A 57671-nucleotide genomic window follows, 5' to 3' on the forward strand; every position below is an offset into this window, starting at 1 on the left:
CAACTACCGGACCTACACCGACCGCAAGATCCCGGTCCTGATCTGCGACCCCGCCTGAGACGTCATCGGCCGCCGCCCGGCAAACTCGTCCACTAAGCTCCGGCGTATGGGGGCGAGCACACCGGATCCGGCCCGGGTACGCATCGGCGTCGCCATCACCACGGTGGGCAGATGGGTCTCGTTGCGGGAACTGCTGGACGATTTGGCCTCGCAGACGTGCCCGCCGTGCGCGGTGGCCATCGCCCACCACGAGCCTGCCGACGCCGGCGCACTCGCAGCGTTGGTTGCGTCTTTCGCCGGAGTTCTGCAAATCCGTACCGTCATCAGTGCGCGTGGCATCTCGAACGGTCGCAACGCTGCGGCCACCGCGCTCGGCGAAGACGTCGACTGGCTCTGGTTCCCCAACGACACCAGTCGCGTCGACGCGAATTTCCTTGAGCGGGTGTCCCGCCACTGCGTGGCATCGACGACCGCCGTCGCCGTCCAGCTGGCCGACCGCGAGGGTCCACGCCACCCGCTTCCAGCCCCCGGCACGAAGCTGACCCGCCGCACCGTCTGGGGCGCCATGGAGCCGGCGACCCTTCTCCGGCGCGGTCCTTTTCTGGCGGTCGGCGGATTCAATCCGGTGCTTGGCTCGGGCGCCGACTCCCCCTGGCAATCCGGTGAAGGTCCGGACCTGCTGTTGCGGATGTCCGAACGCGACGACTTCTCGATCGAGTGGGTCGGCGACATCGTCATCCAGGCCCAGACCGAATTCGCCCATCTGGCACCGCATGAGCGACGCAGAAAACAGCGCAGCTACGGGCGCGGCGCCGGGTACGTCCTGCGCACCTGGCGCTACCCGCTCTGGTACAAGGCTGCTCACCTGATCGCCGCCGCGCTGATGCCGCTGCGTAAACCGGAGAAGTTCGGTCCGGGTGAGGCTTTCGCACTGTTGGTCGGTCGGACCGAGGGCGTGCTGGGACGGCCTCTTTCCAACGACACCGACCATCGAGCAGTGCTGCGATGACCTGGAGCACCCTCACACGCACCACGACTTCCCTTGATACGCGGCGATTGCTGATGGCGGCGCTCGGTGTCGCGCTGGTGTTGCGCGTCGCGGCAATTCTGCTCACTGGTGATATCTCGCGTAACGCCAACATCTGGGAGTACGGCGAGCAGGCGCTGTGCGCGTTGGAGAACGGCGGACAGCTGTGCACGTATTACTCACCGGGAGGCGGCGCCAGTTACCCATCGGCATACATGCCGCCCATGCTCAGCTACTTCTGGTTGGCGCTCTTTCAGACCTTCGGCGATGGATCGCTGGCACGGGCAGTCTGGCTCGGCGCAAACACTGCGGCCGCGCTGGGTTGCGTGGCGCTCGTCTTCCACCTGTCACTCAAACTCTGGCCTTCTCGTTGTGCCGCGTTCGCGGCGGCCATGCTCGTCGCCACGTATCCCACTTTTGTTTTCGTCACTGCCACCTACCACCAGACGAACTGGGCAGCGCTGTTCCTCCTCGGCATCACCGCCGTCGCGTTGAAACTGGCGCAGGGGGGCAGTCCCGTCCTCTATGGCGCATCAGGCGGCTTCCTGTGCGGGCTGGCAGCCCTGAACCGCACGGAGATGCTGGTGATCGGCCCAATCCTGATCGCCCTGGGCGCTGCCTGGCGGCGGCGGGCCTCGGTGTTCCTCACGATAGGTGTGGCAGGGGCGTTGGCGTTGGTGCTGACCCTGGCACCCTGGACGGTGCGCAATCACGAAGAGTTCGGTCGGTTCATTCCGACCGCACAAAGCATGGGATACAACCTCTGGAAAGGGTTCAACGCCCACACCATCGGCTCCGGCAGTCAATCGGAGGCGATGCAAACTCCCGCTCGGGATGAACTCGTTGCGATCGCAGCGTCGGTGCCTCACGGGGAATCGTATGAGACCCACCTCCAGGACGCCTACATGCAGGCGGTCAAGGATGACGTGCAGAATGCCTCGCCGCTGCGCCTTCTGCAGCTGACAGCCACCAAAGTGGTGTTGCTCTGGGGGTACGACTGGACGGACACATCGACCACGGCCAGCGTCACCTACCTCCTGCCGTGGTTGGCAGTGAACCTCCTCGTGATTCCCGGTCTGATCACAGCGTGGCGTCGACGACGCAGTGTCCGTGCGGCTCCCGCCGCGATCTATGCCACCGCGCTGGGTCTCCTCACGGTGGCGTATGCGGTGACCTCGGTGCATGCCCGCTACCGGATGCATCTGGAGCCATACCTATTCATTCTGGCCGGTATCGGCATCGAAACACTGTGGCTTCGATTCCGTCCGATCCATCCCGCCCGGAAAATGCCGTCGACCGGCACCGCCGCCGATCCGTCTGCCGACCCTTCGCCCTCCGTGAAAACCGTTCTGCGTTAAGAGAGCTCGACTGCCACCGCTTCCGCTGCGGAGCCGGCGGAGATACCCGACTGGCGGGCGATGACATGTCTCCAACCGCGTGCCGCCAGGTCAGCCCGGGCGCTGTCGTCGAGGCAGTACCTGTGCAGAAGATCCGCCAGCTCCCGCTGACTGCGGGGGTCGAAGTACTCCGCGCCGTCACCGCACGTCTCTCGCAACGCCGGTATGTCCGAGGCCAGCACCGCCGTGTGCGAGGCCATCGCCTCGATCGGTGGGAGACCGGCTCCCTCGTGCAGCGACGGCATCACCAGCAGGTCTGCGGATGCGACCAGCGAACGCAGGACATCGAAATCTAGCCGCCCCATCACCGAAACACGATCGCCTTGCCGGGCGGCCAACTCGGTGACGCGCTCATCCCCGCCGCGCAGAGCCTCCCCGCTGCCCGCGATCACAAGGTTGTGCGGAATACCTGGCGCGACCGCCGAATACGCCTCCAACAACGACGGTAGGTTCTTGTGCCATTTGGCATTCCCCACATAGAGAACGTACCGACCGGCTACCGGGCAGAGCGCCGGGTCGACGGGCGAGAACCACTCGTCGCCCACCGGGATGGGTGTCACCATCACGGGTGCTTTCGGCGCCATCCGCCTCAAACCTGACGCTGTGGCCTGCGACGGGGTGAAGATCCTGCGGCACCTGCGCACACCCAGCTTGAGCATGGCGCGGGCATATGCCCGTCGTGCAGCGTTCTGACCGCTGACGTCGCGTGGGGTCACGTGGAGCATGTCGTGCACGGTAACGAACAGTTGCGTCGACCGATTGGCACGGCGTAACGCGGCAAGCGGGAAAGGATAGTGGGGGACCCAAAAGCCGCGCGGGCCGACGTCACCGAGCGCTCGATTCCAGACCTGCTGTTCGGCAAGGGAATACATGGGCGCCACGCCCCGCTCGACCACGACCGACGTGGAATCCCGCAGCACAGGTGTGGCATGTTCGGCGACAAGGACAGCCAGCGACATCCCACGGCCGGCGAATGTCTGCTCCAAATGCGGCAGCAGGGTTGCGATGTACGTGCCGATACCGCTCTGGCGGATGTGCCGGGCGTCGAAGAGAAGGTCGATGCGCTCGCGGCCCGTCATCGCTAGGTCAGGCGCCCTTTCAACTCGGGTAGGAAGTCCGGGTTGTCCCACATACGTTTGAGCGTCTCGTCGAGCCCATGCATCGGGCCCCACCCGAAGACGTCCCGTATGCGGGTGATGTCCGCACCGAGGAAGGGCCGGTCTACGGCTCGCATCCGACTCTTGTCCTGACGTACCTCGAAATCGAGGCCCAGCACCGACTTCATCCGCTCGACGATGTCGTCGACCGAATACTGCTGCCCGCTGGCGAGATTGACCACCTCGCAGCTGCCCGGACCCGGCGACGCGCCGAGCGCTGCGGCGGCGAAACCTCCCGCCGCGTCGAGCACGTCGATGTAGTCACGCTTGGGCCATGTGTTCCCGAGAGCGATCGACTCCGGATCGTCTCGCAGTTGCGCAACGATCGCGGGCAGCAGGTGCGGGTTCGTCTCCCCCGGCCCGATGACGTTGAAAAGACGCACTATCACGCCGGCGAGCCCGCGGTTGGCAGCCACCATGCGCACGTAGTCCTCGCCGTGCTGCTTGGTGTGGCCGTAAACGTCCACAGGGGCGACCTTCGACTCGAGCTCGCGGTGCGCCGCTTCGTCCGGCTGATAGACCGCACCACTGCTGGCGAACACGAAGCGGGTGCCCTCCGGGCAGGCGGCCAGTAGGTTGACCGTGCCGGTCACGTTGGTCGCGACCGCGTTCGCGGGATCGTTGTCGCATTCGGGAATGTAGTGGATCGCCGCGAGGTGCACGATCACGTCAGGAGCGAACTCTGCGATCAGCGATCGGGTCGCTGCGGCATCGCGAATGTCAAGGTGCCGGAATGCGAATCCCTCCGGTTCACCGACCAGCCAGTCAGGCGTGCCGTAACGCAACATGTCCGCAACCAGCAGCTCCGACCTGTCGCGCAGATTTCGCACCAGTTCCTTGCCGACGAAGCCTGCTCCACCCGTGACCATGATGCGCATGCGTACTCCCCCAACCCGTTCCATACTGTCCGGCTATCTGTGTCCCGCGACCGCGCGGGCGTGAGTTTCGAGTGTCGTGGCGATGTGCGACCAGTCCAGTGCCCGGACACCGAAGGCGCCGGCTTCGGAGTAGCCGTCCCACTGCGATTCGGCTGCGTGCAGTCCCTCGGCGAAATCGGCGGGGTCGGTGCCGCAGACGATGCCGACGCCGTACTGCTTGACGACGTCACGTGCGCCGTTCTCGGCGAAATCCGCTGTGACGACCGGCAGGCCGCTGGCCATTGCCTCGGCGATCACGCGCGGGAACCCTTCCCTGCGACTGGGCATCGCCATCACCGCCGAGTGCGCCAGCAGATCGATCTTCTGCGTCTCGTCGACAGAACCCAGGACGTGGACCCGCTCGGCGAATCCAGAGTGCCGGGCGTAGTTCTCGACGTCCGCGCGTGATGGCCCGTCCCCGGCGATAACCAGGTCCCCGTCGAAGCCGCGCTGGGCGGCGATGCCGAAGGCGTCGATGAGCAGAGGCAGATTCTTGTGCGGCGCCAATCGTCCGACGTACAGCACGCCGGAGCGCTCCGCGCGCGGGCGGCGTCGGTAACGCGCCGATTCGACACCGCTGGGTAATACACCGCACTCTCGACCGGACTGCTGATTTATGACTTCCGAAACCGCCTCGCTGACCGCGAAGTTCATGCCCACAAGCTTCGGTAGCTGTGCCTGCAGCAGCCGCGGCAGCGGGCCCTCCCGGATCTCGCACCAATGCACAGCGCTGCGTGATCTCACCGATCCGGGTAGCGCCGGGATGTGCAGAAGCGGCCACTGGTTCAACAGGAAGAAGTCATATCGGTCGTTCGACGCGAGCCGCCGAACTCTCGCAGAGTATTTCGCGATGTCGGACCAGTTCCGCCTGAGCGCAGCGACTCTGGGTGCCTTGTAGCGGCCGCCGTTCGGGCGCCGGTGGACGCTGACACCGTTCATCACCTCCACGTGGGCAAGCCCGGTGGAGTGGCCGATGCAGTGGACATCGACCCGGTGTCCACGTCGGACCATCTCCTCGGCCAGTTCCTGAAAGAAGACCTCCTGGCCCCCGACGCTGGGATGGTAGAGCTCGGTCAAGAATGCGAACCGCAGGGATGAGTCCGGGTCCGGTGCCGACTGCATTCGTGTGGGTCCCCCGTAGCGCAGATGTCCGTCCCAAGGCAAGGACCGGAAGCCGATGCTACCTGCGAAACCCAGTTCGCGAGCTGTTTGCTGACGAACCGCGCCGATTCGGAGTCGCGACGCATCCCGACCGCCGTCTCGGCTATCCAAACAACGAACCCGCAAATCTCTCCGCTCGACTATCGTTGGCGGGTGATCTCACTTCCCGGTTTCGATGACTGGCTCAACCGATTGCTCGTCGAGCAGTCGGCGAAGGCGGGCCAGTCGGTCGAGGCCTACATCGCCCAAGCGGTCGCGGCGCGACTGATGGGCGACGTCACCCGCCAGAACGGCGATCGCGTGGATTTGCTGGATCACCTCGCCGACGGCGCAGTCCTGCTGACCGAGCAGCCTCACGGGCCACAGGCGGTGGTCGGCGATCCGGAGCGTCTCAGGGCGCTGTACGCCACCGGCCTGCTCGACGCCCCGCCGGACAAGGTGTACGACCGGATCGCCGATATGGCCGCCACCGCACTGGCAGCACCGGGCGCGGCTGTCTCGCTGGTGGACCGGAACCGCCAGTTCTTCGTCAGCATGCACGGCTCGCCCGGTGAGTCACCCGATGTCCGGGAGACCTCGATCGACCGGTCGCTGTGCCAGTATGCGGTCGCGTCGGGTCAGCCCCTGGTGATTGCCGACGCCCGCGTCGATCCGGTGCTGAAGTACAACCCGGCGGTCACCGACGGCACCGTGGTGTCCTATCTGGGCATACCGCTGGTCAACGCCGACCAGCACGCCATCGGCACGCTGTGCGTGTGGGATACCGCCCCCCGCAATTGGACATCGGGCCATGTGACCACGCTTCGTGACCTCGCGCAGTTGGTGGCCGACCGGATGTTCGACGGACGGTAAGGGTCAGGCGCCGTAGACCGGCACCGGTTTGCGCGCCTTTGCCAGCAGGTCGTTGACCACCGGGCCCAGTTCGGCGGGATCCCACCGTGCGCCCTTGTCGATCTCCGGCCCGTGCGCCCAACCTTCGGCGACGCGGATCTTGCCGCCCTCGACCTCGAACACGTTCCCGGTCACGTCGCGGGACTCGACGCTGCCCAGCCACACCACCAGTGGTGAAACGTTCTCGGGCGCCATGGAATCGAATTCGTCGCCCTGGGTGGCCATCATGTCTGCGAACACCGTCTCGGTCATCCGGGTGCGTGCCGACGGCGCGATCGCGTTGACGCTGACGCCGTAGCGGCCCATCTCGGCAGCGGCGACCAGAGTCAGCGCCGCGATCCCTGCCTTGGCGGCACTGTAGTTGGCCTGCCCCACGCTGCCCTGAAGTCCCGCACCGGAACTGGTGTTGATGATGCGCGCGTCCACCGTCTCGCCGGCTTTGGAACGGGCCCGCCAGTACGCGGCGGCGTGCTTCATCGTCGCGAAGTGCCCCTTCAGGTGCACCGCGGTGACGGCGTCGAACTCCTCTTCGCTGGTGTTGGCGAACATCCGGTCCCGCACGATGCCGGCGTTGTTCACCAGCACGTCGAGGCCGCCGAACGCGTCCACCGCGGTCTGGATCAAACCCTCGGCCTGCGCCCAGTCGGCGACGTTGGCGCCACTGGTCACGGCTTCGCCACCGGCTGCGGTGATCTCGTCGACCACGTTCTGCGCGGCGCTGCCGCCACCGGCCGGCGATCCGTCCAGGCCGACGCCGATGTCGTTGACCACCACCCGCGCTCCTTCGGCGGCGAACGCCAGCGCGTGCGCCCTGCCGATTCCGCCACCTGCACCCGTCACGATGACCACGCGGCCGTCGAGCAATCCCATTCTCGTTCTCTCCCTTACTTGATGTCGGCAGTGGTGGTCGACAGGTAGTGCGGCGGTTCTCCGCCACCGTGCACCGCCAGCGACGCACCGCTGATGTAGGACGCCGCGTCCGAGGCCAGAAACGCACTGGCCCAACCGATGTCCTCGGGTTTGGCCAAACGGCCCAGCGGCACGTTCTTCGATATCGCTGCGATCGACTCCGCGTCGCCATAGAAGAGTTCGGACTGTTCGGTCTCCACCATGCCCACCACGACGGAGTTCACCCTGACCTTCGGGGCCCACTCCACCGCCAGCGTGGCGGTCAGATTATCGATGCCCGCCTTCGCGGCACCGTAGGCCGCGGTGCCGGGGGTGGGCCGATGCCCGCTCACGCTGGAGATGTTGACGATGGACCCACCACCGCGCTGGGTCTGCATCGAGGCGTTGGCGTGCGTCGAAACCGACAGCGCACCAAGCAGGTTCAGGGCCACGATCTTGGTGCTGAACTTCGCCGAGGCCTCGGCGGCGAGGACGTACGGGGAGCCGCCGGCATTGTTCACCACCACGTCGAGCTGACCGTGGTCGGCGACGATGCCGTCGACGAGAGCCTTGACCGAGTCGTCCTCACGGATGTCGCAGGGCCGGAACTCGTAGGGCGATCCCTCGACGGGGCGGCGCGCACACGTCACTACCGTGGCGCCCTGGTCTGCGAAGACCTTGCTGATGCCGGCGCCCACGCCACGCACCCCACCGGTGACGAGTACGACGCGTCCGGCCAGGCCGAGGGCGATACCGCCGCGGGCGGAAACGGCGTTGTCGACGGCTTCAGTCACTGTGCTAGCGTACCAAGCAAGTGCTTGCTTAGGTAGCGACCCAGGAGTTTGCATGCCGATCACCACTAAGACCGTGGAACCGGGCATCGTCTCGGTCACCGTCGACTACCCGCCCGTCAACGCGATCCCGTCGCGCGGGTGGTTCGAACTGGCCGACGCCGTCACCGCGGCCGGCCGCGACCAGAGCACCCATGTGGTGATCCTGCGGGCGGAAGGCCGCGGCTTCAACGCCGGCGTCGACATCAAGGAGATGCAGAAGACCGAGGGCTTCACCGCGCTGATCGACGCCAACCGCGGCTGCTACGAAGCCTTCCGCGCGGTGTACGAGTGCGCGGTACCCGTCGTCGCTGCGGTCAACGGCTTCTGCGTCGGCGGGGGCATCGGCCTGGTCGGCAACTCCGACGTGATCGTGGCCTCCGACGACGCGAAGTTCGGTCTGCCCGAGGTGGAACGCGGCGCTCTCGGTGCCGCCACCCACCTGTCGCGGTTGGTACCGCAACACCTGATGCGGCGGCTGTTCTTCACCGCCGCCACCGTCACCGCCGACACCCTGCACCACTTCGGCTCCGTGCACGAGGTGGTCCCGCGCGCCGACCTCGACGAGGCCGCGCTGCGCGTCGCCCGCGACATCGCGGCCAAGGACACCCGGGTGATCCGCGCCGCCAAGGAAGCGCTGAACTTCATCGACATCCAACCGGTCACCGCCAGGTACCGCATGGAGCAGGGCTTCACCTTCGAACTCAACCTCGCCGGCGTGTCCGACGAGCACCGCGACGCGTTCGCCGGAACTGACAAGGGATCGAAATAATGACCGACAAGAGAACCACTCTCGACGAGGCTGTCGCCTCGATCGAGAGTGGCATGACCATCGGCCTCGGTGGGTGGGGGTCGCGGCGCAAGCCGATGGCCTTCGTGCGTGCTCTGCTGCGCACCGACGTCACCGACCTGACCGTGGTCACCTACGGCGGACCGGACCTCGGCCTGCTGTGTTCGGCCGGCAAGGTCAAGCGCGTGTACTACGGCTTCGTGTCGCTGGATTCGCCGCCGTTCTACGACCCATGGTTCGCCAAGGCCCGCACCTCGGGTTCGATCGAGGCCCGGGAGATGGACGAGGGCATGTTGCGCTGTGGGCTGCAGGCCGCCGCGCAGCGGTTGCCGTTCCTGCCGATCCGCGCCGGGCTGGGCAGCGACGTCCGCACCTTCTGGGGTGACGAGCTCAAGACCGTAAAATCCCCCTACCCGACGGGCTCCGGTTACGAAGAGCTGGTCGCGATGCCCGCGCTGAACCTCGACGCGGCGCTGGTCCACTTGAATCTCGGTGACGCGCAGGGCAACGCGGCCTACACCGGTATCGACCCGTACTTCGACGATCTGTTCCTGATGTCGGCGCAGAAGCGCCTGCTGTCGGTGGAGAAGGTGGTGTCCACCGAGGAATTGGTGAAATCGGTTCCGCCACAGGCACTGCTGGTCAACCGCATGATGGTCGACAGCGTGGTCGAGGCGCCCGGTGGCGCCCACTTCACCACCGCCGAGCCCGACTACCGCCGCGACGAGAAGTTCCAGCGCCACTACGCCGAGGCGGCCGCCTCCGACGAGACGTGGGCCGAGTTCGTCAAGACCTACCTGTCCGGCAGCGAGGCCGATTACCAGGCCGCGGTGCGCAGGTTCACCCAAGCGCAGGAGGCGTCGAAGTGACTTCCGCAACCCGGGCCGAGGTGTGTGCCGTCGCCTGTGCCGAACTGTTCCGTGACGCGGGCGAGATCATGGTCAGCCCGATGACGACGATCGTGTCGATCGGCGCCCGCCTGGCCAGGCTGACGTTCTCCCCCGACATCGTGCTCACCGACGGTGAGGCCCGGCTGATCGCCGACACTCCCGCGATCGGCGCCGCGGCCGCGATCGAGGGCTGGATGCCCTTCGGCCGTGTCTTCGAGACGCTGGCCTGGGGCCGCAGGCACGTCGTGATGGGCGCCAACCAGATCGACCGCTACGGCAACCAGAATCTGTCCGCTTTCGGGCCGCTGCAGCACCCGACGCGCCAGATGTTCGGCGTGCGCGGCGCACCGGGAAACACCATCAACCACGCCACCAGCTACTGGGTGGGCAACCACTCCAAGCGGGTGTTCGGCGATTCTGTCGACATCGTGTCCGGAATCGGCTGGGACAAGGTGGATCCCGATAACCCGGCCTACCGGTTCGTCAACGTCTACCGGGTGATCACCAACCTCGGGGTGTTCGACTTCAACGGCCCGGACCACCAGATGCGCGCGGTGTCACTGCACCCCGGTGTCGAGGCACAACAGGTGGCCGAGAACACCTCGTTCGAGGTGCACGGTCTCGACGAGGCGGAGACCACACGACTGCCGTCGGCCGAGGAGCAGAAGCTACTGCGCGAGGTCATCGATCCGAAGTCATTGCGGGACAGAGAAGTCAAGTGATGAGCGCTCGCGCAAAGAACCGAGTCAAGTGATGAGCGCTCGCGCGAAGAACAGAGTAAAAGCATGAGTCGGCTCACCACACCCCTGACCGAACTGCTCGGCATCGAGCACCCGGTCGTGCAGACCGGCATGGGTTGGGTGGCCGGCGCGCGACTGGTCGCCGCGACGTCGAATGCGGGCGGGCTGGGCATCCTGGCCTCGGCAACCATGACGCTGGCGGAGCTGCAGACCGCGGTCACCAAGGTCAAGGCCGCCACCGACAAACCGTTCGGGATCAACATCCGCGCCGACGCCGGTGACGCGAACGAACGTGTCGACCTGCTGATCCGCGAAGGGGTCAGGGTCGCCTCCTTCGCGCTGGCCCCCAAGCCCGATCTGATCGCCAAGCTCAAGGACGCCGGCGTCGTGGTCATCCCGTCCGTCGGGTTGGCCAAACACGCCAAGAAGGTCGCCGCCTGGGGCGCCGACGCCGTGATCGTCCAGGGCGGCGAGGGCGGCGGGCACACCGGGCCGATCGCCACCACGCTGCTGCTCCCGTCGGTGCTCGACGCGGTCGCCGACACCGGGATGCCGGTCGTCGCGGCGGGCGGCTTCTTCGACGGCAGGGGGCTGGCAGCCGCACTCTCCTACGGCGCAGCCGGCGTGGCGATGGGCACCCGGTTCCTGTTGACGTCGGATTCGACGGTGCCCGAGGCGGTCAAACAGCGTTATCTGCAGGCCGCACTCGACGGCACCGTGGTGTCCACCCGGGTGGACGGCATGCCGCACCGTGTCCTGCGCACCGGCCTGGTGGAGAAGCTGGAGAGCGGTTCCCCGCTCAAGGGTTTCGCCGCCGCGGTGGGCAACGCACAGAAGTTCAAGAAGATGACCGGCATGACGTGGAAGTCCATGGTCAAGGACGGGCTGGCCATGCGCCACGGCAAGGAACTGACCTGGTCGCAGGTCGTGATGGCCGCCAACACCCCGATGCTGCTCAAGGCCGGGCTGGTCGAGGGCAACACCGACGCCGGGGTGCTGGCCTCGGGCCAGGTGGCCGGCATCATCGAGGATCTGCCGTCGTGTGCCGAGCTGGTGCCTGCGATCGTCGCCGAGGCCGTCGAACACCTCCGCTCGGCTGCGGGGATGATCGCCGACTAGACATCCCCGGCCGCGCTTCGGGGTACTGGGAAGGCATGGCCGATCTCGCGCAGTGGTTCCTCACGACCGAAGAGCGCGGTAACCCGTCCTCTCACCTTCCGGCCTGGTGTGAGGGCAGCCGGGCCGAACCGCTGATCCACGGGTCGACCTACTTCGATCAGCTCGCCACCGAGGTGGACGCGCTGCACGCCGGCGAGTACGTGTTCTTCACGGACTGGCGCGGCGATCCCGACCAGAAACTGCGCGACGACGGGCCGACGGTGGCCGAGCTGTTCTGCCGCGCCGCCGAGCGTGGCGTCGTCGTCAAGGGCCTGGTGTGGCGCTCCCACCTGGACCAGTTCGCCTACAGCGAGGAGCAGAACCGGAACCTCGGCGACGAGATCGAGAAAGCCGGTGGCGAGGTCCTGCTCGATCAGCGCGTCCGATTCGGCGGGTCCCACCATCAGAAACTCGTGGTGTTGCGCCGTCCGGGTGCGCCCGACCGGGACGTGGCGTTCGCCGGCGGCATCGACCTGTGCCATTCGCGGCGCGACGACGCGTCGCACCGCGGTGACCGCCAGGCGGTGCAGATGGCCCGCAGTTACGGCGACCATCCCCCGTGGCACGACGTGCAGCTGCGGTTGCAGGGGCCGGTGGTCGGCGCGCTGGACACCGCGTTCCGTGAACGCTGGAACGATCCGGCACAGCTGGACATGCTGTCGCCGATCGCGTGGATCCGCGACAAACTGCGCGGCGCCGATCTGGAACCCGGGAAGCTCCCCGAGCAGCCGCCGGATCCCCCGCCGTGCGGCCCGCATGCGGTGCAGGTGCTGCGCACCTATCCCGACGCGCATTTCGAGTACGACTTCGCCCCCGACGGCGAGCGCAGCATTGCCAAGGGCTACCGCAAGGCGCTCTGCCGCGCCCGCCGGCTGATCTATCTGGAGGACCAGTACCTGTGGTCCAAGCGGGTGGCGGAGTTGTTCGCGGGCGCGCTGGCCGACAATCCCGACCTGCACCTGGTGGCGGTGGTACCCCGGTATCCCGACGTCGACGGCAGGCTGGCGCTGCCGCCCAACCAGGTCGGCCGCCACGAGGCCGTCGCCGCCTGCAGTCGGGTCAGCCCCGAGCGCGTGCACGTCTTCGACCTGGAGAACCATTCGGGCACACCGGTATACGTGCACGCCAAGGTGTGTGTGGTGGACGACGAGTGGGCCAGCGTCGGCAGCGACAACTTCAACCGCCGGTCCTGGACCCACGACAGCGAGCTGTCCTGCGCGGTGCTGGACTCCGACGGGGTGTTCGCGCGGGACCTGAGGCTGCGCTTGATGCGCGAACACCTCGACCGCGCCGACGACGGCAGCCAGGACGGCGGACTGGCCGATCCGCTGACCGCAGTCGAGGAGATCACCGCGGCGGCCGACGCACTCGAGGCCTGGTACGCGTCCGGCCGCCGAGGCCCGCGTCCGGCCGGCCGGCTGCGGCCGCACCGACCCGAGCAGTTGGGCCGGTTCACCCGGTTGTGGGCGTCCCCCGCCTACCGGATGTTCTACGACCCCGACGGGCGCAACTACCGGGACCGGATCCGGGGGCGCTGGTGATCGCCGAATCCGCCACGGCGGGACTGCGCGGTTCCTACACTCGGCCGCATGAAGACCAACGCGGCGATTCTGTGGGAGTACGGCGGCGACTGGACTGTCGAGGAGATCGATCTCGATCCGCCGGGCGACGGCGAGGTGCTGGTGAGCTGGGAGGCCACCGGCCTCTGCCACTCCGACGAGCACATCCGCACCGGTGACCTGCCCGCCCCGCTCCCGCTGATCGGTGGTCACGAGGGCGCCGGAATCGTGCAGGAGGTCGGCGCGGGCGTCGTCGGTCTCGCGCCGGGCGACCACGTCGTCGCATCGTTCCTGCCGGCCTGCGGCCGTTGCCGCTTCTGTTCGACCGGCCACCAGAATCTGTGCGACCTCGGCGCGTTGATCATGGCCGGGACACAGCTCGACGGCACCTACCGGCGCCACATCCATGGGCAGGACGTCGGCGTGATGGCGCTGGTCGGCACGTTCTCGCAGTACGGCACCGTGCCGGAGGCGTCGATCGTCAAGATCGACGACGACATTCCGCTGTCCCGGGCCTGCCTGCTCGGGTGCGGGGTCACCACCGGTTGGGGCTCGGCGGTCAACACCGCCGATGTGCAGCCCGGCGACACCGTCGTCGTCATCGGTTTCGGTGGCATCGGCAGCGGCGCGGTGCAAGGCGCCCGGTTGGCCGGGGCGGAGAAGATCATCGTCGTCGAGCCGGTGGAGACGAAGCGGGAGAAGGCTTTCCAGCTGGGTGCCACACATTTCGTGACGTCTCTGCCGGAGGCGACCGCGCTCGTGGCCGAGCTGACCCGCGGGGTGATGGCCGACTCGGCGATCCTCACCGTCGGTCTGCTCGAAGGCGCGATGCTCGAGGATGCGGCGAACATCATCCGCAAGGGCGGCGCAATCGTGATGACCGCGCTGTCCACCATGGCCGACAGCTCACCCACGCTCGGATTGATGATGTTCACGCTGTTCCAGAAGCGGTTGCTGGGCAGCCTCTACGGCGAGGCGAACCCGCGCGCTGACATTCCGCGGCTGCTGTCGCTGTACCGCGAGGGCAAGCTGCTGCTCGACGAGACGGTCACCCACGAGTACAAGCTCGCCGAGGTCAACGAGGGCTACGAGGACATGCGGTCGGGCCGCAACATCCGCGGCGTCATCCTGCACGACCACTGACCGATCCGCCGAAATTGCATTCCGCGCGGGCTTTTCGCGATTATGCCCGCGTGGAATGCAATTTCGGCGCTCATGTGGTGAGGACGGGGGTACTGAACGCCTGAATCTCCCTGGCCGCAAGGTATTCCGGGCGGGGCGCCTCGGCGCGGTACGGCGCCACCAACCGGTTCTCCACCGAGTTGAACACCAGGAAGATGTTCGACCTGGGATACGGCGTGATGTTCGACCCGGACCCGTGCATGATGTTGCAGTCGAACCACAGTGCGGTGCCCGCGGGTCCGGTGACCTGGTCGATGCCGTGACGGTCGGCGGCCATCGTCAGGGTGGCCTGACTCGGTACGCCGATCTCCTGCTTGACCAGCGACGATGCGTGGTGGTCCGGCGGGGTGGCCCCGACGCACGGATAGAAGACCTGATGCGAGCCGGGCATCACCATCAACGACCCGTTGAACGGGAAGTTGCGGGTCAGCGCGATCGAACACGACACCGCGCGCATCTCGGGCATACCGTCCTCGGCGTGCCAGGTCTCGAAGTCGGAGTGCCAGTAGAAACCGGTCCCGGTGAAGCCGGGCATCATGTTGATCCGCGCCTGGTGCAGGTACACGTCGCTGCCCAGCAGTTGCCGGGCCACAGGCAGCACGGTGTCCGACGTGATGACCTCGCTGACGACGTCGCTGAACAGATGCGGCTGGAACACCGACCGGATGCTGCCGCCGGGTTCACGGATGATCCGGGGATCCGCCGCGTCGGCGGTCGCACCGATACGGTCCAGCTCGGCGGTCAGGGCCGGCAGCCAGGTCGGATCCACGGCGTCGCGCTGCACCAGGTAACCGTTGGAGGCCATCGTCCGCAGGTCGGCATCGGTGAGCGGACCGGCCGTGGCCGCGCCCCACACGGTCGGCTCTTCGCGTGCGATCGGATCGATCTGCTCGGCGAGCCGGGTCGGGTACCGGTCTGTGGTCTGTGTCGGGTGCCCGGAACTCAACGCGCCTGCACCGCCGGTGGGTAGGCGCCGTTCTCGTCGTGGACCTCCTGGCCCGTGACCGGTGGGTTGAACACGCACAGCATGCGCATCGTGGTGTCACACGTGACCCGATGCCGCTCATGCCCGTTGAGCAGATACATGGTGCCGGGGCCCAACGGGTACTGTTCACCGGTTTCGTGGTCGGTGAGCGTGCCGGTGCCCTCCACGACCCACACCGCCTCCACATGGTGCTGGTAGTGGAACTCGCTGACGGAGTTCGCCTCGATCGTGGTCTCGTGAAACGAGAACCCCACCCCGTCGTCGGCCAGGATGATCCGCTTGGATCTCCAGTGTTTGGCCGCCACGTCGCGATTCGTGCCGGTGATCTCGTCGGTAGTGCGGACGATCAATTCCCTGCAGGTCCTTTCTTCGCAGTTTTCGCGGTCGCTCAGGCGACGGTGACCGCAATCGCCTCGGCGAGGATGTCGATACCCGCGTCGAGGTCTTCTTCTGAAGTCGTCAGGGGGGGAAGGAGTTTGATCACCTCATCGGACGGACCGCTGGTCTCCATCAGCACCCCGCGCTCGAAGGCGGCGTTGCAGGCGGCCGCCGCCACCGGCGCATCCTCGAACTTCAGGCCCTGGGCCATCCCCCGGCCACGCGCGCTGACGCCCGGGTACTTCGTGGCGATGCCGTCGAGCCGGTCGCGGATCTGGCGGCCTTTGGCCAGCGTGTCCTCGACGAAGGTCTCTGTTTCCCAATAGGTTTCCAGTGCGGCCGCGGCGGTGACGAACGCCGGGTTGTGGCCGCGGAAGGTGCCGTTGTGCTCGCCGGGCGACCACACGTCGAGTTCGCGCCGGAACAGCGTCAGCGCCATCGGCAGGCCATACCCGCTGATCGACTTCGACAGAGTGACGATGTCGGGGACGATCCCGGCCTCCTCGAAGCTGAAGAACGGACCCGTGCGACCGCAGCCCATCTGCACGTCGTCCACGATCAGCAGGATCTCGCGGCGCCGGCACAGCTCGGCGAGCCCGCGCAGCCACTCCACCCGCGCCACGTTGAGACCGCCCTCACCCTGCACGGTCTCGACGATGACCGCGGCCGGACGATTCAGCCCACTGCCGGAGTCGTCGAGGACCCGCTCGAACCAGTGGAAGTCCTCGGTGACCCCGCCGAAGTAGTTGTCATACGGCATCGGCGTCGCGTGGACCAGCGGGATTCCGGCGCCGGCACGCTTCATCGAGTTTCCGGTGACCGACAGCGCACCGAGCGTCATACCGTGGAATGCGTTAGTGAAGCTGATGATCGACTCGCGCCCGGTCACCTTGCGGGCGAGCTTGAGGGCCGCCTCCACCGTGTTCGCTCCGGTCGGGCCGGGGAACTGCACTTTGTAATCGAGCCCGCGTGGCCGCAGGATCAGCCGCTCGAACGTCTCGAGGAACCGCGTCTTGGCCTCGGTCGCCATGTCCAGTGAGTGCACGATCATGTCGTTCGACAGGTAGTCGATCAGCGGCCGCTTGAGAATCGGGTTGTTGTGCCCATAGTTCAATGCGCCTGCACCGGCGAAGAAGTCGAGGTAGCGGCGGCCTGACGTGTCGGTCAGCCACGACCCCTGCGCGGTGGCCATCGTGGTCGGCCAGCCTCGGCAGTAACTACGCACCTCGGATTCGACGGAGCTGTAGACGTCCGGAAGTTCGGGCTGCTCGGCAGAGACGATCGCGGCAGGAGTTGACATGGGTCCTTTCGATGGGGTCAGTCGACAAGAGGTGTGGCGATGGGGCCGATCCGCAGAAGCGGTTCGTCGTCGTGGTTTCCGTCGGCGTCCAGTTGGGCGGCGGTGAAATGTGGGTGTTCGGCAAGACTTACACCGTGGCGCCGGGCGAACGCGCCGAACAGCGCCCGCGAGGCCGCGTTGTCAGGGGCGACGGTCGCTTCCACGGTGACCGGATGCCCGCGCCGTGCACGCCGGACGCGTTCCACGAGGGAGTCCAGCATCAACCCCGCCATCCCGGTGCCGCGTGCCGACTCGGCCACGGCCACCTGCCAGATGAACAGCACCTCCGGCCGCGCCGGGGGGTGGTAGCCGGTGATCAGCCCGCAGAGCTCGCCATCCCGGTCGGCGACGATCGTGGTGTCGGCGAAGTCGGTGGCCATCAACAGGTAGGTGTACGTGGAGTTCACGTCGAGCACCCCGGTGTCGGCGACCAGGCCATGCATCGCGATCGCGTCCCCACCGGCGGGCCGTCGCAGAAAGCGCCCCCATGAATTACTGCGCATCACAGCGCTTTTCGAAGCCAATGTCCATGTGCGCGGCACAGCGCCGGTGTCGCGCGGGGCATGGATGTTCACTTATGGATCACCACCGAACAGAAGTCTCGTGCATCGTTTCGTTACGCCATCGGTGCACTGGACCGTATTCGGGTCACGGTTGGGGATGCAAGCCTGTGGATTCTCTTGCTGCGGCGGCTCGTTGACCGGAACACCGGTAAAGCACCAGCTCACAGGCGACTCACAGGTGTGGGTTGCGCCGCCTGCGCGACTCTGCGGGAAGTGATCTATCTCACACCGGCCGCGCAGATCCGGGCGCCCAGCCGCCGATCGGGATTCATGGCGGGGGCTGAACGAGAGAACCCCGGGTGAGGGCGCGGCCTGGTAGGCCTCACCTCATCCGGGGTTCTCTTGTCGGTTCACGCCGGCAGGCTTCGCTGCCGGCGTCGCCGCCGTGCTAGAGCCGTTCGATGATCGTGACGTTGGCGGTGCCGCCGCCCTCACACATCGTCTGCAGGCCGTAGCGGCCGCCGGTGCGCTCCAGGGTGTTCAGCATCGTCGCGAAAAGCTTTGCGCCCGTTGCGCCCAGCGGATGTCCGAGCGCGATCGCCCCGCCGTTGGGATTGACCTTCTCCGGATCCGCCTTGGTCTCCTTGAGCCACGCCTGTACGACCGGCGCGAAGGCCTCGTTGATCTCGACGGTGTCGATGTCGTCGATCGTCAGACCGGCCTTGTCCAGCGCGTAGCGGGTGGCCGGGATCGGTCCGGTCAGCATGAACACCGGGTCGGCACCGCGCGCACTGATGTGGTGGATGCGGGCACGCGGTTTCAGATTGTGGGTCTTCACCGCGCTTTCCGACGCCAACAGCACCGCGCTGGCGCCGTCGGAGATCTGGCTGGCCATCGCAGCGGTCAACCGACCGCCGTCCACCAAGGTCTTCAGTCCGGCCATCTTCTCCAGTGAGGTGTCCCGCGGGCCCTCGTCGATCGCAAAGCCGTCCACCTCGATGATCTCGTTCTCGAAGTGGCCCGCCCGGATCGCGGCCTGGGCGCGCTGATGGCTGGTCAGCGCGAACTGCTCCATGTCCTCGCGCGAGATGTCCCACTTCTCGGCGATGAGTTCGGCGCCGCGGAACTGCGAGATCTCCTGGTCGCCGTAGCGGTGCAGCCAGCTCTTGGATTCGTTTGTCGGGGAGGTGAATCCGAACTGCTCTGCGACGGTCATCGCGGAACTGATCGGGATCTGGCTCATGTTCTGCATACCGCCGGCGACGATCAGGTCGGCGGTACCGGACATGATCGCCTGGGCGCCGAACGAGATCGCCTGCTGGCTGGAACCGCACTGCCGGTCGACGGTCACGCCGGGCACCTCTTCGGGGTAACCGGCGGCCAGCCAGGACAGCCGCGCGATGTTGCCTGCCTGCGGGCCGATCGCGTCGACGCAGCCGGCGATGACGTCGTCCACCGCGCCGGGGTCCACGTCGTTGCGCGCGAACAGGCCGCGCCAGCCCGCCGCCCCGAGATCGACCGGGTGCACACCGGCCAGCGACCCGTTGCGCTTGCCGATCGCGGTGCGTACAGCGTCGATGACATACGCCTCAGCCATTGCTGCTCTCCTTGCTTGTTGACTCGGCGGTTATCCCGCCGAGGACGATCGAAAGGTACTGCTGTCCGACCTCTTCCGCGGTCAACGGGCCTCCGGGTTGATACCAGCGGACCGAAACCCAGGTGGTGTCGCGGATGAACCGGTACACCAGGTCGACGTCGACGTCGGGCCGGAAGTAGCCCTCGGCGATGCCCTGGGTGAGCACGTCCACCCACATCTTGCGCTGTTCTCTGTTGCGCTCCTCGACGTAGCCGAACCGCTCCTGCGACGACAGTCGTTTGGCCTCGTCCTGGTAGATGACGACCTCGGCGTGGCGCGTCGCGATGGCCTCGAACGAAGTCATGAACAGACCCTTGAGGCGTTCCATCGGGTTGGCCTCGGTCTCGAGGATCCGGCGGTACCGGTCGAAGAGCCAGTCCAGGAAGCCGCGCAGCACCTCGTCGACCATCTCCTCTTTCGACGAGAAGTGGTGGTAGAGGCTTCCCGACAGGATTCCGGCCGAGTCGGCGATGTCGCGCACCGTGGTGGCGCGCAGCCCACGCTCGGCGAACATCGTCGCGGCGAGCGCCAAAAGCTCGTCGCGGCGGCTGGGCAGCGCCTTATCCACTCACCCAGAGTAGCAACCAAGCGCTTGCTAGGTAAGTCGAGTCCTGCTCCGACGGCGCCTGATCAACCACACGATTCCTGCGGTCAGTCCGATCGCGGCCGCCGCGGCAGCCGCGATGCTGATCGCGCCCGGTGGGAGCGACGACGCCTCGACCGCGGACGGTTCGGCGACATCGGCCCCGCCTGCCTGGTCGAAGATCGTCAGATTGGTCGGCACCCCCTCCTCGCCGGCTGCCAACACATCACCGGTGAGCGCTGCCCACTCGCCGTCCAACCCGGCGAGGTAGCCGAACAGCGGATCCACCAGCGACCAGGCACCCGTCGTGGTCACCAGCACCACGGAACGATTCCGGGAACGATCGGCGAAAGCCTGGACCGACCCGAGACCGGAACCGACACTAGCGCGCAACTCGGATGGAAGGCCCACGTTCAAGGTGCCTCCGTCGCCGCTCACCGGCGGCCGCAGCGACGTCTCTTTCAGTGCCGACGAATTGGCGACGATCAATGCCGCGGAATCAGCATCCGCGGCGGTCTTGAGATCGACTACTTCCGGAGTCAACTGCCTGCTACTGAGACGCGCGACAGCGGCGACCACGTCTGCGGCGTAGCCGAGCTGGTTCGGGCCGCTCCCGTCGAATGCGACCAGAAAACTCGGGCCGAACTCGGCGGGGATGGAGCTGAAGCCGCCGGGCGGAGGACCACCGCGGTGGACGGTGAGGGACGAGCGAGGATCGATCTGGAATGTGATCGGGGCCGTCAGGGGCCCACACGCCTGCCGCGGGCTGTAGGTGAGCGCGAAGTCGAGGCTGACGAACTGGCCGATCGCGCGATCCCGCAGCACGAAGGTTGCGTCCAGCCGGCCTGCGTTGTCGAGCACACCGGTGTAGACGACGTTCCCGTCCGAGGAACGGATGACCACGGCCGCTGCATCCCCGTCAGGTACCGGTGTGTAATGAGCGAGCAGATGCACCTGCACGCTGTCGACACGACCGCTTCCTAGAGCCGAGCGTCCGACTCCCACCCGCAGACCGCTGGATCGGAGCACCTCGGTCCTGCCGTTCAGGTCCAACTGACCGAACGTCAGCACATCACCACTCGGGGCCTCACCGGATCCCGCCTGCTCGACGCGCGCGACGGGCGCCTGCGCCAGCGTCTGCAAGTCGTTGGCGAGCAACGACACCTGGGTGGAGAGGTCGCCGCCGGTGCCCGACACGCGGAGGTACGCAGCCGCGTTCCCGGCGTTCTCGACACGCAGACCGGCGGTGCCGCCCTTTTCGACGACGACCGTGCGGGTCAACGCACCAGCGCGCGGCGGTGTTGCGCCTCTCTGCTGATTGACCACGGTGACATCCAGCAGCTGAGGGTCGTACAGCCGCGTGAGCGTGGACACCAACCTCAGCACCGACTGCTGTTCAGCCGAGTCCGCGTCCTTCGGCGCGTAGATCGACACCCGCTCAAGCACCGGCGGGAAAAAGTTCGCGATCGTCGTCACGGGCGGTTCTGTTCCGGTGAACACCGTCGACAGGTCCGTGAGGGCCAACTGTTGGAGCGGGCCGCAGAACCGATCGACGCCGTCGAGGGCACGAACGGTCAACGACAACTCGGCAGACGACGCTCGAACTCGGGCCGCCGAGATGTCGACATCCATCGGTATCGCAGCCTGCGCGGAGCCTGCAGGCGGCAGATCGACAGTGCCGAGCAGCTTTCCGTCGGCGTCGTCGATCTCCAGGTACCCGGCAGTGATGTTCATCGGGGCGTTGATGGTGCCGCGCAGTCGCGTCACACTGAGCCCGGTCGGCACCGGCACAGTGAACGTTCTCGTACTGTCCGGGCCGAGCACCACCTCCCGCTCCATACCGAGTGCAGGCCAGCGCAACGTCACCGCCGACGCGACCTGGGAATCTCCGGCGTCGGGTTGGGCATGCACCGGAGCGGCGAACAAAGCAGGTAGAAACAGCAGCATCACGGAGGCCAGCACCCGCAACGCCCGGATGCGGCTCACCGCCGCTGCCCGGTACCGCTGAGATCCGGTCGCGGTAACCCCGCGGTAGTCCGGATTTGACGACAAGACTGAACTGACCGGGTCACCTGTTCCACTTTCGGGGTGCACGAGCTTCGTAATCCCAACAGGGGTCGGACTATACCGCCGGACACCGCAAGCGACCGCATTATCGGTAACGAAAGAATTGCGCCGTAAATCACGTTTTTTCCACACTAACTACGCTTTGCTGGTCACACGCTAGTCCGTCACGAAGCGATCGGGGCCGTGGCCAGGCATTCTTAATACTCCCGCTAACGCCATTAGGCACTCAACCCACCGCTCGGCTGTGCACTCCCAGGCGATACCGATCGTTTTGAACGTCCTTGATTACGGCGGTGTTCCGACCGCGGCTCTAAACATCTCCACCCGTGACGACGTCGTCGCCTTCCTTGGCGGCGAGCTATTACCTGGGATAGCGTAGTGCGACTGTGCGCGCGAGCGGCAGGCATGAGAGAGAGCCTCAGCGGTGAAGGGTCGCAGTTGACTGTTCAGGATTTCGCGCGAATCTTACGCACCCGTTGGCGGATCATCTGCGCAACAACAGGTATCGCGATAATCGGCGCCTTCGCTTACTCGCTCTTCATGGCCCCCTCATACCAGGCATCGACCCGCTTGTTCGTCGCGACCGCGGCGGATGGAACCAATTCCGAGATTTATGACGGTAGCCTCTTTGCTGAGCGTAGAGTGCTGTCTTATATCGAACTGTTGGCGGGCGATATTCTGGCGCAGCGCACGATAGACAAACTCGGCCTCGACATGAGTGTCTCGGAACTGCAGGACCAGATCGAAGCAAGTGCGCCGACGGAGACCGTCGTCATCGACGTCGCGGTGTCCGACCGGTCGGCGGCGCGAGCACGCGACATCGCGAATGCACTGTCTGACGAGTTCGTCATCATGGCGGCAGAACTGGAAACGCCGACGCTGGGCGCGCAACCGAATGCGCGCGTAATCGTGCAGCAGCGCGCGGACATCCCCGACAGTTCGACGGCACCGAATACCGCTCGGACGATGGCCGTCACCGCGCTACTCGGCGCGATAATCGGCATCATCATCGCGCTTGTCCGGGGACGAAGTGACCACTCGGTGAGAAGCCCCAGCACCCTCGAGGAAGCAGCCGGCGTCGGGCTCCTTGTCGAGATCCCGTTCGAGGCGAAGTTACGGGAGAATCCGCTCATTTCATTTCAATCCGACTCTTCCCCGTCCGCCGAGGCTTTCCGCGAGCTGCGTGTGAATCTCAAGTTCCTCGAGGTCGCCGAAGGGTCGCGAGTGCTCACGGTGACCAGCGCGATGCCCGAAGAAGGGCGGACCTCTACGGCGATCAACCTCGCCCTCTCACTGGCCGAATCCGGCCACAACGTGATCGTCGTAGACGGTGACATGCGCCGCCCGAGGGTCGCGCGCTATCTGGACCTGTCCGGGAAGAACGGCCTGAGCAATGTGCTCCGTGGCGAGGTTGCCGTGCGTGATGCGCTACAACAAACCTCGTCGACTCGGCTGACGGCGCTCACATCGGGCCCGATCCCCCCCAGCCCCACCGAACTCCTCGAATCCCCGGCTACTACAGATGTCCTGAACGAATTGAGCGCACAGTTCGACTACGTCGTCGTCGATACGCCGTCGCTTCTGAAACCGGACGGCGCAATCCTCGCGGCAGCGTCTCAAGGCGTGCTGATGCTCGCCCGGTTCGGCACGACCCGACGCGGAGATCTTGTTCGAGGCTGCAGCTCGCTCAACCGGGCAGGCGCACCACTCGTCGGCACCGTTCTGACGATGACACCGGCGAAGCGGTCCAGGGGCAGGGCCTATTACAGCAGCTCTGAGGATTCGCAGCCCCTCCCGCAGGTCCCGACGGAACACGGGCCACGCCGGTCGCGCGGAAACTGACCGGACAGCACATCGATGGGCGGGGACGAAGGCACGCGGGGTTCTGTATCTTCCTATGTGGCCGCACCGCCCGTGTATCTGAGGGAGCGCACCCGCTTCCTCGATTCTCCCCCAACGGATTCGAGAATCCGCCGACGGGCATTCGTCCTGCTGCTGGTGACCGCGCTCGGCCTCGTCGTGATCCCTGAGGCCATCAATTACCTGATCGTCAAGCACACACCCGATCTGGCCATCAGCGAAGCCTTGGTTTCGGCTGAGACTCCCGTCGCGGGCCTGGCGCGATGGGTTGGGTCGGCCGCCCTGCTCGCCGTGAGCGCTTGGGGCGTGCTCATGCGCGGGCACCCGAACCGCGACATCACCTGGCTGCTCGTGTTCTTGCTTGCCTTGAACCTGCCCTACCTCGCTGGGCCGGACCGTCCGGGCCCGGCGGACCTGGTCAAGATCCTCCTCGCGAACATCGTTCTGCTGGCGATATGGAACACCGGAGCGCGGGTGGCGGACCTGAAGTGGATTCCGGTCCTGATGTCATGCGTCGGCGCCTATTCGATAGTCGGCGGGCTGATCATTCCCGAATACATGATGTACAACATCGTCTCCAGAAAGTCGCTTGTCGCAGGCTGGGAGCTAGCCGGACCGTTCGGACAGAGCAACGCACTCGGCATGTACTGCGCTATTTCGTTCTCGTTGATACCGCTCATCAAAAAGATCCAGTGGCGAGTGCTCTGCGCGTCGCTTCTATTGGCGACGATAATCCTGTCTGCGACCAGAACGGCGGTGGTCGCAGCCGCGGTAGTCATTCTGTGGTGGATATTCTGTCGAATCCGGCCGCTGATTTCGGTACGTCTGGCAGGTACTGCACTCGCGACTTCCGCCGTTGCAGCCGCCTTCGTCATTCCCTGGCTGGATTGGGGCTCGGACGCGTTCACCGAGCGTGCATTCATCTGGTCTGAGGCACTCGACCTTTGGCAGCAAGCCCCGATCGTCGGCTCCGGTTTCAATTGGTTCCTGGTTCATGGTCAGGCGCAGGCGCAGATCGTGGTCTGGGCCGTCGCCGGTACGGGTCACAACATCGTCGTCGACACGCTGGTGAAGTACGGAGTGGTGGGCCTGGCCACACTCATACCCGTTTGGCTAGGCGCGATTTGGGCGACTCGGGCCATGCGTGCCCCGAACGAACAAATCGCATGCTTCGGCTATCTCAGCGCCTTCTTCGTGATGGCCATCACCGAAGCAGTCTGGGATCTGTGGCCCAACGTGCAGCAGTTCCCCACCAGCGGCCTGATTTTCGCGACGATTCTGATGGCCCGAAATGGCGACCCCGCCAGACAGGAGTCTCCCGATGTTGAGAAACCGAAATCAACGATCGAGCACCCGCGTGCTGTATTCCGGCTTCCACTACCTGCACATCAATCCCGACTCGGGGTACGACAAGGTCGTTCCGGATACCGGCAACTACGTGAGCGGTGAGCGACTCCCCTTCGCCAACCGCCTCGAGTCCACCAGACCGCGACACCTCAACTTCCTGTTGCTGGATCTGCTCACCCTTGTCCGCGGGCTGCGCCACGACACGGTGCACTACTTCCACCCGGAAGCCACCGCCTACCTTTCACCATGGCTTCTCCGCTTGTTCGGCAAGCGCATCGTCTACACGGTGCATCTTGATGATTCTCAGTGGCTGGGCTCGGTACGCAGCACGCACCACCGCATCAAGCAGATATCGCTGCGCGCCGCCCATGTGATCGTTGTTCTCAGCAGCCAACAGCGCGACGTCTTCAGTCAGGCATTTCCGGACAAGAACGTGAGCTTCGTACCCCACGGATTTACGTTCGACGCCATTGCGGAGCCTCCGGTCGAGGTGTTCGAACGACGCACTTGCGAGCCGCGGCGGCTCGTCATGGTCGGGGCCAACTACCGCGATATGGACATGCTGGAACAGGTTGTGGCCGAACGTGGCTCGCGTGAGGTCCAGATCGAACTCGTGGGCATGGACGAGGCGACTAAGCTCCGGTTTGCACAACAGGACGGCGTGGTGTGCCACCCACGCCTGGACGCCGCGAGCTATCACAAGCTGTTGTGGGAATCGTTCGCGCTGCTGCTGCCGCTCACGTTCGCGACGGCCAACAACGCTCTGCTCGAAGCGTACAACTGTTATCTGCCTGCACTGTTGAGCCGCATCGACGGCGTCACGGACTACGTCGCCGACGGTGACCGCTCGTTGTTCTCCTCACCACAGGAATTCTGGTCGAAGTATGACGCTCTGACGACACTCAGCCCGCAGGAACTGCGCGATTACTGCACTACGCTGCACACGGTAGCGAGCGATCGGTATTCCTGGCCGAAAGTCAGGCTCGAACTTTCGAAACTCTACGCACATGGCGACTCTACGCCTTAGCCTTAGCTAACGGGGTAATTGCTACTTAGTTCGGAGGGGGATCGAACGTGAGGTCTGTAGAGGAAATCTTTTCAGATACGATTTCAGTCAAATCAAGGATCCTCAACGACCCCGTTCTTCTTGAAACCGCTCGCGCAGTCGCGAATCACCTGATCTCGGGATACCGGGAAGGTGCCCGGGTCTTCATGTGCGGCAACGGCGGGAGTGCCGCAGATGCCCAGCATTTCGCCGCAGAGCTGACGGGTCACTTCATCTTCGACCGGCCACCACTCGGAGCCGAAGCGCTCCACGGTAATTCGTCCCACATGACGGCTGTGGCCAACGACTACGACTACGAGACAGTCTTCGCGCGTGCACTGGAAGGATCGGCGCGGCTCGGGGACAACCTCGTCGCGATCAGCACGTCGGGAAATTCGGCCAACGTGCTGCGCGCCGCGTCGACCGCGAAGAGACTGGGCGTGAACGTTATTGCGATGACCGGAGAATCAGGCGGTCAGCTGGCAAACTTCGCTGATTTCCTGATCAGGGTGCCGTCCACTGATACCGGGCGCATCCAGGAATCCCACATAGTTTTCATTCACGCAATTTCCGAACATGTCGAGCACGCGTTGTTCGCACCGCGTTGACGACGTTATGCCCGAATGTGCTGCTTGCCGGTTGGTGGTCGAACGAATGGATCGGCAATGGTGTCTTTTCGTGGATCGGGACGGAGTGATCAACCGACGGATCGTCGACGGCTACGTCCGCGAGTGGGGTGACTTCGAGTGGCTGCCGGGCGCGAAACGAGCCCTGGGAATCCTGCGCGCGTGGGCTCCTCAACTCGTGGTCGTGACGAACCAGCAAGGCGTGGGCAAGGGACTGATGGCGTCAGCAGATGTCGCGATGATCCACGATCAGATGCGAAGTGAGCTTGCGGAGTCGGGTGTCTCGATAGACGGCTTTCAGGTGTGCCCGCACCTGGCCGCATCCGAATGCCGTTGTCGCAAGCCCAGGCCAGGGCTGATCCTGGACTGGCTGCACGCGCATTCCGGTTCCCAACCCGCGCTGAGCGTCATGTGCGGTGACAGCCGCAGCGACCTCGAACTGGCTGACAACGTTGCTGCCGTTACGGGAGGATGCGCGGGAATTCAGATCGGTGAACCCACCGGCGTATCCGCCTACGCGTCATATGACACCCTGTGGGATTTCGCGGCCGCGGTCGAACATGCGATACAGGAGCAGGTCTCGTGACGGTCATCCGTGGACGAGCGCCGTTGCGACTCGGCCTCGGCGGCGGCGGGACCGACGTCGACCCGTACTCCACCGAGTTCGGCGGACGAATTCTGAATGCCACGATCGATCGGTACGCCTATGCGTTCGCCGAGCGCTGTGACGGTGACACCATTGCCTTTCGTTCCCCCGACCGCGACAGAGCCGGCACAGGAACCTTCGCGGACCTGGAAAGCCTCAAAGACGATTTTCCCCTGCATGTGGCGGTCTACCGCCGGGTGATCGGCGAGCTCAACCGCGGCGAACCGATCCCGCTCACACTTGCGACTCAGGTCGACGCTCCACCCGGTTCCGGCCTGGGGTCGTCCTCCGCCCTTGTCGTGGCGATGCTGATCACGACGTGCGAACTCATCGGTACGACACTGAGCCCGTACGAATTGGCACGTCTGGCGTGGGAAGTCGAACGGGTGGATCTGGGGATGGCCGGCGGCTGGCAGGATCACTATGCCGCGGCCTTCGGCGGATTCAACTTCATGGAGAACCGGCCGAACGAAGAGGTCGTGGTCAACCCACTGCGCATACGCCGCGAGGTGATCGCCGAGTTGGAGGCGTCCCTTCTGCTCTATTTCGGAGGCGTGTCCCGGCTGTCCTCGGAGGTCATAGCCGAACAGCAGCGCAACGTGGTCGAACGCGAAGTCGATGCGTTGGCCGCGACGCACGCGATTCGCGACGAGGCGCTGGAGATGAAGGACCTCCTCGTCGTCGGCGACATTCCCGGCTTCGCGGATTCGTTGTCGCGGGGATGGGAAGCCAAGAAACGGCTGGCCTCCAGGATCACGACTCCCGCTATCGAGGCGGCCTACGACACCGCGGTGCTCCACGGCATGCTCGCCGGCAAGGTCTCTGGGGCCGGCGGCGGCGGATTCCTCATGATGATCGTCGACCCGAGGCGGCGTATCGAAGTGACACGCAGTCTCGAAAGGGAGTGCGGGGGCACCGTCTCACCGTGTCTGTTCACACATGCCGGTGCGGAGACATGGCGGACCCCATCGGGGCGGAAGCCTCTGACCCCCAGCCGGTGAGGATGACGACGGGATCAGAGTCTGCGCTTCCGCACGTTGGCCAGAATGGCTGTGAACTCTCGAGTTTCGCGTTTGAACGCCGGCACGAATGCAAGCAGCACCACCACCAGCAGCGATGAGATGGACGCCCCGGCCAGTGTCCAGGCCGCCTGCCAACCGCTTCGGGTCAGGGTTTCGCTGACGATGAGTCCGACTGCCACCATGGGCGTCAGGAAGGCGAGCCGCAGCAAGGAGGGCCGCAGGAGTTCCATCGCCGGGAATCCGATTCTGGGCAGTCCTATCACCGTCGACGCGAACCAATTCAGCAGCAGACTGGCGGCATACAGCGCGGCGATCCACTCGGCACCCCTGGTGTTGAACACGAAGTACGCCGCGGTGATCGGTATCCACACTGTCGCGTCGAGCAGCCACACCAAGCCCAACCGACGCTTGCGTGTGTAGAGCCAGTAGTTCACATATCCGAAGATCTGGAAGATGCCACCGATTGCGATGATCTGTGCGAGACGGCCTGATGCACGCCAATCCGAGCCGAACAAGACTTCGACGAGATCCGGGCCACCCACGATGATGAGCACGATGAACGGCAACAGCGCGTACGCCATCGCGAGCTGAACCCGTTTCGCTGCCGCGACCAGGTTCGGGCCCTCTTCGACGCGGGCCAAGATGGGCACGACCACGCGGGTGAGCGGCCCCGCCAACTGCACAAGTGGGAACGCCACAAGTTGAAAGGCCCGGTTGTACAACCCGATCGTCGCCGCGCCGAGGGCCTGTCCAACCGCCGCCGGCGCTGCGTACACTGCCGCATAGTTCGTCAGATCGATTCCCAGGGACGTGGCGCCGAAAGACAAGTGCTCCGTCAAGCCTCGCAGACTCGGTCGCGAACGTGGCACGTAACGCGACAGGACCATCAGCGTCGTGACCAGGACGACCGCGGCTACGCCTTGCTGAACTACCACCGCCCAGTACCCGGCGCCTCGCAGAGCCACGATGCAGGCAGCGACAAGGGCCACCCCCTGCGCGATCGGATCGACGCACGCCAGCGATGCGAACTTGTGCTTACGCGCGAGCTCCGCCCGGAACTGCGACGCCAGCCCGGAAATGCACACGAATGCCGCCAGCCATCGGGTGACCTCCTCCAGCAGCGGCTCTCCGTAGAAAGCGGCGATCAACGGTGCCGCCAGCCAGACGCACCCCGCCGTCACGAGCGCCAAAACCGCGTTGATGTAGAACAGTGCGTCCCGGATCGCAGGGGGGAGACTCGCCTCCCGCATGATCGCCATCGAGAGCCCGAAATCGCTCAGTACCGACGTCACCCCGATTATCGAAGTGACCATCGCCACCAGCCCGAAGTCGACGGGCGTGAGCAGGCGAGCGAGCAGGATCAGGCCCATCAACTGGATCAGCGTGCGAAGCATCTGGCCGATGATGACGGCGAATCCCCCGCGGACAGCGGTCCCCTGAAGAGAACCGCTATCAGAGGAGGTCACGCGTGAGCCGTAGGACGCACGTCGGCAGGCTTCGAAGCAAACACTGGGGAGTCCACCGCAAGAGCGACAGGGCGGAGGGACGAAGTGGCAGTGCGTGTCTCTCCGGTCACCGCCCGAGTCTAGCGCGACCAGCTAACTGCAATCCGGCAGCTTGAGCCCAGTTCAGGCACCCATGCCTCTAGGAAGCGGCTCGGATCAGTGCTGTGGCGGCCGGCTTGAGTGTGAGGTCTTCACGAAGGACGCCGAAACTGTCCTCGTCCTGCGCGGAGTTCCCACCGTCGACGAGCTCGTAGTAGATCAGTGGACCCGCCCAGTCCCAGCGTGCGGTTTGATCACGCGCCTTCACAACGGATCGTGCCTGGTCTTTCTCGGACACCGCGTTCGGTCCTCGTGTCGGCGCCCCGAACTCGGTGATCCAGATCTTCTTTCGGCCGTCCCCGCGGCGCTTCATCACAGCGTGCAGTTCCGGGAGGTCAGTGAATTCACCGATCATCCGCTCGGTCTTGGCCGTGGGCATGGCGGGGAAACTGTAGGGGTGGGCGGCGACGGCGTCGGCGAGTTGCGCCGCCCCGCTGTCGTAGAGCTGCTCGAGGTACTCCGTCGGCGATATCTCGCCCGGCGACGTCGCGTATTTCGGGGAGAGTCCACCGATGAGCAGCGTCGCCTCTGGATCCACTTCGCGTATCGCCTCGGCTGCTACTCGGAACAACGCGCTGTATTCGCGCACATCCGGTCTTGGCGGCCAAAAGCGCCTGATATTTGGTTCATTCCAGATCTCCCAGCTGCCAACCCCTCTCGGGCCATATCTCTCGGCGGCGATGCGGGCGAACCTCGCGAAGGCCGACAGCTCGACAGGCCGGTGATAGGGAGTGATTCCCGAGTGCCCCGGCGCAGATGAACGCGCCCATGGCGGGGTGAATGCGAGAACGGCCAGCACGTTCATTCCGCGGGTTGCGGCTTCACTGACGATCTTGTCGGGGTACGACCAGTCGAACTGCCCGCGCTCCCGCTCGATCCACGCCCAGCCGATGTCCACTCGTACCCAACGGACATTCATCTCCGCCATCAGTTCGAACTGCCGCTCGATGCTAGCGGCGTCGGCGCCCCGGGAATGCACGGTCATACCGATCTCGGTTCGACTCGGAGGGGACTGGCACGACACCGCGACCAACGCGATCGGAACCAGCATCAGGCACGCGAGAAACCTGTGCCTGTTCAAGTCCGCAGACTCATCATCGCTCGTCCCTCAGACCCTCTCGTTCGTCGGGTTCTGCCGCTATTGCATCACGTGCCCCATGACACCAAAGCAGGTTGCGCTGATCATCTCCGGCACAGTCCCGGATTTGCGGTTGCGTACGCCCTGGCCAACTGCGCGGCGTAGCGTTGTTCGGCAGGGGGGCTCAGGTATGGCAAAGAATCACGGAAAATCGACCGGCCGGCCCATGCACGTACTCAGGGATACGCGAACATGGCTACTGGCATCGATGTATGTGATCATCTTCGCCACAAGTGCGGATTTCTCATCGCCGCCTTCCGGCGATGCGCTCGAGTACCGGCAAATATCTTCCGCCGCACCGGAATTACCGACGACTTCGATCGGTTCGGCGTATGCCGGTAGATTTGCCGTCCACTACGCCGTCGGCATACTCGCGAAACTACCCGGTGTCTCGCTCGATACGGCCTACGCCCTGGCCTGGGCCATCACCATGGCTGCACTATTCGCCGTGGTCCTCGCCCTCTTCCGACACCTACCCGTGCCTGAGTTCGCGCTGTGCTCTGCTCTTTTCGTCCTGAATCCCTATACCTTGCGGCCCTTCGTCTCGCAGACGGACTCGTTGCAGGATCTTGTCTTCGTGGCGGGTTTAGGTATCTGCCTGCTCGGCCTGAGGCGGCAGGCGCCGGTCAAAGTGCTCGGCGGGCTGCTTATCGCCGCACTCGGACGCCAGACGGCCATCGGGGTCACACCCGTTGCTGCACTGTGGATCCTGGTGGATCCGGCATGGCGGAAGCCGGAACGTGCGCATGCTCGGCCGTGGACGACGGCGGCGGCAACCCTTGCGCTGCCTTTCGTCATCTATGGCGGCATCAAGGTGTGGACCGCCCGCTTCTCTGTGGATTACGAACCCTCACTGCTACGTGATTCGGTACTGACCCGCATCGGTGACCTGCCCGCAGCAGCACCGGAACTGGCCGCACACCTGGCCCGCACCGCGATACCGCTCACCCTGCCGGTAGCCGTATTGGTCCCGCTGGTCGTGATTGCCGGTTGGCGCAATCTGTCTGTGCCGTGCTGGATGAGCCTCTTGATGGCCGGCGCACTGGCGGCACAGCCGGCGATGATCGATCCGGCGTGGGTGGGCTTCCAATCGAACGAGCAGCGCCTTGGAGCGCTGGCCGTTCTACCGCTCGTCTATGCGATCTCCGAGGTCCTCGGCAGCCTGAGCGACCGTCCGCACCGGAAGCTCGCTGTCGGCTTCACCGTCGCGGTGATCGCCATCGCGTCGTTGCACCATGAGTTCACGTCGTTCGGGCCTGCGTCTCTGGCACAATTCCTGTCAGTTCAGCTGGTGGCAGCTGTGGCCGTCGCCGGGCTGATCACCTTTGACCGGCGCGCGGTGCGTAAACCCACGGCGGCACAGGAAGCGTGATATCTGCGTGCCGGACTTACGCCCGTTGGCTCGACACCGAGATCACCTCGCCGGTCAGGTAACTGGAGTAGTCGCTGGCCAGGAACGCGATGGTGGCCGCGACCTCCCACGGCTCCGCAGCGCGGCCGAACGCCTCGCCTTCGGCCAACCGGTCGAGCAGTTCGGAGCTGCTGGTCTTCTCCAGGAACTTGTGCCGGGCGATGCTCGGTGAGACCGCGTTGATCCGCACCCCGTACTCGACGGCCTCGACCGCGCTGCACCGGGTCAGCGCCATCACGCCGGCCTTGGCCGCGGCGTAGTGCGACTGCGAGTGCTGTGCGCGCCAGCCCAGCACGCTGGCGTTGTTCACGATGACACCGCCGTGCGGCACGTCGCGGAAGTACCGCAACGCGGCCCGGGTCGCCCGCATCACCGACGTCAGCGTCACGTTGAGGACGCGATCCCACTCGTCGTCGGTCATGTCGATGACCGGCGTCTGCCCGCCCAGGCCGGCGTTGTTCACCAGAACGTCGAGGCGACCGGCCTTTTCGACCGTACGGGCGATCAGCGCGTCGACGGCTTCGGTGGAGGTGACGTCACACACCACCGAGTCGACCTTGCCGAGGCCGAGCGCAGCGAGTTCGTCGCGGGTCTCGCCGAGCCGGCGTTCGTGATAGTCGGAGACCACCACGTCGGCACCCTCGAGCAGCGCGCGCCGTGCGGTCGTCGACCCGATGCCGGTGCCGGCCGCGGCGGTCACCAGCACGACCTTGCCCTTGAGCAGGTCATGGCCCGCGATCTCAGTGGGCGCGATGGACAGATCGGTCATGAACCTTTGGCCTCCCGGGGCAGGCCGAGCACCCGCTCGGCGATGATGTTGCGCTGGATCTCGTTGGACCCGCCGTAGATGGTGTCCGAGCGGGAGAACAGGTACAGCCGTTGCCATTCACTGAACTCCCCGTCCGGCAACGTCAGCCCTGCCATCCCTTCGACATCCATCGCGATCTCGCCGAGTTCGCGATGCCAGTTGGCCCACAACAACTTTGAGATGTTGTCCTGCCCGGGCCTCTCGACGTCCATCGTCGCCAGGGCGTAGGACCGCATCGCCTTGAGACCGGCCCACGAGCGGACCAGCCGCTCGCGGATCAGCGGGTCGTCGGCGGCACCGGTGCGCTTGGCCAGCTCGACGAGATTGGCATGCTCACGCGCGTAACGGATCTGCTGACCGAGGGTGGACACCCCGCGCTCGAAGGTCAGCGTCCCCATGGCCACCCGCCAGCCGTCACCCGGTTCGCCGACCACGAGGCCGGCGTCGGTGCGGGCGTCGTCGAAGAAGACCTCGTTGAACTCGGAGTCGCCGGTCAGCTGGATGATCGGCCGAATCTCGACGCCGGGCTGCTCCAGCGGGACCAGTAGGTAGGACAGGCCGGCGTGGCGCTTGGAGCCCTTCTCGGTGCGGGCCACCACGAAGCACCACTGCGCCCAGTGCGCCAGCGACGTCCAGACCTTCTGGCCATTGATGAGCCACTGCCGGCCCTCGTCGTCGAGCACCGCGGTGGTGGACACGTTGGCCAGGTCGCTACCTGCGCCAGGCTCGGAGTAGCCCTGCGACCACAGCTCGGTGACGTCGAGGATCTTCGGCAGGAAGCGCTGCTGCTGTTCCGGTGTGCCGTAGGCGATCAGCGTCGGGCCGAGCAGCTCCTCGCCGAGGTGGTTGACCTTGTCGGGGGCGTTGGCTTTGGCGTACTCCTCGTAGAACGCGACGCGGTGCGCGACCGACAGCCCGCGGCCGCCGTGTTCCTCGGGCCACCCCAGGCAGGTCAGCCCGGCGGCAGCCAGATGCCGGTTCCATTGCAGCCGTTCCTCGAAGGCCTCGTGCTCGCGGCCGGGCCCTCCCAGGCCCTTCAACGCGGCGTATTCGCCGACCAGATTCTCGGCGAGCCAGTCGCGGACCTCAGCCCTGAACTCCTGGACCTCTATCACCCCTGTAGGGTAGCCTACCAAGCACTTGCTTGGGTAGCCGATCCCCTGGAGGAGCGTTCGATGACGAAGTCCGCGCGGACCACTCCCGCGGTTCTCGACCGGATCGCGCGCGAGTTGCCCGACCACCCCGCCGTCGTCACGACCGACAGGACGTTGACCTACGCCGAGCTGCGCTCCGAGGTCCGGCAGGCGGCCGCGGCGATGATCGAGCTGGGCATCGAACCGGGCGACCGGGTGGCGATCTGGTCGCCCAACACCTGGCACTGGGTGGTCGCCTGCCTGGCCATCCACCACGCCGGCGGTGTCCTGGTCCCGCTCAACACCCGCTACACCGCCGGTGAGGCCGAAGACATCCTGGCTCGCACCGCGGCGCCACTGCTGTTCGCGTCCGGGGAGTTCCTCGGCGCGGACAAAGCCGGTTCGGTCGACCGGGACGCGCTGCCCGCGCTGCGCGAGGTCGTGCGCATCCCGATCGAGACCGACGACGGCACCTGGGACGAGTTCGTGGCGCGCGCCGCCGATCTCACCGCCGTCGACCAACGCGCCGCGGCGGTGACCGACGACGACGTCTCCGACATCCTGTTCACCTCCGGCACCACCGGCCGCAGCAAGGGCGTGCGCTGCGCACACCGCCAGTCGCTGGACGCGTCTGCCGCGTGGGCGGCCTGTGGGCAGGTGTCGTCCAGCGACCGCTACCTGTGCATCAACCCGTTCTTCCACAACTTCGGCTACAAGGCAGGCATCCTGGCCTGCCTGCAGACCGGCGCCACGCTGTTCCCCGAGCTGACGTTCGATCCGGAGAAGACGATGCGCGCGGTGCAGGAGCACGGCGTCACCGTGCTGCCGGGGCCCCCGACGATCTACCAGACGCTGCTGGACCACCCCAAGCGCACCGAATTCGACCTCAGCTCACTGCGTTTCGCGGTCACCGGGGCGGCCACCATCCCCGTCGTGCTCATTGAGCGGATGCAGACCGAACTCGACATCGACATCGTCCTGACCGCGTACGGGCTGACCGAGGCCGCGGGCTTCGGCACGATGTGCCGCGCCGACGACGACGCGGTGACGGTTGCGACGACGTCGGGCCGGCCGATCGCGGACTTCGAACTGTGCATCGGTGAGCAGGGCGAGGTGCTGCTGCGCGGACCCAACGTGATGCTGGGCTACCTGGACGACCCCGAGGCCACCGCCGCCGCGATCGACGCCGAAGGTTGGCTGCACACCGGCGATGTCGGCGAACTCGACGCCGACGGGAACCTGAAGATCACCGACCGGCTCAAGGACATGTACATCTGCGGCGGGTTCAACGTCTACCCGGCCGAGATCGAGCAGGTGCTCGCGCGCCTCGACGGCGTCGCCGAGACCGCGGTGATCGGCGTCCCCGACGAGCGCCTCGGCGAGGTCGGCAAGGCGTTCGTGGTCACGCTGCCCGGCGCCGAACTGGACGAGAAGACCGTGATCAACCATGCGCGAGAGCATCTCGCGAACTTCAAGACCCCGCGCAGCGTCGAGTTCCTCGACGCGCTCCCGCGTAATCCGGGCGGCAAGGTGGTCAAGCCACTGCTCCGTCAACACACTGAGAGGGCCTGAGTTGGACCTGACCTTCGACGACGCCACGTGCGAGTTCCGGGCCGAGGTGCGTGAGTTCCTCGCCGCGAACAAGGACGCGTTCCCGACCAAGTCCTACGACACCGCCGAGGGCTTCGAACAGCACCGCCGCTGGGACAAGGTGCTTTTCGACGCCGGACTGTCGGTGATCACCTGGCCGGCCAAGTACGGCGGCCGCGACGCCACGCTGTTGCAGTGGATCGTCTACGAGGAGGAGTACTTCCGCGCCGGCGCCCCGGGCCGGGCCAGCGCCAACGGCACCTCGATGCTGGCGCCGACGCTGTTCGCGCACGGCACCGAGGAACAGCTGGACCGGATCCTGCCCAAGATGGCCAGCGGCGAGGAGATCTGGGCGCAGGCGTGGTCGGAACCGGAGTCCGGCAGCGACCTGGCGTCGCTGCGGTCGACGGCGACCCGCACCGACGGCGGCTGGCTGCTCAACGGGCAGAAGATCTGGAGCTCGCGTGCGGTGTTCGGCGAGCGCGCGTTCGGACTGTTCCGGTCCGATCCCGAGGCGCAGCGCCACAAAGGTCTGACGTACGTCATGTTCGACCTGAAGGCGGACGGCGTGACGGTCCGGCCCATCGCACAACTCGGCGGCGACACCGGCTTCGGGGAGATCTTCCTCGACGACGTCTTCGTCCCCGACCAGGACGTGATCGGCAGCGTGCACGAGGGCTGGCGAGCCGCGATGAGCACCTCGAGCAACGAGCGGGGCATGTCGCTGCGCAGCCCGGCCCGCTTCCTCGCCCCGGCCGAACGCCTCGTCGCACAGTGGAAGGACAACCCTGACCCGGCCTTCATCGACCGGGTCGCCGATGCATGGATCAAGGCGCAGGCCTACCGGCTGCACACGTTCGGCACCGTCACCCGGGTCGCAGGCGGCGGTGAGCTGGGCGCGGAATCGTCGATCACCAAGGTGTTCTGGTCCGACCTCGACGTCGTGCTGCATCAGACCGCGCTGGACCTGCGGGGCGCCGACGGCGAACTCTTCGATTCGGTGACCGAGGGTCTGCTGTTCGCGCTCGGCGGACCGATCTACGCCGGAACCAACGAGATCCAGCGCAACATCATCGCCGAGCGGCTCCTGGGCCTGCCCCGAAAGTAGACGAACGTGAACTTTGAGATCGACGATCAGCAGCGCGATTTCGCGGCCAGCATCGATGCCGCGCTGGGCTCGGCCGACGTGCCCGCCGCGGTACGGGCCTGGGGCGACGGCAACCTCGCCCCCGGCCGCAAGGTGTGGGCGCAGCTCGCCGACCTGGGGGTGACCGCGCTGATGGTCCCCGAGAAATTCGACGGCATCGATGCGCACCCGGTGGACCTGGTGGTAGCGCTGGAACGGCTCGGCCGGTGGAACGTGCCGGGCCCGGTCGCCGAATCGATCGCGGTGGCACCGGTCCTGCTCGCCGACGACGAGCGCAGCGGGGCACTGGCCTCTGGCGAGTTGATCGCGACGGTCGCCGCGCCGCCCCTGGTGCCGCGTGCGGTCGGCGCCGACACCGCGGGCCTGGTCCTGCTCGCCGGCGACGGCACGGTGTGCGATGCGACCGCGGCAGGCGAGCACGAGTCCGTCGATCCGAGCCGGAAACTGTTCGAGGTCAACGCCTCCGGTGAGGCGAGGGCCGCGGACGTGGCGCGCGCGTTCGAGTTCGGCGCGCTGGCCACCTCGGCGCTGCTCGTCGGCGCCGCGCAGGCCATGCTGGACGCGTCGGTGGAGTACGCCAAGCAGCGCAGCCAGTTCGGCACGGTGATCGGCACCTACCAGGCGATCAAGCACAAGCTGGCCGACGTGCTGATCGCCGTCGAATTGGCCCGGCCGCTGGTCTACGGCGCGGCGCTGTCGCTCGCGGACGGCTCGGTCGACACCGCCCGCGACGTCAGCGCGGCCAAGGTCGCGGCGGCCGACGCGGCACTGCTGGCCGCCCGGTCGTCGCTGCAGACCCACGGGGCGATCGGATTCACCCAGGAGCACGACCTGTCGCTGTTGCTGCTGCGGGTGCAGGCACTGCGCCCCGCATGGGGCGATCCGACGTGGCACCGGCGGCGAGTTTTGGAGGAACTGACCAGATGAGCGACGAACGGGACCTGCTGCGCGACACCGTCGCCGCGCTGGTCGACAAGCACGCGTCGCCCGAGGCGGTGCGCAAGGCGGCGGCCTCGGAGCGGGGCTACGACGAGTCGCTCTGGAAGACGCTGTGCGAGCAGGTCGGCGCCGCTGCACTGGTGGTGCCGGAGGAACTCGGCGGCGCCGGTGGCGAACTGGGCGACGCCGCAGCAGTTCTCGAAGAACTGGGCAAGGGCCTGGTGCCGACGCCGCTGCTCGGCACCACGCTGGCCGAACTTGCGCTGCTGTCGGTCGACCAGCCGGACGAAGACCTGCTCGGGGCGCTGGTTGAGGGCACCGCGATCGGGACCGTGGTGTTCGACCCGGCCTACGTCGTCAACGGCAATGTCGCCGACGTCGTGGTCGCCGCCGACGGCGACGCACTGACCCACTGGACCTCCTTCACCGCGACCCCGGCGGTGGCGATGGACATCACGCGTCCGTTGGCCGCCCTCGAGGCCGCACAGACCTCGCCGCTGGGCGCCGATCCCGGTCTGGCGGACACCGCGGCGATCCTGCTGGCCGCCGAACAGATCGGCGCCGCGACGCGCTGCCTCGAGCTGACCGTGCAGTACACCAAGGACCGGGTGCAGTTCGGCCGCCCGATCGGCAGCTTCCAGGCGCTCAAGCACCGGATGGCCGATCTGTACGTCGCGGTGCAGTCGGCCAAGGCCGTCGTCGACGCAGCGGTCGCCGAGCCGAGCTCTTCTGGGGCGGCGCTGGCCCGGTTGGCGGCCTCCGAGGCGTTCTCGGCCGTGGCGGCCGAGGCGGTGCAGATGCACGGCGGCATCGCGATCACGTGGGAGAGCGACATCCAGCTGTACTTCAAGCGGGCGCACGGCAGCGCGCAGCTGTTCGGGCCGCCGCGGCAGCAGCTGCGTCGGCTCGAATCCGAGGTGTTCTAGCCTGGCCAGGTGACTCCTTCGCTGCGCTCGGGTATCCCGCCGTTCTATGTGATGGACGTGTGGCTGGCCGCGGCGGAACGCCAGCGCACCCACGGTGACCTGGTCAATCTCTCGGCGGGACAGCCCAGCGCCGGGGCGCCGACGGCGGTGCGCGAGGCCGCCGTCGCGGCACTGAACCGCAACGAGCTCGGCTACTCCGTCGCGCTCGGCATCCCTGAACTGCGGGCCGCGATCGCCGACTCGTACCAGCAGCGCCACGCGCTGCCGGTCGACCCCGATGACGTCGTCGTCACGACGGGCTCGTCGGGCGGATTCCTGTTGGCGTTTCTGGCGTGCTTCGACCCCGGGGACCGGGTGGCGATCGCCAGCCCCGGATATCCCTGCTACCGCAACATCCTGACGGCGCTGGGCTGTGAGGTGATCGAGCTGCCCTGCGGACCCGAGACCAGGTTCCAGCCGACGCTGCAGATGCTCGAGGCGTTGGACCCGCCCGTCTCGGGCGTGATCGTCGCGAGCCCCGCCAACCCGACCGGCACGGTGATCCCGCCCGAGGAACTCGCCGCGATCGCGTCCTGGTGTGAGGCCTCCGGGGTCCGGCTGATCAGTGACGAGGTGTACCACGGGCTGGTCTATCCCGGTGCGCCGGCGACCAGCTGCGCATGGGAGTCCTCCCGGGAAGCGGTTGTGGTGAACAGCTTCTCGAAATACTTCGCGATGACCGGGTGGCGGCTGGGCTGGCTGCTGGTGCCCCAGGAACTCAAGCGGGCCGTGGACCGGTTGACCGGCAACTTCACGATCTGCCCTCCAGTGCTGCCCCAACTGGCCGCCGTATCGGCCTTCACCCCCGAGTCCATCGCCGAGGCTGAGGCGCTGCTCGACATCTACGCGGCCAACCGAACCCTGCTGCTCGACGGGCTGCGCGCGATCGGCATCGACCGGCTGGCACCGACCGACGGTGCGTTCTACGTCTACGCCGACGTGTCGCACCTGACCACCGACTCGCTGGCCTTCTGCTCCAAGCTGTTGGACGAGACCGGCGTGGCCATCGCCCCCGGGGTCGACTTCGACACCGTCCGGGGAGGCGCATTCGTGCGACTGTCGTTCGCGGGCCCGACCTCCGACCTCGAGGAGGCGTTGCGCCGCATCGGGGCATGGCTGGGCTGACGCCCGCAGCCCAGCGGGCACCGTTGTTGGCTGCCGGGTTCACGACAGCCTTCGGCGCCCACGCGGTCGCGGGCACGTTGGGCACCACCACCACGGGTACCGCGGCGTCGCTGCTGACACTCGGGGCACTGTTGGCGATCTACGACGGCGCCGAGGTCGTCCTCAAACCGGTCTTCGGGACCCTTGCCGACCGGATCGGCGCACGCACCGTGCTCATCGCCGGGTTGCTGATCTTCGTGGCCGCCTCGGCGGCGTATGCGGTGGCCGACGACACCGGGTGGCTCTGGGCGGGACGCTTCGGCCAGGGTGTGGGCGCCGCGGCCTTCTCCCCTGCCGCGTCGGCGCTGGTGGCCCGCCTGACCCCGGCGGGCGGCCACGGTCGCGCGTTCGGCACCTACGGCTCCTACAAGTCGATCGGGTACACACTGGGGCCGCTACTGGGCGGAGTGATCGTCGCCGTGGGCGGGATGCGCACACTGTTCGCGGTGATGGCGGTGCTGGGCGGCGTGGTCGCCGTGTGGGCGGCGGTCTCGGTACCCGCACTGAAGCCCCTCCCCCGACAGCGGCAGACCCTGGTCGACACGTTGCGTCGGTTTTCCGAATCCTCCTTCATCACACCGACTCTCGCGCTCGTCTCGGCCACCGCGGCACTGTCGGTCGGCGTCGGGTTCCTGCCGGTCGTCGGGACACAGGCCGGTCTGTCCCCAGTCGTCACCGGCGCAGTCGTCTCCGTGCTTGCGCTGACCACGGCGCTCGTGCAGCCCGCCGCCGGCCGCGCACTCGACGCAGGGCGGATCACCGTGACCGCAGGCATCACGTCCGGTGGGCTGCTCACCGCGGCGGGGCTGGCCGCAGTGCTGATCCCCGGGGTGGCGGGCCTGCTGTGCGCCGCGGTCGTGATCGGGCTTGGTTGTGGACTGATCACCCCGCTCGCGTTCACGATGCTGGCCCGGTCGACACCCGAAGAACGGCTGGGTCAGACCATGGGCGCGGCTGAGGTGGGCCGCGAATGCGGTGACGCCGCGGGCCCTCTGCTGGTCGCGTCCATGGCAGCAGCGACCAGCGTGCCGCTGGGCTTCGTCGGGCTGGCCGCGCTCGTGACGCTCTCGGGCGTCGCGACGTTCGGCGTGAACCGGGTGCGCGGTGCCGGATGATCCGTTCCGGTCCAGCGGGCTAACTCAATCCCGTCGACGAACGGCGGCGCCGCGAGATCGCGTCGACGCTGGCGGCCAGCAGAAGCACACCGCCGGTCACCAGGAAGTTGATGTACGACGACTGGTTGAGCAGACCCAGACCGTTGGCGATGGTCGCGACCACCACCCCGCCGATCACCGCGTCGATCGCCCGGCCCCGGCCGCCGAACAGGCTGGTACCACCGATGACCGCCGCGCCGACGGCGTAGAGCAGCGTGTTGCCCGCGCCCGACGAGGCCGACACCTTGCCCGCGTACGACGCCGCGATGATGCCGCTCAGCGCGGCCAGCGACGAGCACACGATGAACACCGACACCCGGATGCGGTCCACCGAGATACCCGCCCGGCGTGCGGCTTCGGCGTTGCCGCCGACGGCGTAGATGTGCCTGCCGTAGGACGTGCGCTTGAGCACCACGGTCATCGCGATCAGCAGCACCAGGATCAGCGGCAGCACATACGGGATTCCGCGGATCTCCGCGCTGGCGTTGACGCTGCGGTTGACGCTCATCACGTACGTCACACCGAGTACCACCGCGGCCACCGCGGACACCCGTGCGACCACGACACCGATGGGCGGGTGGGCCAGTTGCAGGGCAATCTTGCGCCGGTACTGGCCGAATTCCAGTGCGGCGAAACCGATCACCACCACCGCGGCGATCGTCCAGCCGACGGTGACCGGCAGGTTGCTGATCGTCAGCCCGCGGATCACCGGGTTGTCGACGCGCACAGAGCCGCCCTCGCCGATGAGCTTGAGCGTGACACCCTGCAGTCCGAGAAAGAACGCCAGCGTGACGACGAACGACGGGATACCCAGCTTCGCGCGCAGCAGGCCGATCGCGAGCCCGATGACTGCGCCGCAGGCGATCCCGGCCGCCATCGCGACCCACCAGGGCCAGCTCATGTTCACCACGGCCAATGCCATCGCGCAGGCCGCCACCCCGCCGGCGACGCCGGCCGACAGGTCGATGTCGCCGAGCAGCAGCACGAACACCAGGCCCATCGCCAGCACGCAGATCGACCCGGCCTGGGTGATGAGATTGGCGAGGTTCAGCGCGGACAGGAACCGGTCGTTGGCCAGGCCGAAGACCACGAACAACACGACCAGGCCGAGGAAGGCCGGCAGGGATCCCATGTCCCCACCGCGGACCCGTTGCAGGTATCCGCGTACCGCGTCGCCGAACGTGTCGTCGGTGCGCTGGTCATCCGAGAACCCGGACTCGGCCGTAGCGAGCCCGGATTCGGGACGGACAGTGGTCATTTCGAGCGCCTCATCTGTGTCTCGGGGTTGGACGGGGTTCACATCGACTCGGCGGCTTCGGCCGGGGCCAGGCCGAGGTTGCCCGATCGGCCTGCCGTGATGAGTTCGACCACCTGGCCGTGAGTGACGTCGGAGGCCTTGACCTCCGCGGCCACCCGACCCAGGTACAACGCGCAGATCCGGTCGGCGACCTCGAACACGTCGTTCATGTTGTGAGAGATCAGCACCACGCCCAGACCGCGCTCGGCGAGTCCGCGCACCAGGTCGATCACCTGCCGGGTCTGCGCCACACCCAGGGCGGCCGTGGGTTCGTCGAGCAGGACCACCTTGGAGTTCCACAGCACGGACTTGGCGATGGCCACGGTCTGCCGCTGGCCGCCCGACAGACTCGACACCGGCTGGCGCACCGATTTCACCGTCCGCACCGACAGCGAGGTCAGCGCGTCGCGGGCCATCGTCTCCATCCGTGCTTCGTCGAGCATCCCGCGGCTCTTGAGTTCCCTTCCGAGGAACATGTTCTCGACGATGTCGAGGTTCTCGCACAGCGCCAGATCCTGGTACACGACCTCCACGCCCAGCTCCGACACGTCGTTGGGGCTGCGCACAGTCACCGGTTTGCCCTCGAACAGGTAGCTGCCCGTGTCGATGGGGTGGATCCCGGCGATCGCCTTGACCAGGGTCGACTTCCCGGCGCCGTTGTCCCCGACCAGCGCGGTCACCTGGCCGGGATAGACACAGAAGTCGACATCGTGCAGCACGTGGACGACGCCGAAACTCTTGTTGACGCCGCTCAGTTCGAGGATGGGCGGATGCGGTTCCATCACATGCCCGCGGCGGTGCACGCCGCGGCGAACTGCCCGGAGCACACCTCGTCCTTGGACTGACCACCGTCGTCGAAGACGATCGCGATGTTGTCCTTGGTGATCGACTGCGGCATCAACAGCACCGAGGGCACGTCACGGCCACCGGTGTCGTCACGCGAGGTACCGGTGGTTTCGGGCTCCTGGCCGTTGGCGAGCGCGATCGCGACGTCGGCGAGCGCACCCGCCTCCTCGGCGGCCGACTTGTACACCGTCATGCACTGGGTTCCGGCCAGGATGTTCTGCAGGCCTTCGACCGTCGCGTCCTGCCCGGTCACCGGGACCTGGCCGGCACGCTTGTTCTTCTCCAGAATCGAGATCACCGAACCGGCCAGACCGTCGTTGGCGGCGTACACGCCGTCCACCCGGCCGTCTGCCGCGGTGTAGAGCTGCTCGAAGATCGTCACCGCCGCGTCGTTGTCCCAGTCGGGCACCGCCTGCTCACCGACGATCGTGATCGACGGGGTCGCATCGACGACCGAGTGCGCGCCGGTACTGAACAGCGTGGCGTTGTTGTCGGTGGGCGAACCGTTGAGGAACACCACGTTCGCGGGTTGCCCGGCCAGGCACTCGACCAGCCCCTGGCCCTGCAGTTCGCCGACCTTGGTGTTGTCGAACGACACGTACACGTCCGACGAACCGCCCAACGTCAGGCGGTCGTAGTCGATGGTCTTCACACCCTGGGCAGCGGCCTTCTGCTGGATCGAGGCGCCGCTGTCGGAATCGAGGTTCACGATCGCCAACACGGTGACGCCGTCGGCGATCATGCCGTCGGCGATGGTGGCCATGGTGTCGGCCGACCCCTCGGCGTTCTGGATGGTGTAGTCGACACCGGCATCGCTGAACGCGGCCTCCAACGCGGGGCGGTCCTTGGTCTCCCAGCGGACCGACGACTTGGTGTCGGGCAGGATGACGCCGATCTTGCCGCCGCCCTGGGCGGCGGTGGACCCCGAACCCGAGTCCGAGTTCGACCCGCACGCGGTCAAGGTCAGGCCCACGCCTATCACTGCGGTGACGAGCAGGCTGCTGGTGCGCTTCACGAAGATCCCTCCGAACAAGTCGTGGTGGTCATTTGTTGTGCCTCTCGACATATAACGTGATCCAGGTCACTGGTGGGCAGGATTTTCCGTTTCCCCTCGCGCCGCGCACTCACCGCGCGCCCATCAGGTGCTCGATCGCCAGCTGATGCAGAGCGACGAAGCCGCAACCTCTTCCACCGAAGTACGCGTCGGTGTCGAAGTCCTCGTAAGCGGTCGGGTCGGCCAGCAGATCGGCGTAGGTCTCGCCGTCCCCGAGAGTCGGGCGCCGCAATTCGGCCACCTTGGCCGCGGCCATCGCCTCCCGCACGGCCGGGTCGGCGCGGAACGCCGCGGCCCGCTCGCGAAGCAGCAGGTACATGCGCATGTTGGCGGCGGCGGACGCCCAGACGCCGGCGATGTCCTCGGTGCGGCTGGGCTTGTAGTCGAAGTGCCGGGGCCCGTCATAGGCGGCCGCACCGTCCGGTCCGCCGTGCTCCAGCAGGTCCACCAGTGAGAATGCGTTGACCAGGTCGCCGTGACCGAACACCAGATCCTGGTCGAACTTGATGCCACGCTGACCGTTGAGGTCGATGTGGAACAGCTTGCCGCTGTAAAGCGCCTGCGCGATACCGTGCGCGAAGTTCAGCCCGGCCATCTGCTCGTGGCCCGTCTCGGGATTGACCCCGACCATCTCCGGATGTTCCAGGGTCTCGATGAACGCCAGGGCGTGCCCGACGGTGGGCAACAGGATGTCGCCGCGCGGCTCGTTGGGCTTGGGCTCGATGGCGAACCGCATTCCGCTGCCCTGATCGATCACGTACTGGCACAAGAGGTTCAGCGCTTCCCGATAGCGCTCCAGGGCGGCCTGCACGTCCTTGGCCGAGTCGTACTCGCTACCTTCCCTGCCACCCCACATCACGAACGTCTGGGCACCGAGTTCGGCGGCGAGATCGACGTTGCGCAGCACCTTGCGCAGCGCGTAGCGGCGCACGCCCCGGTCGTTGCTGGTGAACCCGCCGTCTTTGAACACCGGCTGGGTGAACAGGTTCGTGGTCACCATCGGCACGACCAGACCGGTGGCGCCGAGCGCGGCGGTCACCCGGTCGACGGCCCGCCGCCGGTCGGCATCGGAGCTGCCGAAGGCGAACAGGTCGTCGTCGTGGAAGGTCAGGCCGTACGCACCCAGTTCGGCGAGTCGTTCCACCGCCTCGACCGCGTCCAGCGCGGGGCGGGTGGCGACACCGAACGGGTCAACACCCGGCCATCCGACGGTCCAGAGACCGAACGAGAACCGGTCCTCACGTTTCGGGGTCAGTGCTTCGGCGGTGCGAAGGCCGGCGGCCAGCACAGTCATCGGATACTCCAAACGGCAATGGACTATGGTTTTGTTCTTTGATCGAACTTATGATGTGGCCTGCGACACTGTCAAGGGTCGAATGTGAAGGAGGCGGGCACCGTTGAACGCGACGCATGGCCACCGCGCAACGCGGGTGGGGACGAGCACCGACGACGTCCGACGGCGGAACCTGTCCGGCGTGCTCACCCTCGTACACCGCCGCCGCGCCGTCAGCCGCGCCGAGCTGACCCGGCACACCGGGTTGTCGCGCTCCACCACGAAGGACCTCGTCGAGGAGTTGGCGGCCAGGGGCCTGGTCGACGAGTCCCCGGCACCGCCGGTCTCGCAGGTCGGGCGCCCGAGTCCGATCGTGCGCCCCGGCGATCGGGTGGTCGCGGTGTCGGTCACCCCCGAGGTCGACGCCGTCACCGTCGGAGTCGTGTCGATGGGCGGCGAGGTCCGCGAGGTCGTCCGCCGCCCGACCGACCGGATACCCACGCCGGCCGACACCGTGGCCATCACGGCCGACGCGATCGCCGACATCCGCCGCAGCCTGCGCAGCGATCAGGAGATCACCGCCGTCGGTGTCGCGGTGCCGGGCCTGGTGCACGGCCCGGAGTCGTCGGTGCAGTTGGCCCCCAATCTGGACTGGCATGACGTGGAGATCGGCCAGATGCTCAGCAGCGCAACGGGATTGCCGGTCTACGCGGCCAACGACGCCAACGTGGGCGCCATCGCCGAACACCTCTTCGGCAACCACCACGGCGCCGAGCACCTGATCTACGTCAACGGCGGCCCCAGCGGCATCGGTGCGGGATTCGTGGTGGCCGGCGGACTGCTGGGCGGCATTGCCGGATACGCGGGCGAACTGGGGCACACCTACGTCGGCGGCGGCGAGCAGTGCCATTGCGGCAGCGTGGGATGCCTGGAGACCGAGGTCGTGCAGGCGCCGCTGGCCCGGCTGGTCACCGAGTTGGACGGTGCCAGAGCGGATCCGCCCACCAGCGCCGAACTCGACGTGCTCAATCGCCAGGCCCGCGTGCTGGCGGTGGCTCTCGGCAATGCCGTGAACATGCTGAACCCCGGCCTCATCGTCCTCGGCGGATTCCTGCGGGTGTTCTGCGCCTACGCGGCGACGGCGCTGCGTGAGGAACTGGCGCGGCGAAGCATGGGTGCGCCGCGAAGCATGGTCCGGGTCGTGCCCGCCACACTGGGCGCCGATACTCTGGTCATCGGTGCCGCGGAGTTGGCGTTCGCACCTGTGCTGGCCGATCCCGGGAGGTTCTGACATGACGCTCGTCGCGGGTGTCGACTCGTCCACCCAGTCCTGCAAAGTGGTCGTCTGTGACGCCGACACCGGCCGCGTCGTGCGTTCTGCGTCGTCGCCACATCCCGGCGGGACCGAGGTCGACCCGAGATGGTGGTGGGAGGCGCTGCAGCGCAGCATCACCGCCGCAGGCGGATTCGATGACGTCGCGGCCATCTCGGTGGGCGCGCAGCAGCACGGCATGATCTGCCTGGACTCCGCCGGGCAGGTGGTACGGGATGCGTTGCTGTGGAACGACACCCGCTCCGCTGACGCCGCGGCGCAACTCGTCGGCGAGTTGGGCGGCCCCGCGGTGTGGGCCGACCGTGTCGGCGTGGTGCCGGTGGCCGCGATCACCGCGGCCAAACTGCGGTGGCTGGCCGACCACGAGGCGACGAGCGCCGATGCCACTGCGGCAGTGTGCCTTCCACACGACTGGCTGACCTGGCGGTTGACCGGCTCGTCGGACATCGCCGATCTGCGCACCGACCGTAGCGACGCCAGCGGAACCGGCTACTACTCCGCCGGCGCCGACGACTACCAGTACGACCTCCTCGCGCTCGCCCTGCGCGGCCGCATCCCCACGGTGCCCCGGGTGCTGGGACCACGGGAGTCCGCGGGCACGACAACCGAGGGTGTTGCCCTGGGGCCTGGTGCGGGCGACAACGCCGCGGCCGCATTGGGACTGGGCGCAGGCGACGGCGACTGCGTGGTGTCGCTCGGGACCTCGGGCGTGGTCAGTGCCGTCGGCCGGACCGCGCCCCACGACCCCGACGGCATCGTCGCCGGATTCGCCGACGCGACCGGACGCCAATTGCCGTTGGTGTGCACCCTCAACGGGGCGCCGGTGCTGGCCGCGGTCGCAGAGATGCTGTCGGTGGATTTCGACGAGTTCGACAGACTCGCCCTGTCGGCGCCGCCCGGTGCCGACGGGCTGGTCCTGGTGCCGTACTTCGAGGGTGAACGCTCCCCCAACCTGCCGCGGGCCGCCGGGGCGCTGCACGGTGTCACGACGCGGAACCTGCACCCTGCCAACATCGCCCGGGCAGCGGTTGAAGGGCTGCTCAGTTCGATGTCGTTCTGCATCGACAAGATCGGCGAGCAGGGCGTCGACGCGAACCGCATCATCCTCGTCGGCGGCGCCGCCAGGTCCGACGCGGTCCGGCGGATCGCACCCGCGGTGTTCGGGACCACCGTGCGAGTGCCGACACCGGGCGAATACGTGGCGTTGGGCGCGGCCCGGCAGGCGGCATGGGTGGCGTCCGGGCAGCAGGCACCGCCGGCGTGGGAGATCGGAGACTGGGCGAGTTACGAAGCCGACGCGACGCCCCATGTGCTCGAGCAGTATCACTCCGCGGCGCCGCTGACCTTGCGGTAGGCGGCTTGTCGGAACTTGTCGGCGCCTGTTGGTAGCGTCGGGGCATGTTCGAAAGTTTGTTCGATATCGACGAGGGGGCATCGCAGGCCGAGTTGCGGGCGGCCGTCGAGCGCTTCGAAGCCCTGAAGTCCGCCGCTGCGGCGGCGCAGGCGCGGGCGACGGCGTTGTGGGCGGCCAAGCGCCGCGCCGCTGAGGAGGCCGCGGGGATTCCGGCGGCGAAGCGCGGGAAGGGCCTCGGCGCGGAGGTGGCGTTGGCCCGCCACGACGCCCCGGTGTGCGGCGGGCGGCATCTGGGGTTCGCGCAGGCGTTGGTGGAGGAGATGCCACACACGCTGGCCGCGTTGGAGTGCGGGGGGCTCTCGGAATGGCGGGCCACCCTGATCGTGCGGGAATCCGCGTGTCTGTCGGTGGCGCAGCGGAGGGAGTTGGACGCCGAACTGTGCGGCGACGTCACCAGGTTGGCCGGGTGGGGCAACAACCGGATCGAGGCCGAGGCCAAGAAGATCACCGCCCGGCTGGACGCGGCGGCCGTGGTCGCGCGGGGCCGGGCGGCGGTTGCCGATTGCGCGGTCAGTGTGCGGCCGGTGTCGGACACCATGATGTGTGTCAGTGTCCGGCTGCCCCTGGCCAAAGGCGTCGGCCTGTATGCGGCGTGTAAACGAGCCGCCGACACCACCTTTGATGCGCGGCCGCGGGGCCAGGTGATGGCTGAGACGGTGTATGAGCGGGTGACCGGTCACCCGGCTGATGGGCCGGTGCCGGTGGCGTTGAGTCTGGTGATGGCCGACACGACGTTGGCCGGTGACGATGACGAGTTGGGTTGGCTCGACGGCTACGGCCCGGTCCCGGCCGGGTTCTGCCGGGCGCTGACCGGGGACGCGGCTGCTGACGCCGAGGCGAAGGCCACGCTGCGGCGGCTCTATCGGCATCCGGAATCAGGGCAGTTGGTGGCGATGGAATCGACGGCCCGGAAGTTTCCGAAAGCACTGGCGCTGCTGTTGCAGCGCCGCGACCGCACGTGTCGCACCCCGTACTGCAATGCCCCGATCCGCCACCACGACCACGCCGTGCCCGCCCGCGACGGCGGAAAGACCAGCGCAGGCAACGGGCTCGGGTTGTGCGAGGCGTGCAATTACGCCAAGGAAGCGCCGGGCTGGCGGGTGACCACCAGCGAGACGAACGGTGAGCATCGGGCCGAGTACGTGACCCCGACCGGGGCCACCTACACCTCGATCGCCCCGGTGCTGCCCGGGCCGCCGGTGCGACGACGGCTCAGCCTGGCCGAAGGCCGACTCAGCATCGACCTCGTCACCTTCGACGCTGCGTGACGTACCAGTCGAGAAGCGCGGGATCGTCGACCGCGCTGCGTTCGACGACCTTCGCGGGGTCTCCGCCCTGGAACAGCTTCTTGATCGGCACCTCGAGCTTCTTGCCGGTGCGGGTGTGCGGAACGGCGGGCGCGACGATGATCTCGTCGGGCACGTGGCGCGGCGACACCTCGGAGCGGATCGTGTCGTTGATGCGGTCGCGGAGTTCGTCGGTCATCTCGACATCGTCGGGCAGCACCACGAACAACGGCATCCAATAGCCGCCGTCGGGTTGCTCGGCGCCGATCACCAAGGCCTCCACCACTTCTGGCAGGCTCTCGACCGCCTGATAGATGTCGGCACTGCCCATCCGGATACCGTGCCGGTTGAGGGTGGAGTCGGACCGGCCGTGCACGATCACACTGTCGTGATCGGTGATGGTGATCCAGTCACCGTGGCGCCAGACACCCGGGAAGGTGTCGAAATAGGCCGAGCGGTAGCGCTCCCCGTCGGGGTCGTTCCAGAATGCGACGGGCATCGACGGCAGCGGCTTGGTGACCACGAGTTCGCCGACCTCGCCGCGCACCGGGTTGCCCGACTCGTCCCACGCATCAAGGGCGACACCGAGGTACGGCGCGGACAGTTCGCCGGGCCAGACCGGCACAGTGCGCGCGCCACCGATGAACGCCGACACCACGTCGGTGCCCCCGCTGATCGACGCGATCTGCACCCCCACGTGGTCGCGCAACCACAGCGACGACGACGGAGGGAGCGACGACCCGGTGATCCCTACGGTCCGCAGCGCGGACAGGTCGTGGGTGCGGCCGGGCTCGGCGTCGGCCTTGATGCAGCCCAGCACATAACCGGGGCTCGTGCCCAGCACCGTGGCACGGATCCGGGCGGCGATGCGCCACAACGAATCCGGCTGCGGGGCGTTCGGGCTGCCCTCGTAGCAGACGATCGTCGCGCCGACCAGCAGCCCGGCGACCTGGAAGTTCCACATCATCCAGCTTGGGCTGGTGTACCAGAAGAACGTGTCGTCGGGGCCGATGTCGGATTGCAGCGCAACGGCCTTGAGATGTTCGAGCACCACACCGCCGTGGCCGTGGATGATGCCCTTCGGCAGCCCGGTGGTCCCCGACGAGAACAGGATCCACAGCGGATGCTCGAACGGCACCCGGACCGGTTCCCACGGGGCGTCACTGCGTTCGGCGAGGTCGTCGGTCGAGAACGTCGCCTTCAGTGTCGGCAGCCCGGCCGTGACGGCCTTCACGTCGTCCCGCTTGTCGCGGTATTTGCCGCCGAACAGGTAGCCGTCGGAGGCGACCAGCACCGTCGGTTCCAGCTGCCCCAGCCGGTCCAGCGCCGCCTTGGCCGAGTAGTCCTGGCCGCATGCGCTCCATACCGCGCCGACGCCGGCGGTGGCCAGGAACGCGATGACCGTCTCCGGGATGTTGGGCAGGTAGCCGACGACGCGGTCCCCCGGGCCGACGCCGGCCGCGCGCAGCTTCTCGGCGAACGCCGCGGCACGTCCGAGCAGGTCGGCCCACGACACCTCGCGGTCGGGTCCGTCCTCGCTGACGTGGATGATCGCCGGCCGGTCGGTCCGGGCCTGCCGCACGACGTGGTCGACGTAGTTCAGCGTGGTGCCCGGAAACCAGGTGACGCCGGGCATTTCCGATCCCTCGAGGACACCGGAGTGCTCCCCGAGCTCGAAGTAGTCCCACAGCGCACCCCAGAAGCCCTCGACGTCCTCGACCGACCACCGCCACAGGGCCTGGTAGTCCGCGAACGTCTTCCCGGTGCGTTGTTCGGCGAAGCGCGCGAACGCCGTGACCTGCGCCCCCGTGATGTCCTCGTCGGTCGGCACCCACTGCGGTTCGGTCGTCACCGTCACCGCGCGCTCCATCCGCCGTCCATCGTGTACGACGCCCCCGTCACCATGCCCGCCACAGGCGATGCCAACCATGCGACCAACGCGCCGACCTCCTCAGGTTCCACGAGACGCTTCACCGCGCTCTCCTTGAGCAGGATGTCAGAGATGACCTGATCCTCACCGATGTTGTGCGTTCTGGCCTGGTCGGCGATCTGCCGGGTCACCAGCGGGGTCCGGACGTAGCCCGGGTTGACGCAGTTGCTCGTGACACCGTGCGGTCCGCCTTCGAGCGCGGTGACCTTGGACAACCCCTCCAGGGCGTGCTTGGCGGTGACGTAGGCGACCTTGTACGGCGATGCCCGCAGGCCGTGGATCGACGAGATGTTGACGACCCGCCCGAACTCGTTGCGGTACATGTGCGGCAGCGCGGCGCGGATCAACAGGAACGGTGCCTCCACCATCAACGCCATCATCGAGCGGAACTTCTGCGGCGGGAACTCGGCGATCTCGGCGATGTTCTGCACGCCGGCGTTGTTGACCAGGATGTCGGTCTCCAGGCTCAGCCCCTCCAGCGCCTCGACATCGAGAAGGTCCAGCACCCAGGCGGTTCCCCCGACCTCCTGTGCGACCGCCTTGGCCGCCACGCCGTCCACGTCGGCGACGGTGACCTCGGCCCCCTGGTCGGCCAGCGCCCGGGCGCACGCAGCGCCGATACCGCCTGCACCACCCGTGACCAGGGCGGTGCGACCGCGCAGACCACTCATACCAGGCCGGCCTTGGCCAGCTGCTCTCGATCGGCCTCGTCGACGTCGTGCAGGTCGATGCCGTTGGTCTCGCGGGTGAACCACGCGGCGACGAGCGTGATCGCCGCGGCGCCTGCCAGATAGACCGCGATCGGGACCCAGGTGCCGAACCGGTCCAGCAGCCAGGTGGCGATCGCCGGGGCCAGCGATCCCGCCACGATCGACGTCACCTGATAGCCCAGCGACACACCCGAATACCGCATGCGCGTCGGGAACATCTCGGCCATGATCGCGGGCTGCGGCGCGTACATGAACGCGTGAATGACAAGTCCGAGGATGACCGCGCCCATGATCATCAGGTAGTTACCGGTGTTCATCATCGGGAACGCGAAGAACCCCCAGGTGGCGGCCAGCGCAGCGCCGCCGATGTACACCGGTCGGCGCCCGAACCGGTCGGCCAGCCGGCCCACCTGCGGCACAACGATGAAGTGTACCGCGTGCGCGGCCAGCAGATACCACAGGATGTCGCTGGTGTCGGCGCCGACGTGCGTCTTGAGGTAGACGATGGAGAACGTGACCACGAGGTAGTACATGATGTTCTCCGCGAAGCGCAGTCCCATCGCGGTGAAAACCCCACGGGGATAACGCTTCAGAACCTCGAACACGCCGTAGGACACGGCCTTGACCCGCTCGACCTCCTCCTGCGCGGCGAGGAAGATCGGCGCATCGGTGACCTTGGTCCGGATGTAGTAGCCGACGAGCACCACCACCGCGGAGAGCCAGAACGCCACCCGCCAACCCCACGACAGGAACGCGTCCTCGGACAGCACCCCGGTCAGCACCAGCAGTACGACGGTCGCCAGCATGTTGCCGACCGGCACGGCCGCCTGTGGCCAGCTGGACCAGAACGCGCGCTGCTTGTCGGGGCTGTGCTCGGCGACCAGCAGGACCGCGCCGCCCCATTCCCCACCGACCGCGAAGCCCTGCAGGAAGCGCAGGGTGACGAGCAGGATCGGCGCCCAGACCCCGATCTGCGCGTACGTAGGCAGACACCCCATCAGGAACGTCACCGCGCCGACGAGCAGGATCGCGAACTGCAGCAGCTTCTTGCGGCCGTACTTGTCCCCGAAGTGCCCGAAGACGATGCCACCCAGCGGACGCGCGATGAAGCCGACCGCATAGGTCAGCAGCGCGGCGATGAGCCCGGCGGCCTCACTCGTCCCCTCGGCGAAGAACACCTTGTTGAACACCAGCGTGGCGGCGGTGGCGTAGAGGAAGAACTCGTACCACTCGACGACGGTGCCCGCCATCGAGGCGACCACCACCCGCTTGAGGCCCGTCGTGATCGGCCCCTGACCGTCCGTCCGTGCATCGTGTTGCGTGCTCATCGCGCACCTTTCCTATGTGACGCCCACCACAGATGTCAGTGAGTATTCCTGCAGCTACCCCACGCGGCAATGGCCAAAACCGCAGTACACATCTGCGAAAATGCAGAGGTGTCTTCTCCAGTCCGCAGGCCCAGTGCGGACGACCTGCTGGTTCTGCTGGCGGTCGGCCGCACGGGCCGGTACACCACCGCGGCCGACGAGCTGGGCCTGAACCACACCACGATCAGCCGCCGCATCGCCGCGCTGGAGCGGGCCATGGGTGGGCGGGTGCTGGCCCGCGTCGCGGGTGGCTGGGAGCTGACCGATCTCGGACGCGAAGCCCTGGCTGCGGCCGAGGCCGTCGAGAACGCGGTCCGGTCGCTGGCCACCGACACCGCCGGGCAGCGGGCGCTGGAAGGTGTCGTGCGCATCTCGGCCACCGACGGGTTCTCCGCGTACATCGCCGCGCCGGCCGCGGCCGCGGTGCAGCGCAAGCACGCCAAGGTGGCGGTCGAGATCGTGGCCGCCACGCGTCGGGCCAGCCAGCAGCGCTCCGGGCTGGACATCGAGGTGGTCGTCGGCGAGCCGAAGGTGCACCGCGCCGAGGCACTACCGCTCGGCGACTACTGCCTGGGGCTGTACGGCTCGCGCGACTACCTCGACGAACACGGCGGACCGGTCGATGTGGACGACCTTCGCCGGTTCCCGCTCGTCTATTTCATCGACTCGATGCTCCAGGTCGACGATCTGGACGTGGCCGCCAGTTTCGCCCCGGCCATGCGGGAATCCGTGACGTCGACGAACGTGTTCGTCCATGTCGAGGCCACCCGCGCCGCGGCCGGACTGGGCCTGCTGCCGTGCTTCATGGCGGACCGCCATCCCGATCTGGTGCGGGTGCTGCCCGCCGCGGTGTCGATCCGGCTCACCTATTGGCTGGTCGCCCGCGCCGAGACGTTGCGCAGGCCCGAGGTCGCCGCGGTGGTCGACGCGCTTCGGGAACGGATGGGCGACCAGCACCACGTGCTGCTCGGCGAGTGGTGAGGCGAACCTTTATCCACAGGAGTTATCCACAGTGTGGATGAATCACACCGGTGTTATTTCACCGAGCAGCAGACGGGTGGCGTCGCGGACCACCTCGCCGCGGCTGCTGCCGGGGTGGTCGGCTGCGATCAGGTGGTCACCGATCACCAGCGAGAAGGCGAGCATCGCCCGCGCCTCGACCTGGGCCGGGTCCTCGACGAGGGTCGCGAGGAGTTCGCGCAGGTAGTCCATCCGGCGGTTGTCCACCTGCCGCAGCCGGCGCGCCACCTCCCGGTCACGCCGCGCCCAGTCCCGGACGGCGAGGTCCAGCGGGAGCAGCTCAGGGGAGAACGTCAGCGCGCCGGCCCGGGCGACCTTGCTCCGCGCGCCGCCGCCCTCGGCCTCGACCCGCGCCCGCACCTCGTCGATGCTGCGCTGCTCCCAGGTGTCGAGCATCGCCTCGACGAGGTCGCCCCGTCCGCCGAACTGCCGGTAGAACCCGCCCCTGGTGACGCCGAGCCGCTGGGCCAACACCTCGACCCGCACGGCGTCGGGCCCGTCGGCAGCGAGCAGGGTGAGTCCGGCGTCGATCCAGGCATCCCGGGGTGTGCGCACAGGTGGCGGCATGGCGTTCCGATCGTCGGTCGACTCTTGCCCTTCCACCCTACGATAGATACAGTACTGTTCTGTATCTATCGGGAGGTCGCTGATGCGCTCACATGCCGGACCCGTCGAGCGCGTCGACGCCGACAGCGCCCTGCTGGCGTGCAGCACCCTGCCGCGGATCGACCATGTCGACGCCCACCTTCTTCGCACCGACCGCAGCCCGTCGTGGACACCCGAACAATGGACGCGCGAAATCCTCGAGCACCCGCCGGCGGCCGTACGTCTGCGCCTGCGCGCCGGGTGGACCGCACTCGGGATAGCGCTGCACCACGGCCGACCTGACACCGTCGCCGGCTGGCCGATCACCGACAACACCGCGGAATACCTTCGGCTGCAGAGCGATTCACGGATCGGCCTGCACGGCCAGCTGATCACTCGGGTCTGCGACCGGGGCGTCACCTTCGCGACAGTCGTCGCACTGGACAACCCCGTCGCCCGAATGGTCTGGGCGAAGGTGCTGCCCGGCCACCTGACCACCGTGCGGTCGCTGGTGGAAGGTGCGGCTCGACGGACGGACTAGAGCCAGGTGTCGTCGGTGGTCGCGGTCAGGAACGCCTCGAGATCGTTGCGCCAGTCGGCCGGCGTGGTCTTGTCGGGCTCGATACCCGTGTACTGCCCTTGATAGAACAGCAGCGGCCGAGGCTTCTTCCGGGCCGAACTCTCCGACAGTGAATGCACTGCGCCGAACACCACGAAGTGGTCGCCACCGTCGTGCACCGAATGCACGGAGCAGTCGAGGTGGGCCAGCGCGCCGTCGATCGCGGGCGATCCGAGATTCGAAGGCGTCCAGTCGATCCCCGCGAACTTGTCCGGTTCACGCGAGCCGAACCGCGCCGACACGTCCTTCTGATCCTCGTGCAGGATGTTGACACAGAAGTTGCCGCTGGCCTCGATCGCCGTCCACGAGCGCGACTGCTTCGTCGGACAGAACAGCACCAGCGGGGGGTCCAGCGACAACGCCGCGAACGACTGACAGGCGAATCCCACGGGCAGGCCGTCGTGCACCGTGGTGATCACCGTGATCCCGGTACAGAACTGGCCCAGCACATTCCGGAAGGTGCGGGCATCGATCTGAGGCTCGGACACGGTCACTTGCTCGTCAGTCCCGGAAACCCACACTGAAGTCATGGCCCCACAACGAGACCGCGGTGCTCTCCCGTGCCACCCAATCAGAGTCGTCGACTTCGAGCCCCTCGCAACCGAACTCGATGTCGAATCCACCCGGGGTCTTCATGTAGAAGGACAACATCTTGTCGTTGACGTGGCGACCCAGCGTCGCCGACATCTTGACCTTGCGGCGCAGCGCGCGGTCCAGGCACAGGCCGACGTCGTCGGAGTTCTCCACCTCGACCATCAGATGCACGATGCCGCTGGGGGTCTCGCCCGGCATGAACGCGAGGCTGTGGTGCCGCGGGTTCACCCCGAGGAAGCGCAGCCACGCAGGTGCGCCGTCGGCGGGCCTGCCGACGAGCTGCGGCGGGAGCTTCATCGAGTCACGCAGGTAGAAGCCGAGAACGTCGCGGTAGAAGTGCAGGGTCTCGGCGTCGTCGCGCGTGGTCAGCACCACGTGTCCTAGTCCCTGCTCCTCGGTGACGAACTTGTGGCCGTACGGGCTGACCACCCGGCGGTGCTCCAGCGCGACACCGTGGAACACCTCGAGCGTGTTGCCCGACGGGTCGTCGAAGACGATCATCCCGTCGACGCGCCGCTCCGCCAGCTCGGCGGAGGTGGCCTCCTTGTAGGGCGTGCCCACGCCCTCCAGTCGCGTCCGGATGTCTTGCAGCTCAGCGGCGTTCGCGGTCTCCCAGCCCGAGACCAGCAGTCGGTCGTGCTCGCCCGGCACGATCACCAGGCGGGC

The 57671-nt window shown here is 67.0% G+C and carries 54 protein-coding genes (2 of these 54 only partly in view); 28 read left to right on the forward strand and 26 right to left on the reverse strand.

Annotation, left to right across the window (positions count from 1 at the left end; translation table 11 throughout):
• The 3 genes from C6A87_RS24875 to C6A87_RS24885 all read left to right on the forward strand — a co-directional run.
• Positions 1-58, forward strand: partial view of a nitroreductase family deazaflavin-dependent oxidoreductase gene (locus C6A87_RS24875; RefSeq protein WP_311114684.1) — the 3' portion only. It extends 443 nt beyond the left edge of the window; 58 of the gene's 501 nt are visible here — the last part of the coding sequence; the start codon falls outside the window, past its left edge; its stop codon occupies positions 56-58.
• Positions 59-232: 174 nt separating this feature from the next.
• Complete coding sequence (locus C6A87_RS24880; RefSeq protein WP_311114685.1) at positions 233-1009, forward strand: glycosyltransferase; 777 nt, start codon at positions 233-235, stop codon at positions 1007-1009.
• Entirely contained in the window at positions 1006-2385 is a 1380-nt protein-coding gene (locus C6A87_RS24885; RefSeq protein WP_311114686.1) for a hypothetical protein, read from the forward strand. Before C6A87_RS24880 ends, C6A87_RS24885 begins: the two co-directional genes overlap by 4 nt.
• On the opposite strand, the gene C6A87_RS24890 is transcribed toward C6A87_RS24885, so the two are convergent.
• From C6A87_RS24890 to C6A87_RS24900, 3 genes are read right to left on the reverse strand one after another with little or no spacing between them, the layout of a single operon-like run.
• Positions 2382-3503 (reverse strand): glycosyltransferase family 1 protein, encoded by a 1122-nt coding sequence (locus C6A87_RS24890; RefSeq protein WP_311114687.1) that lies wholly within the window; start codon positions 3501-3503, stop codon positions 2382-2384. The two genes, C6A87_RS24885 and C6A87_RS24890, sit on opposite strands and share 4 nt — an antisense overlap.
• 2 nt (positions 3504-3505) lie before the next feature.
• Positions 3506-4459: an NAD-dependent epimerase/dehydratase family protein gene (locus tag C6A87_RS24895; protein ID WP_311114688.1), complete on the reverse strand. Its 954-nt coding sequence runs from the start codon at positions 4457-4459 to the stop codon at positions 3506-3508.
• A 33-nt stretch (positions 4460-4492) separates the two neighbouring features.
• Positions 4493-5575, reverse strand: a complete 1083-nt coding sequence (locus tag C6A87_RS24900; protein ID WP_311114689.1) for a glycosyltransferase family 4 protein — start codon at positions 5573-5575, stop codon at positions 4493-4495.
• Positions 5576-5812: 237 nt separating this feature from the next.
• On the opposite strand from C6A87_RS24900, the gene C6A87_RS24905 reads away from it, so the two are divergent.
• Positions 5813-6511 carry a GAF domain-containing protein gene (locus tag C6A87_RS24905; RefSeq protein WP_311114690.1) on the forward strand — a complete coding sequence of 233 codons (699 nt, stop codon included), beginning with the start codon at positions 5813-5815 and terminating at the stop codon, positions 6509-6511.
• A gap of 3 nt (positions 6512-6514) precedes the next feature.
• Here C6A87_RS24905 and C6A87_RS24910 read toward each other — a convergent pair whose 3' ends face one another.
• Both C6A87_RS24910 and C6A87_RS24915 read right to left on the reverse strand, forming a co-directional pair.
• Complete coding sequence (locus tag C6A87_RS24910; protein ID WP_311114691.1) at positions 6515-7420, reverse strand: SDR family oxidoreductase; 906 nt, start codon at positions 7418-7420, stop codon at positions 6515-6517.
• A 14-nt stretch (positions 7421-7434) separates the two neighbouring features.
• Complete coding sequence (locus tag C6A87_RS24915; RefSeq protein WP_311114692.1) at positions 7435-8232, reverse strand: SDR family oxidoreductase; 798 nt, start codon at positions 8230-8232, stop codon at positions 7435-7437.
• Positions 8233-8284: 52 nt separating this feature from the next.
• On the opposite strand from C6A87_RS24915, the gene echA20 reads away from it, so the two are divergent.
• The 6 genes from echA20 (at position 8285) to C6A87_RS24945 (ending at position 14548) form a co-directional block, all read left to right on the forward strand.
• Positions 8285-9040 (forward strand): (7aS)-7a-methyl-1,5-dioxo-2,3,5,6,7,7a-hexahydro-1H-indene-carboxyl-CoA hydrolase, encoded by a 756-nt coding sequence (gene echA20, locus C6A87_RS24920; RefSeq protein ID WP_311114693.1) that lies wholly within the window; start codon positions 8285-8287, stop codon positions 9038-9040.
• Positions 9040-9927, forward strand: coding sequence for a cholesterol ring-cleaving hydrolase subunit IpdA (ipdA, locus tag C6A87_RS24925; protein WP_311114694.1), 888 nt, complete (start codon positions 9040-9042; stop codon positions 9925-9927). Before echA20 ends, ipdA begins: the two co-directional genes overlap by 1 nt.
• Positions 9924-10670, forward strand: a complete 747-nt coding sequence (ipdB, locus tag C6A87_RS24930) for a cholesterol ring-cleaving hydrolase subunit IpdB (RefSeq protein ID WP_311114695.1) — start codon at positions 9924-9926, stop codon at positions 10668-10670. Before ipdA ends, ipdB begins: the two co-directional genes overlap by 4 nt.
• 63 nt (positions 10671-10733) lie before the next feature.
• On the forward strand, positions 10734-11807 hold the full coding sequence (gene ipdC, locus C6A87_RS24935) for a (3aS,4S,5R,7aS)-5-hydroxy-7a-methyl-1-oxo-octahydro-1H-indene-4-carboxyl-CoA dehydrogenase (protein WP_311114696.1): 1074 nt from the start codon (positions 10734-10736) through the stop codon (positions 11805-11807).
• Positions 11808-11842: 35 nt separating this feature from the next.
• Positions 11843-13387 (forward strand): phospholipase D-like domain-containing protein, encoded by a 1545-nt coding sequence (locus C6A87_RS24940; protein ID WP_311114697.1) that lies wholly within the window; start codon positions 11843-11845, stop codon positions 13385-13387.
• A 48-nt stretch (positions 13388-13435) separates the two neighbouring features.
• The gene (locus tag C6A87_RS24945) at positions 13436-14548 is read left to right on the forward strand and encodes an NDMA-dependent alcohol dehydrogenase (protein WP_311114698.1); all 1113 of its coding nucleotides are present in this window, start codon (positions 13436-13438) and stop codon (positions 14546-14548) included.
• 70 nt (positions 14549-14618) lie between these two features.
• On the opposite strand, the gene thpD is transcribed toward C6A87_RS24945, so the two are convergent.
• From thpD to C6A87_RS24980, 7 genes are all read right to left on the reverse strand, one after another.
• Positions 14619-15533, reverse strand: a complete 915-nt coding sequence (gene thpD, locus C6A87_RS24950; RefSeq protein WP_311114699.1) for an ectoine hydroxylase — start codon at positions 15531-15533, stop codon at positions 14619-14621.
• The gene (locus C6A87_RS24955; protein ID WP_311114700.1) at positions 15530-15922 is read right to left on the reverse strand and encodes an ectoine synthase; all 393 of its coding nucleotides are present in this window, start codon (positions 15920-15922) and stop codon (positions 15530-15532) included. The genes thpD and C6A87_RS24955 overlap by 4 nt, the downstream gene beginning before the upstream one ends.
• Positions 15923-15960: 38 nt before the next feature.
• A complete protein-coding gene (gene ectB / locus C6A87_RS24960; RefSeq protein ID WP_311114701.1) occupies positions 15961-17250 on the reverse strand; it encodes a diaminobutyrate--2-oxoglutarate transaminase in 1290 nt (429 codons plus the stop codon).
• 17 nt (positions 17251-17267) lie between these two features.
• Positions 17268-17792 carry a diaminobutyrate acetyltransferase gene (gene ectA, locus C6A87_RS24965; protein WP_311114702.1) on the reverse strand — a complete coding sequence of 175 codons (525 nt, stop codon included), beginning with the start codon at positions 17790-17792 and terminating at the stop codon, positions 17268-17270.
• A gap of 448 nt (positions 17793-18240) precedes the next feature.
• Positions 18241-19389, reverse strand: a complete 1149-nt coding sequence (gene fadA6, locus C6A87_RS24970; RefSeq protein WP_311114703.1) for a steroid 3-ketoacyl-CoA thiolase FadA6 — start codon at positions 19387-19389, stop codon at positions 18241-18243.
• Positions 19382-19942, reverse strand: a complete 561-nt coding sequence (locus tag C6A87_RS24975) for a TetR/AcrR family transcriptional regulator (RefSeq protein WP_396837119.1) — start codon at positions 19940-19942, stop codon at positions 19382-19384. The genes fadA6 and C6A87_RS24975 overlap by 8 nt, the downstream gene beginning before the upstream one ends.
• A gap of 81 nt (positions 19943-20023) precedes the next feature.
• The gene (locus tag C6A87_RS24980) at positions 20024-21997 is read right to left on the reverse strand and encodes a hypothetical protein (protein ID WP_311114705.1); all 1974 of its coding nucleotides are present in this window, start codon (positions 21995-21997) and stop codon (positions 20024-20026) included.
• Between the two features lie 486 nt (positions 21998-22483).
• Here C6A87_RS24980 and C6A87_RS24985 point away from each other — a divergent pair, with 486 nt between their 5' ends.
• The 6 genes from C6A87_RS24985 to C6A87_RS25010 are packed head-to-tail and all read left to right on the forward strand — an operon-like array spanning position 22484 to position 28603.
• Complete coding sequence (locus C6A87_RS24985) at positions 22484-23920, forward strand: polysaccharide biosynthesis tyrosine autokinase (protein ID WP_311114706.1); 1437 nt, start codon at positions 22484-22486, stop codon at positions 23918-23920.
• Positions 23921-23935: 15 nt separating this feature from the next.
• A complete protein-coding gene (locus tag C6A87_RS24990; protein WP_311114707.1) occupies positions 23936-25387 on the forward strand; it encodes an O-antigen ligase family protein in 1452 nt (483 codons plus the stop codon).
• Positions 25296-26312: a glycosyltransferase gene (locus C6A87_RS24995; RefSeq protein WP_311114708.1), complete on the forward strand. Its 1017-nt coding sequence runs from the start codon at positions 25296-25298 to the stop codon at positions 26310-26312. Before C6A87_RS24990 ends, C6A87_RS24995 begins: the two co-directional genes overlap by 92 nt.
• 47 nt (positions 26313-26359) lie before the next feature.
• The gene (locus C6A87_RS25000) at positions 26360-26938 is read left to right on the forward strand and encodes a D-sedoheptulose 7-phosphate isomerase (protein ID WP_311114709.1); all 579 of its coding nucleotides are present in this window, start codon (positions 26360-26362) and stop codon (positions 26936-26938) included.
• Between the two features lie 31 nt (positions 26939-26969).
• Positions 26970-27542 carry an HAD family hydrolase gene (locus C6A87_RS25005; RefSeq protein WP_311114710.1) on the forward strand — a complete coding sequence of 191 codons (573 nt, stop codon included), beginning with the start codon at positions 26970-26972 and terminating at the stop codon, positions 27540-27542.
• Complete coding sequence (locus C6A87_RS25010) at positions 27539-28603, forward strand: D-alpha-D-heptose-7-phosphate kinase (RefSeq protein WP_311118071.1); 1065 nt, start codon at positions 27539-27541, stop codon at positions 28601-28603. Before C6A87_RS25005 ends, C6A87_RS25010 begins: the two co-directional genes overlap by 4 nt.
• 14 nt (positions 28604-28617) lie before the next feature.
• Here the strand turns inward: C6A87_RS25010 and C6A87_RS25015 are convergent, their stop codons facing one another.
• Together C6A87_RS25015 and C6A87_RS25020 are read right to left on the reverse strand one after the other, a co-directional pair.
• On the reverse strand, positions 28618-30090 hold the full coding sequence (locus tag C6A87_RS25015) for an oligosaccharide flippase family protein (RefSeq protein ID WP_311114711.1): 1473 nt from the start codon (positions 30088-30090) through the stop codon (positions 28618-28620).
• 178 nt (positions 30091-30268) lie between these two features.
• Positions 30269-31213, reverse strand: coding sequence for a GH39 family glycosyl hydrolase (locus C6A87_RS25020; protein WP_311114712.1), 945 nt, complete (start codon positions 31211-31213; stop codon positions 30269-30271).
• Between the two features lie 361 nt (positions 31214-31574).
• Here C6A87_RS25020 and C6A87_RS25025 point away from each other — a divergent pair, with 361 nt between their 5' ends.
• A complete protein-coding gene (locus tag C6A87_RS25025) occupies positions 31575-32738 on the forward strand; it encodes a hypothetical protein (protein ID WP_311114713.1) in 1164 nt (387 codons plus the stop codon).
• Between the two features lie 16 nt (positions 32739-32754).
• Here C6A87_RS25025 and ipdF read toward each other — a convergent pair whose 3' ends face one another.
• Together ipdF and ipdE1 are read right to left on the reverse strand one after the other, a co-directional pair.
• Complete coding sequence (gene ipdF, locus C6A87_RS25030) at positions 32755-33546, reverse strand: (5R,7aS)-5-hydroxy-7a-methyl-1-oxo-2,3,5,6,7,7a-hexahydro-1H-indene-carboxyl-CoA reductase (RefSeq protein ID WP_311114714.1); 792 nt, start codon at positions 33544-33546, stop codon at positions 32755-32757.
• Positions 33543-34700, reverse strand: a complete 1158-nt coding sequence (gene ipdE1 / locus C6A87_RS25035) for an acyl-CoA dehydrogenase IpdE1 (RefSeq protein WP_311114715.1) — start codon at positions 34698-34700, stop codon at positions 33543-33545. The genes ipdF and ipdE1 overlap by 4 nt, the downstream gene beginning before the upstream one ends.
• A 60-nt stretch (positions 34701-34760) precedes the next feature.
• Between ipdE1 and fadD3 the strand changes: the two genes are divergently transcribed.
• Genes fadD3 through C6A87_RS25065 form a run of 6 tightly spaced genes read left to right on the forward strand, consistent with a single transcriptional unit; the run spans position 34761 to position 41638 of the window.
• Positions 34761-36290 (forward strand): 3-((3aS,4S,7aS)-7a-methyl-1,5-dioxo-octahydro-1H-inden-4-yl)propanoate--CoA ligase FadD3, encoded by a 1530-nt coding sequence (fadD3, locus tag C6A87_RS25040; protein ID WP_311114716.1) that lies wholly within the window; start codon positions 34761-34763, stop codon positions 36288-36290.
• A 1-nt stretch (position 36291) separates the two neighbouring features.
• The gene (locus tag C6A87_RS25045) at positions 36292-37416 is read left to right on the forward strand and encodes an acyl-CoA dehydrogenase family protein (RefSeq protein WP_311114717.1); all 1125 of its coding nucleotides are present in this window, start codon (positions 36292-36294) and stop codon (positions 37414-37416) included.
• A 6-nt stretch (positions 37417-37422) separates the two neighbouring features.
• Positions 37423-38382: an acyl-CoA dehydrogenase gene (locus C6A87_RS25050; protein WP_311114718.1), complete on the forward strand. Its 960-nt coding sequence runs from the start codon at positions 37423-37425 to the stop codon at positions 38380-38382.
• The gene (locus tag C6A87_RS25055) at positions 38379-39320 is read left to right on the forward strand and encodes an acyl-CoA dehydrogenase family protein (protein ID WP_311114719.1); all 942 of its coding nucleotides are present in this window, start codon (positions 38379-38381) and stop codon (positions 39318-39320) included. Before C6A87_RS25050 ends, C6A87_RS25055 begins: the two co-directional genes overlap by 4 nt.
• Before the next feature lie 51 nt (positions 39321-39371).
• Positions 39372-40484: a pyridoxal phosphate-dependent aminotransferase gene (locus tag C6A87_RS25060; protein WP_311118072.1), complete on the forward strand. Its 1113-nt coding sequence runs from the start codon at positions 39372-39374 to the stop codon at positions 40482-40484.
• The gene (locus C6A87_RS25065) at positions 40472-41638 is read left to right on the forward strand and encodes an MFS transporter (RefSeq protein ID WP_311114720.1); all 1167 of its coding nucleotides are present in this window, start codon (positions 40472-40474) and stop codon (positions 41636-41638) included. Before C6A87_RS25060 ends, C6A87_RS25065 begins: the two co-directional genes overlap by 13 nt.
• Before the next feature lie 19 nt (positions 41639-41657).
• Here the strand turns inward: C6A87_RS25065 and C6A87_RS25070 are convergent, their stop codons facing one another.
• From C6A87_RS25070 to xylA, 4 genes are all read right to left on the reverse strand, one after another.
• The gene (locus tag C6A87_RS25070; protein WP_311114721.1) at positions 41658-42935 is read right to left on the reverse strand and encodes an ABC transporter permease subunit; all 1278 of its coding nucleotides are present in this window, start codon (positions 42933-42935) and stop codon (positions 41658-41660) included.
• A gap of 38 nt (positions 42936-42973) precedes the next feature.
• Entirely contained in the window at positions 42974-43756 is a 783-nt protein-coding gene (locus C6A87_RS25075; protein ID WP_311118073.1) for an ATP-binding cassette domain-containing protein, read from the reverse strand.
• On the reverse strand, positions 43756-44835 hold the full coding sequence (locus tag C6A87_RS25080) for a substrate-binding domain-containing protein (protein ID WP_311114722.1): 1080 nt from the start codon (positions 44833-44835) through the stop codon (positions 43756-43758). Before C6A87_RS25080 ends, C6A87_RS25075 begins: the two co-directional genes overlap by 1 nt.
• 109 nt (positions 44836-44944) lie before the next feature.
• Positions 44945-46168, reverse strand: coding sequence for a xylose isomerase (xylA, locus tag C6A87_RS25085; protein ID WP_311114723.1), 1224 nt, complete (start codon positions 46166-46168; stop codon positions 44945-44947).
• Positions 46169-46271: 103 nt separating this feature from the next.
• On the opposite strand from xylA, the gene C6A87_RS25090 reads away from it, so the two are divergent.
• The 3 genes from C6A87_RS25090 to C6A87_RS25100 are packed head-to-tail and all read left to right on the forward strand — an operon-like array spanning position 46272 to position 50162.
• On the forward strand, positions 46272-47438 hold the full coding sequence (locus C6A87_RS25090; RefSeq protein WP_311114724.1) for an ROK family transcriptional regulator: 1167 nt from the start codon (positions 46272-46274) through the stop codon (positions 47436-47438).
• 1 nt (position 47439) lies between these two features.
• Positions 47440-48834: an FGGY family carbohydrate kinase gene (locus tag C6A87_RS25095; protein WP_311114725.1), complete on the forward strand. Its 1395-nt coding sequence runs from the start codon at positions 47440-47442 to the stop codon at positions 48832-48834.
• 44 nt (positions 48835-48878) lie between these two features.
• Positions 48879-50162 carry an HNH endonuclease signature motif containing protein gene (locus tag C6A87_RS25100; protein WP_311114726.1) on the forward strand — a complete coding sequence of 428 codons (1284 nt, stop codon included), beginning with the start codon at positions 48879-48881 and terminating at the stop codon, positions 50160-50162.
• Here C6A87_RS25100 and C6A87_RS25105 read toward each other — a convergent pair.
• The 3 genes from C6A87_RS25105 to C6A87_RS25115 are packed head-to-tail and all read right to left on the reverse strand — an operon-like array spanning position 50143 to position 54148.
• Positions 50143-52050, reverse strand: coding sequence for an acetoacetate--CoA ligase (locus C6A87_RS25105; RefSeq protein ID WP_311114727.1), 1908 nt, complete (start codon positions 52048-52050; stop codon positions 50143-50145). The genes C6A87_RS25100 and C6A87_RS25105 overlap by 20 nt on opposite strands.
• Complete coding sequence (locus tag C6A87_RS25110; protein ID WP_311114728.1) at positions 52035-52781, reverse strand: 3-hydroxybutyrate dehydrogenase; 747 nt, start codon at positions 52779-52781, stop codon at positions 52035-52037. The genes C6A87_RS25105 and C6A87_RS25110 overlap by 16 nt, the downstream gene beginning before the upstream one ends.
• Positions 52778-54148 (reverse strand): MFS transporter, encoded by a 1371-nt coding sequence (locus C6A87_RS25115; protein WP_311114729.1) that lies wholly within the window; start codon positions 54146-54148, stop codon positions 52778-52780. Before C6A87_RS25115 ends, C6A87_RS25110 begins: the two co-directional genes overlap by 4 nt.
• Before the next feature lie 69 nt (positions 54149-54217).
• Between C6A87_RS25115 and C6A87_RS25120 the strand changes: the two genes are divergently transcribed.
• Positions 54218-55168 carry a LysR family transcriptional regulator gene (locus C6A87_RS25120; protein WP_311114730.1) on the forward strand — a complete coding sequence of 317 codons (951 nt, stop codon included), beginning with the start codon at positions 54218-54220 and terminating at the stop codon, positions 55166-55168.
• Positions 55169-55210: 42 nt separating this feature from the next.
• On the opposite strand, the gene C6A87_RS25125 is transcribed toward C6A87_RS25120, so the two are convergent.
• Complete coding sequence (locus C6A87_RS25125) at positions 55211-55774, reverse strand: TetR/AcrR family transcriptional regulator (protein ID WP_311114731.1); 564 nt, start codon at positions 55772-55774, stop codon at positions 55211-55213.
• Positions 55775-55856: 82 nt separating this feature from the next.
• Between C6A87_RS25125 and C6A87_RS25130 the strand changes: the two genes are divergently transcribed.
• Complete coding sequence (locus tag C6A87_RS25130; protein ID WP_311114732.1) at positions 55857-56333, forward strand: hypothetical protein; 477 nt, start codon at positions 55857-55859, stop codon at positions 56331-56333.
• On the opposite strand, the gene hsaB is transcribed toward C6A87_RS25130, so the two are convergent.
• The gene (gene hsaB / locus C6A87_RS25135; protein ID WP_311114733.1) at positions 56330-56941 is read right to left on the reverse strand and encodes a 3-hydroxy-9,10-secoandrosta-1,3,5(10)-triene-9,17-dione monooxygenase reductase subunit; all 612 of its coding nucleotides are present in this window, start codon (positions 56939-56941) and stop codon (positions 56330-56332) included. The two genes, C6A87_RS25130 and hsaB, sit on opposite strands and share 4 nt — an antisense overlap.
• Positions 56913-57671, reverse strand: the 3' portion of a protein-coding gene (gene hsaC / locus C6A87_RS25140; RefSeq protein WP_311114734.1) for an iron-dependent extradiol dioxygenase HsaC. The gene runs 144 nt beyond the window's last position; the window shows 759 of its 903 coding nt (coding positions 145-903); its start codon lies beyond the right edge, outside the window — the gene reads right to left on this strand; the stop codon is at positions 56913-56915. Before hsaC ends, hsaB begins: the two co-directional genes overlap by 29 nt.

Origin of the sequence: Mycobacterium sp. ITM-2016-00317 (genome assembly GCF_002968295.1) — a bacterium.
GTDB lineage: Bacteria > Actinomycetota > Actinomycetes > Mycobacteriales > Mycobacteriaceae > Mycobacterium.

Bases quoted from the DNA above. Each gene is read 5' to 3' on its own strand.
- C6A87_RS24885 (WP_311114686.1), top strand. From the start codon at position 1,006: ATGACCTGGAGCACCCTCACACGCACCACGACTTCCCTTGATACGCGG.
- C6A87_RS24890 (WP_311114687.1), bottom strand. From the start codon at position 3,503: ATGACGGGCCGCGAGCGCATCGACCTTCTCTTCGACGCCCGGCACATC.
- C6A87_RS24895 (WP_311114688.1), bottom strand. From the start codon at position 4,459: ATGCGCATCATGGTCACGGGTGGAGCAGGCTTCGTCGGCAAGGAACTG.
- C6A87_RS24910 (WP_311114691.1), bottom strand. From the start codon at position 7,420: ATGGGATTGCTCGACGGCCGCGTGGTCATCGTGACGGGTGCAGGTGGC.
- echA20 (WP_311114693.1), top strand. From the start codon at position 8,285: ATGCCGATCACCACTAAGACCGTGGAACCGGGCATCGTCTCGGTCACC.
- ipdA (WP_311114694.1), top strand. From the start codon at position 9,040: ATGACCGACAAGAGAACCACTCTCGACGAGGCTGTCGCCTCGATCGAG.
- ipdC (WP_311114696.1), top strand. From the start codon at position 10,734: ATGAGTCGGCTCACCACACCCCTGACCGAACTGCTCGGCATCGAGCAC.
- C6A87_RS24940 (WP_311114697.1), top strand. From the start codon at position 11,843: ATGGCCGATCTCGCGCAGTGGTTCCTCACGACCGAAGAGCGCGGTAAC.
- C6A87_RS24945 (WP_311114698.1), top strand. From the start codon at position 13,436: ATGAAGACCAACGCGGCGATTCTGTGGGAGTACGGCGGCGACTGGACT.
- ectB (WP_311114701.1), bottom strand. From the start codon at position 17,250: ATGTCAACTCCTGCCGCGATCGTCTCTGCCGAGCAGCCCGAACTTCCG.
- ectA (WP_311114702.1), bottom strand. From the start codon at position 17,792: ATGCGCAGTAATTCATGGGGGCGCTTTCTGCGACGGCCCGCCGGTGGG.
- fadA6 (WP_311114703.1), bottom strand. From the start codon at position 19,389: ATGGCTGAGGCGTATGTCATCGACGCTGTACGCACCGCGATCGGCAAG.
- C6A87_RS24975 (WP_396837119.1), bottom strand. From the start codon at position 19,942: ATGTTCGCCGAGCGTGGGCTGCGCGCCACCACGGTGCGCGACATCGCC.
- C6A87_RS24985 (WP_311114706.1), top strand. From the start codon at position 22,484: ATGAGAGAGAGCCTCAGCGGTGAAGGGTCGCAGTTGACTGTTCAGGAT.
- C6A87_RS24990 (WP_311114707.1), top strand. From the start codon at position 23,936: ATGGGCGGGGACGAAGGCACGCGGGGTTCTGTATCTTCCTATGTGGCC.
- C6A87_RS25020 (WP_311114712.1), bottom strand. From the start codon at position 31,213: ATGACCGTGCATTCCCGGGGCGCCGACGCCGCTAGCATCGAGCGGCAG.
- C6A87_RS25025 (WP_311114713.1), top strand. From the start codon at position 31,575: ATGTATGTGATCATCTTCGCCACAAGTGCGGATTTCTCATCGCCGCCT.
- ipdF (WP_311114714.1), bottom strand. From the start codon at position 33,546: ATGACCGATCTGTCCATCGCGCCCACTGAGATCGCGGGCCATGACCTG.
- fadD3 (WP_311114716.1), top strand. From the start codon at position 34,761: ATGACGAAGTCCGCGCGGACCACTCCCGCGGTTCTCGACCGGATCGCG.
- C6A87_RS25055 (WP_311114719.1), top strand. From the start codon at position 38,379: ATGAGCGACGAACGGGACCTGCTGCGCGACACCGTCGCCGCGCTGGTC.
- C6A87_RS25060 (WP_311118072.1), top strand. From the start codon at position 39,372: ATGGACGTGTGGCTGGCCGCGGCGGAACGCCAGCGCACCCACGGTGAC.
- C6A87_RS25065 (WP_311114720.1), top strand. From the start codon at position 40,472: ATGGCTGGGCTGACGCCCGCAGCCCAGCGGGCACCGTTGTTGGCTGCC.
- C6A87_RS25070 (WP_311114721.1), bottom strand. From the start codon at position 42,935: ATGACCACTGTCCGTCCCGAATCCGGGCTCGCTACGGCCGAGTCCGGG.
- C6A87_RS25075 (WP_311118073.1), bottom strand. From the start codon at position 43,756: ATGGAACCGCATCCGCCCATCCTCGAACTGAGCGGCGTCAACAAGAGT.
- xylA (WP_311114723.1), bottom strand. From the start codon at position 46,168: ATGACTGTGCTGGCCGCCGGCCTTCGCACCGCCGAAGCACTGACCCCG.
- C6A87_RS25095 (WP_311114725.1), top strand. From the start codon at position 47,440: ATGACGCTCGTCGCGGGTGTCGACTCGTCCACCCAGTCCTGCAAAGTG.
- C6A87_RS25100 (WP_311114726.1), top strand. From the start codon at position 48,879: ATGTTCGAAAGTTTGTTCGATATCGACGAGGGGGCATCGCAGGCCGAG.
- C6A87_RS25105 (WP_311114727.1), bottom strand. From the start codon at position 52,050: ATGGAGCGCGCGGTGACGGTGACGACCGAACCGCAGTGGGTGCCGACC.
- C6A87_RS25110 (WP_311114728.1), bottom strand. From the start codon at position 52,781: ATGAGTGGTCTGCGCGGTCGCACCGCCCTGGTCACGGGTGGTGCAGGC.
- C6A87_RS25115 (WP_311114729.1), bottom strand. From the start codon at position 54,148: ATGAGCACGCAACACGATGCACGGACGGACGGTCAGGGGCCGATCACG.
- C6A87_RS25120 (WP_311114730.1), top strand. From the start codon at position 54,218: ATGGCCAAAACCGCAGTACACATCTGCGAAAATGCAGAGGTGTCTTCT.
- C6A87_RS25125 (WP_311114731.1), bottom strand. From the start codon at position 55,774: ATGCCGCCACCTGTGCGCACACCCCGGGATGCCTGGATCGACGCCGGA.
- C6A87_RS25130 (WP_311114732.1), top strand. From the start codon at position 55,857: ATGCGCTCACATGCCGGACCCGTCGAGCGCGTCGACGCCGACAGCGCC.
- hsaB (WP_311114733.1), bottom strand. From the start codon at position 56,941: ATGACTTCAGTGTGGGTTTCCGGGACTGACGAGCAAGTGACCGTGTCC.